This window comes from Rhabdaerophilum sp. SD176 (genome assembly GCF_030143245.1).
GTDB lineage: Bacteria > Pseudomonadota > Alphaproteobacteria > Rhizobiales > Beijerinckiaceae > Rhabdaerophilum.
Genome location: NZ_JARJNS010000010.1, coordinates 1 through 56,293, shown reverse-complemented (window position 1 = coordinate 56,293; position 56,293 = coordinate 1). Strand labels below are relative to the sequence as shown.

At 64.8% G+C, this 56,293-nt stretch carries 52 protein-coding genes and 1 riboswitch (1 of these 53 cut by a window edge); of the genes, 29 read left to right on the top strand and 23 right to left on the bottom strand.

Translation table 11 applies throughout. The annotated features are described in order from the left end of the window. Positions 1-1,598, top strand: partial view of a mechanosensitive ion channel family protein gene (locus P0652_RS18010; protein ID WP_284180281.1) — the 3' portion only. 478 nt of this gene lie to the left of the window's left edge; 1,598 of the gene's 2,076 nt are visible here — the last part of the coding sequence; the start codon falls outside the window, past its left edge; its stop codon occupies positions 1,596-1,598. On the opposite strand, the gene P0652_RS18005 is transcribed toward P0652_RS18010, so the two are convergent. Next, complete coding sequence (locus P0652_RS18005; protein ID WP_284180280.1) at positions 1,595-2,320, bottom strand: peroxiredoxin-like family protein; 726 nt, start codon at positions 2,318-2,320, stop codon at positions 1,595-1,597. The two genes, P0652_RS18010 and P0652_RS18005, sit on opposite strands and share 4 nt — an antisense overlap. Before the next feature lie 163 nt (positions 2,321-2,483). Here P0652_RS18005 and P0652_RS18000 point away from each other — a divergent pair, with 163 nt between their 5' ends. The 3 genes from P0652_RS18000 to P0652_RS17990 are packed head-to-tail and all read left to right on the top strand — an operon-like array spanning position 2,484 to position 5,664. Then, complete coding sequence (locus P0652_RS18000; RefSeq protein ID WP_284180279.1) at positions 2,484-3,284, top strand: 3-hydroxybutyrate dehydrogenase; 801 nt, start codon at positions 2,484-2,486, stop codon at positions 3,282-3,284. Continuing rightward, the gene (locus P0652_RS17995) at positions 3,284-4,588 is read left to right on the top strand and encodes an NAD(P)/FAD-dependent oxidoreductase (protein ID WP_284180277.1); all 1,305 of its coding nucleotides are present in this window, start codon (positions 3,284-3,286) and stop codon (positions 4,586-4,588) included. Before P0652_RS18000 ends, P0652_RS17995 begins: the two co-directional genes overlap by 1 nt. A gap of 20 nt (positions 4,589-4,608) precedes the next feature. Then, positions 4,609-5,664 (top strand): patatin-like phospholipase family protein, encoded by a 1,056-nt coding sequence (locus tag P0652_RS17990; protein ID WP_284180276.1) that lies wholly within the window; start codon positions 4,609-4,611, stop codon positions 5,662-5,664. A 397-nt stretch (positions 5,665-6,061) separates the two neighbouring features. Here P0652_RS17990 and P0652_RS17985 read toward each other — a convergent pair whose 3' ends face one another. The 3 genes from P0652_RS17985 to P0652_RS17975 all read right to left on the bottom strand — a co-directional run bounded on the left by P0652_RS17985 (position 6,062) and on the right by P0652_RS17975 (position 7,567). After that, complete coding sequence (locus tag P0652_RS17985; RefSeq protein ID WP_284180275.1) at positions 6,062-6,496, bottom strand: GFA family protein; 435 nt, start codon at positions 6,494-6,496, stop codon at positions 6,062-6,064. Beyond that, positions 6,493-6,741, bottom strand: coding sequence for a DUF2798 domain-containing protein (locus P0652_RS17980; protein WP_284180274.1), 249 nt, complete (start codon positions 6,739-6,741; stop codon positions 6,493-6,495). The genes P0652_RS17985 and P0652_RS17980 overlap by 4 nt, the downstream gene beginning before the upstream one ends. A gap of 163 nt (positions 6,742-6,904) precedes the next feature. Further along, on the bottom strand, positions 6,905-7,567 hold the full coding sequence (locus P0652_RS17975; RefSeq protein WP_284180273.1) for an outer membrane protein: 663 nt from the start codon (positions 7,565-7,567) through the stop codon (positions 6,905-6,907). Positions 7,568-7,866: 299 nt separating this feature from the next. Between P0652_RS17975 and P0652_RS17970 the strand changes: the two genes are divergently transcribed. The 9 genes from P0652_RS17970 to P0652_RS17930 all read left to right on the top strand — a co-directional run bounded on the left by P0652_RS17970 (position 7,867) and on the right by P0652_RS17930 (position 17,375). Beyond that, a complete protein-coding gene (locus P0652_RS17970) occupies positions 7,867-9,342 on the top strand; it encodes an undecaprenyl-phosphate glucose phosphotransferase (protein ID WP_284180272.1) in 1,476 nt (491 codons plus the stop codon). A 100-nt stretch (positions 9,343-9,442) separates the two neighbouring features. Then, entirely contained in the window at positions 9,443-10,249 is an 807-nt protein-coding gene (locus P0652_RS17965; RefSeq protein ID WP_284180271.1) for an MBL fold metallo-hydrolase, read from the top strand. Positions 10,250-10,391: 142 nt separating this feature from the next. Then, positions 10,392-11,438, top strand: coding sequence for a TRAP transporter substrate-binding protein (locus P0652_RS17960; RefSeq protein WP_284180270.1), 1,047 nt, complete (start codon positions 10,392-10,394; stop codon positions 11,436-11,438). Then, entirely contained in the window at positions 11,435-11,959 is a 525-nt protein-coding gene (locus P0652_RS17955) for a TRAP transporter small permease (protein ID WP_284180269.1), read from the top strand. The genes P0652_RS17960 and P0652_RS17955 overlap by 4 nt, the downstream gene beginning before the upstream one ends. 4 nt (positions 11,960-11,963) lie before the next feature. Continuing rightward, positions 11,964-13,283, top strand: coding sequence for a TRAP transporter large permease (locus tag P0652_RS17950; RefSeq protein WP_284180268.1), 1,320 nt, complete (start codon positions 11,964-11,966; stop codon positions 13,281-13,283). Positions 13,284-13,370: 87 nt separating this feature from the next. After that, positions 13,371-13,685: a rhodanese-like domain-containing protein gene (locus P0652_RS17945; protein WP_284180267.1), complete on the top strand. Its 315-nt coding sequence runs from the start codon at positions 13,371-13,373 to the stop codon at positions 13,683-13,685. Between the two features lie 93 nt (positions 13,686-13,778). After that, positions 13,779-16,046 carry a xanthine dehydrogenase family protein molybdopterin-binding subunit gene (locus P0652_RS17940; protein ID WP_284180266.1) on the top strand — a complete coding sequence of 756 codons (2,268 nt, stop codon included), beginning with the start codon at positions 13,779-13,781 and terminating at the stop codon, positions 16,044-16,046. Between the two features lie 165 nt (positions 16,047-16,211). After that, positions 16,212-16,640: a c-type cytochrome gene (locus tag P0652_RS17935; RefSeq protein WP_284180265.1), complete on the top strand. Its 429-nt coding sequence runs from the start codon at positions 16,212-16,214 to the stop codon at positions 16,638-16,640. A gap of 12 nt (positions 16,641-16,652) precedes the next feature. Continuing rightward, complete coding sequence (locus tag P0652_RS17930) at positions 16,653-17,375, top strand: cytochrome b/b6 domain-containing protein (protein ID WP_284180264.1); 723 nt, start codon at positions 16,653-16,655, stop codon at positions 17,373-17,375. Between the two features lie 37 nt (positions 17,376-17,412). Here the strand turns inward: P0652_RS17930 and P0652_RS17925 are convergent, their stop codons facing one another. From P0652_RS17925 to P0652_RS17905, 5 genes are all read right to left on the bottom strand, one after another. Next, on the bottom strand, positions 17,413-18,024 hold the full coding sequence (locus P0652_RS17925; protein WP_284180263.1) for a helix-turn-helix domain-containing protein: 612 nt from the start codon (positions 18,022-18,024) through the stop codon (positions 17,413-17,415). 92 nt (positions 18,025-18,116) lie between these two features. Then, on the bottom strand, positions 18,117-19,190 hold the full coding sequence (locus P0652_RS17920) for a TRAP transporter substrate-binding protein (protein ID WP_284180262.1): 1,074 nt from the start codon (positions 19,188-19,190) through the stop codon (positions 18,117-18,119). A gap of 10 nt (positions 19,191-19,200) precedes the next feature. Then, positions 19,201-19,998 (bottom strand): bifunctional hydroxymethylpyrimidine kinase/phosphomethylpyrimidine kinase, encoded by a 798-nt coding sequence (gene thiD, locus P0652_RS17915; protein ID WP_284180260.1) that lies wholly within the window; start codon positions 19,996-19,998, stop codon positions 19,201-19,203. Next, positions 19,995-20,786, bottom strand: coding sequence for a hydroxyethylthiazole kinase (locus P0652_RS17910; protein ID WP_284180259.1), 792 nt, complete (start codon positions 20,784-20,786; stop codon positions 19,995-19,997). Before P0652_RS17910 ends, thiD begins: the two co-directional genes overlap by 4 nt. Further along, a riboswitch (TPP riboswitch) is annotated at positions 20,774-20,877 on the bottom strand. (Overlaps the previous gene by 13 nt.) Positions 20,878-20,917: 40 nt before the next feature. Next, positions 20,918-21,931, bottom strand: coding sequence for a DMT family transporter (locus P0652_RS17905; protein WP_284180258.1), 1,014 nt, complete (start codon positions 21,929-21,931; stop codon positions 20,918-20,920). 136 nt (positions 21,932-22,067) lie between these two features. Here P0652_RS17905 and P0652_RS17900 point away from each other — a divergent pair, with 136 nt between their 5' ends. Both P0652_RS17900 and P0652_RS17895 read left to right on the top strand, forming a co-directional pair. Continuing rightward, on the top strand, positions 22,068-22,919 hold the full coding sequence (locus P0652_RS17900; protein ID WP_284180313.1) for a UDP-2,3-diacylglucosamine diphosphatase: 852 nt from the start codon (positions 22,068-22,070) through the stop codon (positions 22,917-22,919). Next, a complete protein-coding gene (locus tag P0652_RS17895; RefSeq protein ID WP_284180256.1) occupies positions 22,916-24,010 on the top strand; it encodes a glycosyltransferase family 4 protein in 1,095 nt (364 codons plus the stop codon). The genes P0652_RS17900 and P0652_RS17895 overlap by 4 nt, the downstream gene beginning before the upstream one ends. Here P0652_RS17895 and P0652_RS17890 read toward each other — a convergent pair. Continuing rightward, positions 23,965-24,882, bottom strand: a complete 918-nt coding sequence (locus tag P0652_RS17890) for a hypothetical protein (protein ID WP_284180255.1) — start codon at positions 24,880-24,882, stop codon at positions 23,965-23,967. The two genes, P0652_RS17895 and P0652_RS17890, sit on opposite strands and share 46 nt — an antisense overlap. 201 nt (positions 24,883-25,083) lie before the next feature. On the opposite strand from P0652_RS17890, the gene P0652_RS17885 reads away from it, so the two are divergent. The 4 genes from P0652_RS17885 (at position 25,084) to P0652_RS17870 (ending at position 29,084) form a co-directional block, all read left to right on the top strand. After that, positions 25,084-26,223 carry an MlaE family ABC transporter permease gene (locus P0652_RS17885; RefSeq protein WP_284180254.1) on the top strand — a complete coding sequence of 380 codons (1,140 nt, stop codon included), beginning with the start codon at positions 25,084-25,086 and terminating at the stop codon, positions 26,221-26,223. 7 nt (positions 26,224-26,230) lie between these two features. Beyond that, positions 26,231-27,076 carry an ABC transporter ATP-binding protein gene (locus P0652_RS17880; protein ID WP_502947551.1) on the top strand — a complete coding sequence of 282 codons (846 nt, stop codon included), beginning with the start codon at positions 26,231-26,233 and terminating at the stop codon, positions 27,074-27,076. A gap of 67 nt (positions 27,077-27,143) precedes the next feature. Further along, entirely contained in the window at positions 27,144-28,466 is a 1,323-nt protein-coding gene (locus P0652_RS17875; RefSeq protein ID WP_284180253.1) for an MCE family protein, read from the top strand. 57 nt (positions 28,467-28,523) lie between these two features. Further along, positions 28,524-29,084 carry an ABC-type transport auxiliary lipoprotein family protein gene (locus tag P0652_RS17870; RefSeq protein ID WP_284180252.1) on the top strand — a complete coding sequence of 187 codons (561 nt, stop codon included), beginning with the start codon at positions 28,524-28,526 and terminating at the stop codon, positions 29,082-29,084. Between the two features lie 264 nt (positions 29,085-29,348). Here P0652_RS17870 and P0652_RS17865 read toward each other — a convergent pair whose 3' ends face one another. Then, positions 29,349-34,352 (bottom strand): apolipoprotein A-IV repeat region-like domain-containing protein, encoded by a 5,004-nt coding sequence (locus P0652_RS17865; RefSeq protein WP_284180251.1) that lies wholly within the window; start codon positions 34,350-34,352, stop codon positions 29,349-29,351. 276 nt (positions 34,353-34,628) lie between these two features. Here P0652_RS17865 and P0652_RS17860 point away from each other — a divergent pair, with 276 nt between their 5' ends. The 3 genes from P0652_RS17860 (at position 34,629) to P0652_RS17850 (ending at position 36,215) form a co-directional block, all read left to right on the top strand. Next, the gene (locus tag P0652_RS17860; RefSeq protein ID WP_284180250.1) at positions 34,629-35,006 is read left to right on the top strand and encodes an Hpt domain-containing protein; all 378 of its coding nucleotides are present in this window, start codon (positions 34,629-34,631) and stop codon (positions 35,004-35,006) included. Positions 35,007-35,088: 82 nt separating this feature from the next. Next, the gene (locus P0652_RS17855; protein WP_284180249.1) at positions 35,089-35,409 is read left to right on the top strand and encodes a 2Fe-2S iron-sulfur cluster-binding protein; all 321 of its coding nucleotides are present in this window, start codon (positions 35,089-35,091) and stop codon (positions 35,407-35,409) included. A gap of 83 nt (positions 35,410-35,492) precedes the next feature. Continuing rightward, a complete protein-coding gene (locus P0652_RS17850) occupies positions 35,493-36,215 on the top strand; it encodes a cytochrome c biogenesis CcdA family protein (protein WP_284180248.1) in 723 nt (240 codons plus the stop codon). 4 nt (positions 36,216-36,219) lie between these two features. Here the strand turns inward: P0652_RS17850 and P0652_RS17845 are convergent, their stop codons facing one another. Beyond that, entirely contained in the window at positions 36,220-37,461 is a 1,242-nt protein-coding gene (locus P0652_RS17845) for an MFS transporter (RefSeq protein WP_284180247.1), read from the bottom strand. A 191-nt stretch (positions 37,462-37,652) separates the two neighbouring features. Here P0652_RS17845 and P0652_RS17840 point away from each other — a divergent pair, with 191 nt between their 5' ends. Continuing rightward, entirely contained in the window at positions 37,653-38,078 is a 426-nt protein-coding gene (locus tag P0652_RS17840; RefSeq protein ID WP_284180246.1) for a universal stress protein, read from the top strand. On the opposite strand, the gene P0652_RS17835 is transcribed toward P0652_RS17840, so the two are convergent. Next, positions 38,065-38,658, bottom strand: coding sequence for a hypothetical protein (locus P0652_RS17835; protein ID WP_284180245.1), 594 nt, complete (start codon positions 38,656-38,658; stop codon positions 38,065-38,067). The two genes, P0652_RS17840 and P0652_RS17835, sit on opposite strands and share 14 nt — an antisense overlap. Before the next feature lie 119 nt (positions 38,659-38,777). Here P0652_RS17835 and P0652_RS17830 point away from each other — a divergent pair, with 119 nt between their 5' ends. From P0652_RS17830 to P0652_RS17805, 6 genes are all read left to right on the top strand, one after another. Further along, on the top strand, positions 38,778-39,305 hold the full coding sequence (locus P0652_RS17830; protein WP_284180244.1) for a SixA phosphatase family protein: 528 nt from the start codon (positions 38,778-38,780) through the stop codon (positions 39,303-39,305). 61 nt (positions 39,306-39,366) lie between these two features. After that, a complete protein-coding gene (locus P0652_RS17825; RefSeq protein WP_284180242.1) occupies positions 39,367-40,833 on the top strand; it encodes a YcjX family GTP-binding protein in 1,467 nt (488 codons plus the stop codon). Further along, entirely contained in the window at positions 40,830-41,867 is a 1,038-nt protein-coding gene (locus P0652_RS17820; protein WP_284180241.1) for a YcjF family protein, read from the top strand. Before P0652_RS17825 ends, P0652_RS17820 begins: the two co-directional genes overlap by 4 nt. 184 nt (positions 41,868-42,051) lie before the next feature. Next, positions 42,052-43,395 (top strand): flagellar hook protein FlgE, encoded by a 1,344-nt coding sequence (locus tag P0652_RS17815; protein WP_284180240.1) that lies wholly within the window; start codon positions 42,052-42,054, stop codon positions 43,393-43,395. A gap of 400 nt (positions 43,396-43,795) precedes the next feature. Beyond that, on the top strand, positions 43,796-45,676 hold the full coding sequence (gene flgK, locus P0652_RS17810; RefSeq protein WP_284180239.1) for a flagellar hook-associated protein FlgK: 1,881 nt from the start codon (positions 43,796-43,798) through the stop codon (positions 45,674-45,676). Between the two features lie 3 nt (positions 45,677-45,679). Further along, positions 45,680-47,209: a flagellin gene (locus P0652_RS17805; protein WP_284180238.1), complete on the top strand. Its 1,530-nt coding sequence runs from the start codon at positions 45,680-45,682 to the stop codon at positions 47,207-47,209. Between the two features lie 235 nt (positions 47,210-47,444). Here the strand turns inward: P0652_RS17805 and flaF are convergent, their stop codons facing one another. The 10 genes from flaF to P0652_RS17755 form a co-directional block, all read right to left on the bottom strand. Beyond that, on the bottom strand, positions 47,445-47,855 hold the full coding sequence (gene flaF / locus P0652_RS17800; RefSeq protein ID WP_284180237.1) for a flagellar biosynthesis regulator FlaF: 411 nt from the start codon (positions 47,853-47,855) through the stop codon (positions 47,445-47,447). Then, positions 47,791-48,231: a flagellar biosynthesis repressor FlbT gene (flbT, locus tag P0652_RS17795; protein ID WP_284180236.1), complete on the bottom strand. Its 441-nt coding sequence runs from the start codon at positions 48,229-48,231 to the stop codon at positions 47,791-47,793. The genes flaF and flbT overlap by 65 nt, the downstream gene beginning before the upstream one ends. Positions 48,232-48,384: 153 nt before the next feature. Then, entirely contained in the window at positions 48,385-49,164 is a 780-nt protein-coding gene (locus P0652_RS17790; protein WP_284180235.1) for a cephalosporin hydroxylase family protein, read from the bottom strand. 10 nt (positions 49,165-49,174) lie between these two features. Further along, positions 49,175-50,011 carry an NAD-dependent epimerase/dehydratase family protein gene (locus P0652_RS17785; RefSeq protein WP_284180234.1) on the bottom strand — a complete coding sequence of 279 codons (837 nt, stop codon included), beginning with the start codon at positions 50,009-50,011 and terminating at the stop codon, positions 49,175-49,177. After that, positions 50,008-50,496, bottom strand: coding sequence for an acyltransferase (locus P0652_RS17780; RefSeq protein WP_284180233.1), 489 nt, complete (start codon positions 50,494-50,496; stop codon positions 50,008-50,010). Before P0652_RS17780 ends, P0652_RS17785 begins: the two co-directional genes overlap by 4 nt. Next, positions 50,493-51,719, bottom strand: a complete 1,227-nt coding sequence (locus P0652_RS17775) for a class I SAM-dependent methyltransferase (protein WP_284180232.1) — start codon at positions 51,717-51,719, stop codon at positions 50,493-50,495. Before P0652_RS17775 ends, P0652_RS17780 begins: the two co-directional genes overlap by 4 nt. Beyond that, positions 51,716-52,276 (bottom strand): dTDP-4-dehydrorhamnose 3,5-epimerase family protein, encoded by a 561-nt coding sequence (locus P0652_RS17770; protein WP_284180231.1) that lies wholly within the window; start codon positions 52,274-52,276, stop codon positions 51,716-51,718. Before P0652_RS17770 ends, P0652_RS17775 begins: the two co-directional genes overlap by 4 nt. Beyond that, positions 52,273-53,337, bottom strand: coding sequence for a CDP-glucose 4,6-dehydratase (gene rfbG, locus P0652_RS17765; protein WP_284180230.1), 1,065 nt, complete (start codon positions 53,335-53,337; stop codon positions 52,273-52,275). The genes P0652_RS17770 and rfbG overlap by 4 nt, the downstream gene beginning before the upstream one ends. Next, entirely contained in the window at positions 53,331-54,101 is a 771-nt protein-coding gene (rfbF, locus tag P0652_RS17760) for a glucose-1-phosphate cytidylyltransferase (protein WP_284180229.1), read from the bottom strand. The genes rfbG and rfbF overlap by 7 nt, the downstream gene beginning before the upstream one ends. Next, positions 54,098-56,059 carry an O-linked N-acetylglucosamine transferase, SPINDLY family protein gene (locus P0652_RS17755; protein ID WP_284180228.1) on the bottom strand — a complete coding sequence of 654 codons (1,962 nt, stop codon included), beginning with the start codon at positions 56,057-56,059 and terminating at the stop codon, positions 54,098-54,100. The genes rfbF and P0652_RS17755 overlap by 4 nt, the downstream gene beginning before the upstream one ends. Positions 56,060-56,293 lie beyond the last annotated feature (234 nt).

Below are 56,293 nucleotides of genomic sequence, written 5' to 3'. Positions count from 1 at the left end.
CGCTCCTCCGATCCCTCATCGATCTGGCCTTGTTGCTGGGGATTGTTCTCATCGTTCCCTCTGCCCTGTTCCGGCCGGGAGAACCGCAATTGCGTCTGGTCGAGGCCGATGACAGCCAGATCCGGGCTGCAGCCCCGTTTGCCATTGCGGGCGTGCTGGCCGGCATTTCGTTTCCGACATTGATTCCGGTCTGGCTTGAAGCCGGGATGAGCTGGCCGGCCGGGCAGGCCATGGCCCTGATCATCGGATCGATTGTTGCCAGCCTCGGCTATCTGGCTGCAATCCGCTATTCCCGGACAATGACGGCCGATATCCGGATCCGTTCTGCCGCAACAACGCTGGCGATCCTGTTCTGGCTGGCCTGGAGCTATGGCGTTGTCGCGCTCGACTTTCCCTTTTACTTCCTGATGATCCGCCTGGCTGCCGTGAGCGTTGGCGGCTTTCTGCTTGACCGCGTGATTGCCTACGCCATTCGCTCCAGCCGCTTGGACCCGCCTGGTCCGGACCGGATTTCTGCGTCAGAGGACGACGAAGCGCCTGCAAGCGAGAATCGGCCAGTCAATTCGTTCTGGCAGAATTACGGGCAACCCCTGCGCCGCGTGATCTGGTTTGGAATCGGTGCCGCGGCCTTGCTGGTCTGTTCGGGTTGGCTGGTTGAAGTCGTCCCGGACATCTTCGGCGAGGGTCGTATGTCGATGATGCGCGGCCGGCTCGCAGCGGCACTCCTGACGCTCGGCATCGGCTACGTGATCTTCGAAGGGCTCAGCGCCTGGACGCGGACGCGCTATGCGGCCAATGCCAAGATCCACAAGCCCGGCGGCGATGATGACGGCCTGGCCCCCGCTTCCAGGCTCGAAACAATCGTGCCGATCTTCCAGGGGCTGATCGGGGTCTTCGTGCTGGGGGTCACCGCCCTCTCCGCATTGTCCCAGCTGGGCATCGACATCACGCCGATCCTCGCCGGCGCCGGCATCCTCGGCCTCGCCGTCAGCTTCGGCTCGCAATCCCTGGTCCGCGATGTGGTCGCAGGCATCTTTTTCATGATCGACGATGCCTTCCGCCTCGGTGAATACATCGAAGCAGGACGATTGAAGGGCGCCGTCGAGCGGATTTCGGTCCGGTCGGTGCAGCTGAGGCATCATAACGGTTTCGTCCACACGGTCCCGTTTGGGCAGCTCGGGTCGATCACCAATTACAGCCGTGACTGGATCACCATGAAATTCAACCTTCGGCTCTCGCGCGACATCGAGATCGACAAGGTTCGCAAGACCGTCAAGGCGATCGGGCTCGAGTTGCTCGAAGACCCGGAATACGGCAAGGAATTCATCCTTCCGCTCAAGATGCAGGGTGTAGCGGACATTCTCGACAACGCCTTGCTTATCCGGTTCAAGTTCACGGTCAGGCCGGGCAAGCCGACCTATGTCCAACGCGAAGCGATCAAGCGCATCATCCGGGTCTTCCAGGAGAAGGGGATCGAGTTCGCCAAGAATTCCGTCATCATCGAGAATTCGGCCGAGCGCGAGGAACCGGATGATCCTGCAGCGGCGATCGCTGCGATGAAGCGCCCGGCGGCCGCCCAGGCGGGACCTCCGGCCTAGCGCCCGGCCGCGTGCGGAGGAACGGGCGCGGTGCCTTCTGCGATCGCTGCCAGTATCTCCCCGATCGGCATCCGCTGCCGAAAATCGGGGTCGGCCCGGGCGGCGATCACGCGGCGATCACGGCCGAGAACGAATGTGGCAGGGATCGCGAGGAACTGGCTGTCATTGCCATAGATGGCACGGAAATCGATCCCCCATCCCTGATGGAGCTGCTGCACCTCGGCATCGAGGCTGACCAGCAATCCATACGCCATGGCAACGCCCAGATCCGCATCGGAGAGGATCGGGAAGGGCAGGGTTTCTCCCCGGAACGGCAGGCTTTCGCCACCCAGCTCGCCAGACACGGCGGCAATCGTGCCACCAGCAGCATGGATCGCGGGCACGTGCTGAGCGAGTATGTCCAGCTCGGTCGCGCAGTAATCGCACCAGCCACCGCGAAAGAAACTCAGGACCAGCGGACCTGCCGCAACAAGGCTGTCCAGCGTGACAAGTGCACCGTCGCGCCCCGGCAGGGCAAAGTCCGGCGCCAGCGCGCCGGGAGCCGGAGCCGCATGACCGGCACCCACTCGCTTCAGTCTCGCGACGAACCGTGAATAGGCCCCCGCGACATCCGGAAACTCGCGATTGATTGTCTCGGAGACACGGGCCAAGGCGCATGTCAGCGGATCATTCGGCATGGGCATCCCCGGCTGGACGCAAACTGGCTTCCCGCCCTCAGGCATTCAACCCTCCTCGTAATGACTGCCAGCGCACTTCGCAACCTCGCCGGCCATAGCGCGGCGCTATGGTTTCCATCCGGCTTTCGTATTTCCCTTCGACAAGGCCCCGGCGCATTTTCAGGCAGGGTTCACCAGAGGATCGAGGCACAGAATGTCCGGAACTGACATGCCGTCGAGAACAAGCCCGCTCTCCGGGCGCAAGGCTCTTGTCACGGGGTCCACCAGCGGGATCGGGCTCGGCATCGCAGAGGCGCTGGCCCGTGCGGGGGCCGATATCGTGATCAACGGGCTCGGAAATCCCGAAGAGATCGAGGCCACCCGCGCCGGGCTCGCCGAGCGCCATGGAGTCCGGGTGGCCTTTGTCGGGGCCAACCTGATGCAGGCCGACGGCGTGGGTACCCTGATCCACGATGCCGAAGCGGCGCTCGGTTCGATCGATATCCTCGTGAACAATGCCGGGATCCAGCTTGTTGCGCCGATCGAGTCCTTTCCGCCGGAGAAGTGGGACGCCATCCTCGCCCTCAACCTGTCCGCTGCCTTCCATGCCATCCGGCTCGCCTTTGCCGGGATGAAGTCGCGGCGCTTCGGGCGGATCATCAACATCGCCTCGGCGCATGGCCTCGTCGCGTCACCGTTCAAGTCGGCCTATGTCGCTGCCAAGCACGGGCTGATCGGGCTGACCAAGGTTGTTGCGCTGGAAGGGGCGGAGCTCGGCATTACTGCCAACGCGATCTGCCCAGGCTATGTCCTCACCCCGCTTGTCGAGCGTCAGATCGACGAGCAGGCAGCGGCACACGGTATCTCGCGCGAGGACGTGGTGCGGAACGTGCTGCTCGCGGCCCAGCCGAACAAGACCTTCGCGACGGTGGACGAAATTGGCGAATTGACCGCCTTCCTCGCCGGGCCTTTCGGCGGCTCGATCACCGGCGCGGCCTATGCCGTGGACGGCGGATGGACGGCACATTGATGTCCGGGACCCTTTCTTCCGCAGGCATGGCCGGACAACGCGTCGTGATCATTGGCGGCGGGTTCGGCGGGATTGCGGCAGCGCGCGCGCTGGCCCGCGCCCCCGTGCAGGTCACATTGATCGACCGGCGCAACTTTCATCTTTTCCAGCCTTTGCTGTACCAGGTCGCGACGGCCGGGCTGTCGCCGGCGGATATCGGAGCACCGATCCGCTCGATCCTGCGCGACCAGGGCAATGTCCGCGTGGCTCTGGCAAAAGTAACCGGCATCGACACGGGAGCCCGCCTCGTCGAAACGGAGGAGGGGCCGGTCGGCTACGACACGCTCATCATCGCGACTGGTGCACGCCATGCCTATTTCGGCCGGGACGAGTGGGAAGCACTCGCGCCCGGGATCAAGACAATCGACGATGCAACCCGCCTGCGGGCGAAGCTCCTCTTCGCGCTGGAACGAGCGGAAATCGTATCCGACCCGAAACGTCGCAAGGCCCTGCTGACCTTCGTGATTGTCGGAGGCGGTCCGACCGGTGTCGAACTGGCCGGTGCGGTTGCCGAACTGGCGCGTCATGTTGCCGACCGAGATTTTCGGACAATCACACCGAAGGACATTCAGGTCCTGCTTGTCGAGGCCGGACCGCGCCTGTTGCCGCAGTTCCGGGAATCGATGAGTGCGGCCGCTGCCCGTGCCCTGACACGCATGGGGGTCGAGGTCCGGACCGGTACAGCTGTCACGGAGATCACGCCTGACCAGGTTGTCGTCGGGGGTGAGGTGATTGCCACGAACAATGTGATCTGGGCCGCCGGGGTTCGGGCCTCGGCAGCCGGCCGCTGGCTCGGCGCGGAGGTTGACCGGGCGGGCCGTGTCCTGGTCGGGAACGACTTTTCGGTTCCGCATCATCCCGGGATTTTCGTGATCGGGGATACCGCAGCCTACCGGCAGGCGGATGGCACGATGCTGCCCGGGATCGCTCCGGCAGCGAAGCAGGCCGGAGAATTCGTTGGTGCTTTGGTTGCCTCACGGTTCGGAGGTCGGACCCCGAGGCCGTTTGAATACCGGGATTTCGGGCAGCTCGCGACGGTGGGACGAAATTTCGCGGTTGCGGATTTCGGCCGTATCCGGCTGACCGGCTTTCCCGGCTGGCTGCTCTGGTCCGTGGCCCATGTCTGGTTTCTTGTCGGATTTCGCAGCCGCTTCTCCGTGGCCAGCCAATGGCTCTGGTCCTACCTGACCTGGGAGCGCGGCGCACGCCTCATCACCGGGGCTGAGGTTGCGATGGCGAGACCTCCTGAAACCAACGCGCCCTGAAGAAAGAAAGGTTCATAGCCATGGCCGAAATCCGCAAGCTCAAGCCGAATGGCCAGCAGAAGACGATCAATGTGGCCCTTCAGGGAGGCGGTGCGCACGGCGCTTTCGGCTGGGGCGTTCTCGACCGCATTGCCGAGGACGGGCGCCTCGTCATCGAAGGCCTGTCCGCGACCAGCGCCGGCGCAATGAATGCTGTCGTCTATGCCTACGGGCAGATGAAGGGGGGCAATTCGGGCGCCCGCGAGCAGCTTGAACTGTTCTGGCAGAGGATCAGCGAAACCGGCAAATACGCGAGCCCGATCCAGACGACTCCGCTCGATCTGTGGCTGCGCGCGTTGGGCTATCGGGAGAATCTCGGATACCAGCTCTTTGAATCCGTGACGCACCTGTTCTCGCCTTATCAGTTCAATCCGTTCGGTCTCAATCCGCTGAAGGATGTGCTGACGAAAACCGTGGATTTCGGAGAGCTGCGCCAGGGGTCACCCACAATCCTGCGGCTTTGCGCAACCAATGTCCGTAACGGCAGGCCGAAAATCTTCACGAACGAGATGCTGACGCCGCAGGCTGTTCTGGCTTCCGCCTGCCTGCCCATGCTGTTTCAGGCTGTCGAGGTGGAGGGCGAACATTTCTGGGATGGTGGATATATCGGCAATCCGGCAATCTACCCGATCATCTACGATGCACAGAGCCCGGATATTCTGATTGTGCATATCAATCCGATCGTCCGGGATGGTGTGCCGAAACAGGCATCCGAAATCTTCAACCGCATCAACGAGGTAAGCTTCAACTCGTCGTTGATGCGCGAGTTGCGGGCCATCGCCTTCGCGACCAAGCTGATCGATGAAGACTGGATCCGTCCGGAGCACCAGCACAAACTCAAGCGGTTGTTCCTGCACGCCATCCGCTCGGATGAGATCATGCGTGAATTCTCGGTGGCGAGCAAATTCGATACGAGCTGGAGCTTCCTGACCCAGCTGCGCGATATGGGCCGTCAACTCGCGGGCCAATGGCTTGACCAGCATTTCGACGATATCGGGCAGCGTTCAACCGTCGATCTTCAACGCGACTACCTTTGAACAGGGCGCATCGGCGTCCACGGCGCGCGCCGATCCACGGTTGCAATGTGTCAGGCCGCCTTCGGGCCCCGCAGCACCAGATCGATTGCAGGGATGAGCAACGCCGTGAGCAGGATCGAGGAAGCGCCGTCCGTCGACCCACCGGCCGGCGACGCAGTCCTGGCTCCCATTGCCCGCCAGGGGCTTCAGGCGCTTCCGGGGGCGACGTCGCGCGTTACCTCGTGATGGTACAAGAGCTAAAATCGAGCCAGTTTGGTGAGATTCGATAGAAATTCCGTCCAAAAGATCTGACTCTCAATCAGCGGGGCTCAGGTTCGGGCCCTTCATCACCCACCAAATTTTCCGCTTCCATGCCCGTTTTCTTTGGTGGCGCCCCGCCAATCCGGTGCCGCCGTCATCATCTCTCCGAATGGCGAGGCAGACCGGGGCCGGAAATGATTGGGCCTTCGTGCGGGTCCGGGTTCTCTCGGTCCCGGCAATAGGTCCGCATCCCTTCGAAGGGCGGAAGCCAGGATTCCCGCCTGATCGTCCAGAGTTCATAGGTCGGGACGAACACGTCCGGCTTGTCCAGCGTCCCCAGCGGAATTTCGATCTCGTCACCGGTCACGGCAAAGACCGGCGAAAAGCAGGTCGTGCAGAAGTGCCGGCCGGCATAGGACCCGGTCATCCCCTCGATTGTCACGGCGGCTTCAGGAAAGATTGCCGATGCATGGAACAGCGAGCCATGATGCTTGCGGCAATCGATGCAATGACAGAGTCCGACCCGGGAAGGAAATCCACGGGTCTGCAGGCGAACCGCACCACACCGGCAACTGCCATTCAAATCGGTCATGGGCGCTCCCGTTCCTTGGCCGGCGCGTCGCGCGTCAGCGCATGGGCCAGTTTCTGGATCAGCGGTGCGGCAAACACGACCAGTGGGAGCATGGTAAGCCAGGCGATCCCCCAGGCCGTGAGCCAGGCGCCCCAGAAGCCACCCCCCTTCCAGAAGGGCAGGCTGGCAATGCCGGAGGCGACCCCCGAGGTCAGCCCGGATTGCAGGACACCATAGACGAGATGCACGTAGCGACGCGGAAACATGGCGGGCCTCCTGCCGGGATGGTCAGCAATAAACGCGCCAATCTGGCTGTCGGCGCCGGCTCGATCCATCGTGGCTCAACCTGTTTCTGGCAATTCCTTCGGGGTGGATGCAACAAAAAACCCCGGCCGGAGCCGGGGTCTGTGTTCGCGCGGTCAAGCCTGGTCAGAACTTGTAGTTCACGCCGGCGCGGAGGATGTGGCCGTTGGCATTGGCGCCAAGGTTGCCGGCCGAATTGTAGGTCTGGCGGGCGAAATCATAATAGAGGTATTCACCCTTGACCGAGATGTTGCGGGTCAGTGCCGCTTCGACACCACCACCGATGGCCCAGCCGGCCCGGAAATCCGAACCGGAGAAGGCGCCGGCCGAGTGCTTGATGTCGGCGATGGCGAGACCGCCGGTGACATACGGCATGATGCGGTCGAACGAGTAGCCGAGACGGCCACGCAGCGTGCCGAACGAGCGGATGTCGGTCTTGCAGCCCGGTGCCGCGCAGTTCGTGCCGCTCGAGCCGTTCAGGCTGGACCAGGCATAGTCACCTTCGATACCGGCAACGAAATTACCGAACTGGTGGTTGTAGCCGAGCGTCACGCCGACGAGGCCGCCGCTCAGCTCGATCTGGCCCGAACGCACCGCGCCGTTGGTGTGACGGCTGTTGCCACCGAAGCCGCCGCCGCCCTGGATCCCGGCATAGAAGCCGGTCCAGTTATATTGCGCCATGACCGGCAGGGCCGCCGGCGGGGGCGACTTGCGGGTGGCGAGGTCAGCCGCCTGGGCCGAGGTCATCGCGCCAGCCAGCAGCGTCGTCGCAAGCAGGAACTTTTTCATGGGGACTCCTTCCATAAGACAAATCAGTCTGGCTGCAGCAAGTAAGATGAATGCATCGCCGAGTCTGTAGCTTTCAGGTAACAATAGGTTTGCCATTTGTAGTCAGGTCTTGGCTGAATTGTGGCAAATTGTGGCAACTGGAAATTCATGATTGAGAAAAAGTTAAATTTGTCGAACTGGCGGCAGAATTATGGCAAACAAATCGTAAATATTGCGAATACCAGTCTATTCAAACTATCCGATTAACGGAATCGCCAAGGTTGTCGAATAGCGTCCGCCCCAGAAGGTGGAGTTTGGGTATGTCGCTGGATTTGACGGAGCACGAAAGGCCGGGTGCCACGCTGTCGGACCGCATGGCCGGCTGGATCCGGCGGGCATCCAAGCAGAAGATCATCGGCCTCGTGCTGGTCTTCGACATCATGACCCTTGTGGGCTGCGGGCTCTGGAGCGCCATGGCCTTTCTGCCAGCCAGTTTCGGCGGCGACGGAACGGCTTTCCTTCTCGTCGCGTCGGTGACAGGGTTGACCGTCTATTTCCTCCAGCGGCTCTGGGGCTACACGCTCGCCGCGCTGGCGATGCTGCCGAGGCAGATCAAATCCGTGATCTATGCCCTGGGCGGGGCCTTCGTCGTCATGACGGGGCTGCTCTTCCTGATCGGCTTCGACATCATGGCGCTGCGCCTTTGGCTGCTGGGCTGGCTGCTCTTCAGCCTGATCCTGCTTGTCTTCTTCCGGTTGCTGGCCTCGGTGGCGATCTCCGATGCGGAAATGCGCGGCGATCTGGCGCGGCGCGCGGTGATTGTCGGTGGTGGCAAGCCGGCCGAGGACCTCATCCGCCGGCTATCGCGCTCTGGCAACCGGGCCATCCGTATTCTCGGCGTCTTCGATGACCGTGGCGGCGAACGCTCGCCTGATGCGGTCGACGTCTACCGCAAGATCGGGACCTTCGACGAACTGGAATCCTATTGCCGCGAGCAATCGGTCGATCTGCTCATCATCGCGCTGCCGGCGACGGCGGAGGAGCGCATCCTCCATCTCGTCAGGAAGCTGTGGCAATTGCCGATCGACGTGCGGATCGCGGCCCATGCCTCGCGGCTGAAGCTCTCCAAGCGCGCCTATTCGTATATTGGTGACGTGCCGTTCCTTGCCGTGTTCGACCGCCCGCTCTCGGACTGGAACTCGGCGCTCAAGGCGGTGTTCGACCGCGTGGTGGCGGCGCTCGCGCTGGTCGTGCTCTCGCCGTTGATGCTGGCTGTCGCACTGGCGGTGAAGCTCGAATCCAAAGGGCCGATCCTGTTCCGCCAGCAGCGCTACGGCTTCAACAACAATATGATCGGCGTGCTGAAATTCCGCTCGATGTATACCGACCGGACCGATGCCCACGGTGCGAAGCAAGTCACGAAGGATGATCCGCGCGTGACGCGCGTGGGGCGGTTCATCCGCAAGACCTCGATCGACGAATTGCCGCAGCTGATCAACGTGCTGCGGGGCGAACTCTCGCTGGTCGGGCCCCGGCCGCATGCCACGCAGTCCAAGGCCGCCAACCAGCTCTACCAGGATGTGGTCGACGGCTATTATGCCCGGCATCGCATGAAGCCCGGCATTACCGGTTGGGCGCAGATCAATGGCTGGCGCGGCGAGACCGACACACTCGAGAAGATCGAGCGTCGTGTCGAGCATGACCTCTATTACATCGAGAACTGGTCGCTCCCGCTCGATCTCTACATCCTGGCGATGACCCCGCTTTCGCTGCTCAATACCAAGAACGCCTATTGAGCGCGCCCGGCCGGATCGCGGCCGCCATTGTGCGCTGACGCACTGCCGGCCCGGGCGCCTGCCGTCAGGATGGCTGCTCCTGAACAACCAGGGGCATGACATGCATCTTGACGTCTGGGGGGCACGAGGATCGCACCCCGCCTCCGGTATGGCTTTCAGCCGGTTCGGCCATCATACGGCCTGCCTCTCGCTGCGTTCCGGCGATCACCTGCTGGTGCTCGATGCCGGAACCGGCGCCACCTCGCTGGCCCGCGCGCTGGAGGTGAACCCGCCGCGCGTGGTCGATATCCTGCTCAGCCATTTCCATCATGACCATGTGATGGGCTTGCCCTACCTGCTCATGAGCCTGCCGGCGGAGACCGATCTGCGCATCCATGCTGCCCCCGAGGGCGGCCTCGCGCTGGAAGCGCTGGTGGCGGCGATCCTCTCCCCGCCGTATTTTCCGGCCGGCATTGCCGGGGTGCTCGGGCGGGCAGCCTGCCGGCAGCATGCAGCCGGCGCAGCTTTCGACGCTGGCGCCCTCAACATCCGCACGCATCCTTTGGAACATCCCGGCGGGTCCACCGCCTTCCGGGTGGCGGACGGCGCGCGTTCCTTCGTCTATGCAACGGATCTCGAACAGCCGGAGGAGCCGGATTCCGCGTGGGTCGCCTTTGCGCGCGGTGCCAATCTGCTGGTGCATGACACGATGTTCACCGAATCAGAGCGGGAGGTCCGGCGCGGCTGGGGCCATGCCACGATCGAGGGGGCCCTGCAGCTTGCCGATGCGGCCGGCGTTTCCCGGCTGGTCGGCTTTCACCATAACCCTGTCCATGATGATGAACTGATGTCCCAGCGGGAGCAGGAGCTTGCGCGCCGACGCCCCGGATCGGGCCTCGCCCGGGAGGGTGAATCGCTCCCCGTCTGAGGCCGGCGCCGATTCCGGCCATGCGAACAAATGCCCGATCGGCGGTCGAAAGGGCTTGCCTAATGCGCGTGTTCCGGCTTCATTCCGGGGCAAGCGAGCGTGTCAGTCTCGCATGCAACCAATTCCGGGAGGGAGATTCGACATGATTGATCGTCGTCAGGCCATGCGCCTTGCGGCCCTGGGCGTTGCCGCCCCGGCCGTTCTTCGTGTCACGCGGGCCAATGCCGCCGAAGTAACGCTGAAGATGCATCACTTCCTGCCCCCGGTCTCGAACGGGCATGCCCGGTTCCTGAAGCCCTGGGCCGACAAGGTCGCCGCCGATTCGAACGGCCGCATCAAGATCGACATCTTCCCCTCGATGCAGCTCGGCGGTGCGCCGCCGCAGCTCTTCGACCAGGCGCGCGACGGCGTGGCTGACCTCGTCTGGACGCTGCCGGGCAACACGCCGGGCCGTTTCCCGGGGATCGAGACCTTCGAGCTGCCCTTCGTTCCGGCCAAGAATGCGCTGCCGAATTCGATCGCGCTGCAGAAATTCGCCGACCAGTATCTCAAGGACGAGTTCAAGGACGTCCATCCGATCTGCTTCTGGTCGCATGATCACGGGTTGATCCACACCAACAAGCCGGTCGCGAAGATGGAGGACCTGGCGGGGCTGAAAATCCGCTTCCCGACCCGTCTGGCCGGCGAGGCCCTCAAGGCGCTCGGCGCGACGGCTGTCGGCATGCCGATCCCGCAGGTTCCGGAAAGCCTCGCCCAGCGCGTCATCGACGGCTGCGTCGTGCCGTGGGAAGTGGTGCCGGCGATCAAGGTGCATGAGCTGGTCAAGAACCATCTCGAGATTCTCGGCTCGCCGACCTTCTATGTCGCGACCTTCGTGCTGGCGATGAACAAGCCCAAATACCAGGCCATGCCGGCTGATCTCCGCGCCGTGCTCGACAAGAATTCCGGCGAGTTCGCCGCGCGCATGGCCGGCAAGGTCTGGGATGATCAGGCCGTGGCGGTTTCGGACATGGTCCGCAAGCGTGGAAATTCGATTACCACGCTCTCCATCGAGGAGAATATCCGCTGGCGCAAGGCGGTCGAGCCGGTGCGCGAGGCCTGGCTGAAGGGCATGAAGGACAAGGGCCTCGATGGTGGCAAGCTGCTGGCAGCGGCCGAGTCCATGATCGCCGAAGCTGCCCGCGCATGAGTGTCGAAACGGAAGCGCCGGCTTCGGCCGGCGCGCCCGATTCGCGAATCGGGCGGATTGCGGCCCTTGTCGCCATGGCGGGGGGGCTGCTTTCCGTCGGTCTGGCGCTGATGGTCGTGACCAGCATCGCCCTGCGCTCGCGCTGGGTGGGTGGCGCGGGCGTGCCGGGGGATTTCGAACTCGCGCAGATGCTGACGGCGGTGTCGGTGTTCTGTTTCCTGCCCTTCTGCCAGGCGCGGAAAGGGCATGTCATCGTTGATGCGGCCTCGCAGAAATGGTCGCCCCGCTGGAAGGCGTGGGTCGATTCCCTCTGGGAAATCGTGGCCGGGCTGGTTCTGGGCCTCATGGCCTGGCAACTGGGCCAGGGGGCGCTCGGCATGGTGCAATCCGGCACGCGCTCGATGGTTCTGGGCTTGCCCCTGGCACCGGCGGTCTGGACTTGCACAGCGCTCTGCTTCTTTCTGGCGGGGCTGGCCTTGTGGCGCGGCCTGACCGGGCTTTTTTCTTCCAGCACACGGTGACAGCATGAGCGGCAACGCGATCGCCCTGCTCGGCTTTGCCGGGATGCTCCTCCTGATCGCGCTGCGCATGCCGGTTGGCCTCGCCATGCTGGTTGTGGGCGGGGCGGGCTATGCCTCGTTCGTGGGGATGCCGGTCTTCCTCAATTATCTGAAGACAACGCCCTATTACCTGTTCTCGAACTACACGCTGTCAGTCATCCCGCTTTTTGTGCTGATGGGCGCCTTCGCCGAGAAAACCGGCCTGTCCTCCGGCCTGTTCCGGGCGATGGCAGCACTTGTCGGCCACCGGCGCGGCGGCATGGGCATTGCGGTAATCGGCTCCTGCACGGCTTTCGGCGCGATCTGCGGTTCCTCGGTGGCGACCACAGCCACGTTTGGCCGGGCGGCCCTGCCGGAAATGATCCGCGACGGCTACGCGCCGGGCATCTCGGCCGGAACGGTCGCGGTGGGTGGCACGCTGGGCATCCTGATCCCGCCCTCGGTGATCCTCGTTGTCTATGCGATCTCGACCGAGCAGAACATCGTCAAGCTGTTCATGGCCGCGCTCATTCCCGGGCTGATGGCCGCCCTGTTCTATGTCCTGGTGATCCTGTGGCTCGCCCGCCGCAACCCGGAGGCGATGCCGGTCCATGCGCCGCTCCCCTGGCCGGAGCGGCTGAAGGCACTGGGGGGTGTCTGGTCCTCCATCATGATCGCGGTCGTGGTGGTCGGTGGCATTTACGGCGGCATTTTCACGCCCACCGAAGCGGCGGCGGTCGGTGCCGTGGCCGTGCTGGTGGACGGGCTCATCCGGCGGACGATGACGCTCGAGAAATTCGGGCTGTCGCTGCGCCAGTCTGCCGAGACCTGCGGCATGATCTTCATGATCCTGCTCGGGGCCGAAGTGTTCAACGGCTTCCTTGCGCTGACGCAGCTCCCGACCAATGCGGCCGAGACCATCACCTCCTGGGGCCTGCCGCCCTATCTCGTGCTGATCGCCCTGCTGGCCTTCTACATCGTGCTCGGCGCGGTGATGGATGAACTGGCGATGATCCTGCTGACCCTGCCGGTCTTCTTCCCGATCGTCACGGCCCTCGATTTCGGCATGATGAGCGACGAGGTCGCGATCTGGTTCGGCATTCTCGTGCTGATCGTGGTCGGCATCGGGCTGGTCGCGCCGCCGGTGGGGCTCAACGTCTTCGTCATTTCCGCGATTGCCCGCTCCATTCCGATCACGCAGATCTATCGTGGCGTGCTGCCCTTCGTGGCGGTTGATATTGTCCGGCTGATGCTCTGCGTCGCCTTCCCGTCGCTTTCGCTGTGGCTTGTCCGCCTTCTCAGCTGATCACCCTCCCGACCCGGTTGATCGGCATGGCGGGCTGTCGCATAACCAAGATGCAGCAGGCACAGATGTGGCCGGGAGGGCAGCTTCATGGTGGAAGACCTGACGCGCGACGAGATCAAGGCGGGCCTCGAAAGCGGTTCGATCCTGCTGGTCGATGTGCGCGAGCCGCATGAATTCGTGGCCGGGCATATTCCCGGCTCGGTGTCGCTGCCGCTGTCCCGCTTCTCGGTCGATGATCTGCCCCCTGCCGAAGGCAAGCGGGTGGTCTTGTCCTGCGCCGCCGGGATCCGCTCGATGCAGGCGGCCATGCTGGCCCATCAGCAGGGACGGGCCATCGACGCGCATTACCGCGGCGGCTTCAAGGACTGGTTTTTCGCCGGAGAGCCGGTCGAGCAGGGTTGAAAGCCCGGGCCAGCGGATTATCCTGAATGCAACCGGCGGGAATCCTCCCGCAGCAACGCTTCAGGCACAATCATGCGTCCAATGAAATTCGGAATGGGCCAGGCGCTCACGCGCGTGGAAGACCATCGCTTCCTCACGGGGCAGGGCCATTATGCGACCGATTACCGGGCGAAGGGCCAGCTGCACGGCTTCGTGCTGCGGGCGCCCTTCGCCAGCGCCACCTTCACGATGGGGGATCTCGCGGCGGCGCGGGCCATGCCGGGTGTCCGGCTGATCCTGACGCATGCCGAGGTGTCGCATCTCGGTGACCTGCCCTGCCAGGCGCCGATCAAGAATACCGACGGCTCCATGCCGCCGATGCCGTCCTATCCGGTCCTGCCGAAGGACCGGGTCCGGCATGTCGGGGAGGCCGTCGCCTTCATCGTGGCCGAGACGCTCGAACAGGCCAAGGACGCGGCCGAAGCCATCGAGATCCGCTGGAAGGAAGCGCCGGTCGTCTCGGATGTCGGAGCAGCCCGTCAGGCCGGGGCGCCGCTTGTCCATGCCGAGGCACCGGGCAACGTCGCCTTCGACCATGTGCTTGGCGATCAGGCGAAGACCGATGCGATCTTCGCCAAGGCGCCGCGCGTCATCGGGCTCGACATCGTCAACAGCCGGATCATCGCCAATTACATGGAGCCCCGCACCATCGTGGCGGAGCCGGCGAAAGGCGGGACCTGGCTGGTGACGCTTGGCAGCCAGGGCGTGCATGGCATCCGCAATACCCTCGCCAAGTTCATCTTCCGGATGGACCCGGCCACCCTGCGCGTGGTCACGCCGGATGTCGGCGGCGGGTTCGGCACCAAGAGTTTCATGTATCGCGAATATCCCCTCGCGCTGCATGCGGCGATGGTGCTGGACGCGCCGGTCGGATGGACCTCGGACCGTTCGGAGCATTTCTTCGCCTGCGCGCATGGGCGCGACAATCTCACCCGGGCCGAGATGGCGCTGGACGAGAAGGGCCGGTTCCTGGCCATGCGGGTGATGCTGGACGCCAATATGGGCGCTTATCTCTCGCAATTCGGGCCCTATATCCCCTGGATCGGCTCGACCATGCTGACCGGCGTCTATGATATCCCCGCAGGCTATACCCGCATCCGCGGGATCTACTCGAATTCGGTGCCCTTCGATGCCTATCGCGGCGCCGGCCGCCCGGAAGCCGCCTACACGATCGAGCGGCTTGTCGATTACATCGCCGACGAACTGGGCCTCGACCGGGTGAAGCTGCGCAAGCAGAATTTCATCAAGCCGAAACAGATGCCGTACAAGACCGCGACCGGGCGGGTCTATGATTCCGGGGATTTTGCCGGTCATTTGGAGGCTGCGCTCGACCAGGCGGACTGGAAGGGCTTCCCGGCCCGGCTCAAGGCCTCGAAGAAGGCGGGCAGGCTGCGCGGCATCGGCTTCGGCGTGTATATCGAGGCTTGCGGTGGCGGATCGCCCGAGCCGGCCTATCTGACGCTGGAGAAGGATGGCGGCGTGACCGTGAAAATCGGCACGCAGTCGAACGGTCAGGGGCATGAGACCGCCTATGCCCAGCTTGTGGCGCAGCATCTCGACCTGCCGCTGGAGCGGATCCGCGTGAAGCAGGGCGACACGAATGACACGCCCACCGGTTCGGGCACGGGCGGCTCGCGCTCCATCCCGGTCGGCGGGGCTGCGGTGGCGCGGGCGGCGGAGCTTCTGGCGGATGTCGTCACCACGCTGGCTGCCGAAGCGCTCGAGGCCGGAAAAGGGGATCTCGAGATTGCCGATGGCGCTGTCCGGATCGCCGGCACCGACCGTCAGCTGACCTATGCCGAGATTGCCGCCCTGCCGGCTGCGAGGGGCAAGCTCTCGACGCAGGCCGAGTTCCGGCCGCCGGAAGCCACCTATCCGAACGGCACGCATGTCTGCGAGGTCGAGATCGATCCGGAGACCGGGGAAACGCAGATCGTCAATTTCGTCATTGTCGATGATTTCGGCGTGACGTTGAACCCGATCCTGCTGGCCGGTCAGATCCATGGCGGCGCAGCGCAGGGAATCGGCCAAGCGATGATCGAGCGTTTCGTCCAGGACGAGAAGGGCCAGATCCTGACCGCCAGCTTCCTCGACTATGCCATGCCCCGGGCCACCGATATCCCGAACTTCCAGTTCGAGACGCGCAACGTGCCCTGCACGACAAACGCGATCGGCGTGAAGGGGGCCGGCGAGGCCGGGACGATCGGCGCGGCACCGGCGGTCATGAATGCGATCGTCGATGCGCTCCGGCGGGCCAGGGGCATCCGCCATATCGACATGCCGGCCAATGCACAGGCGATCTGGGCTGCCTTGCAGCGCTAGGAAAAGCAAAAATGCGCGGCTGCGCCGATCACGAGCCTGTGAAGCGCAGCCACCTTTGCATGAATGCAACAAATTAGACCTAGACAAAGTCGGGTCTGCCTCCAAGGTGAGGTGGATGCGGGCGTGGCGCCGTGCCTCGACCTCCACCAAAAGAAGGAATTTCCCATGCGTCGTGTCGTTGTTCTCGCTACCCTCCTTGCGGTTGGCGTTGGTGCCGCCTATGCGCAGTCAGCCGCGATCGGCCAGCGCAAGGACCAGTTCAAGGCCATGGGTGGCGCTGCCGGCCCGATCGGCAAGATGCTGCGCGGTGAAGACGCGTTCAACCTCGCGACTGTGCAGAACGGGCTGCGCACGATCCAGGCCAACGCGAAGACGTTGCCGGGTCTCTTCCCGGATGATTCGAAGACCGGCGACACCAAGGCCCTGCCGGCCATCTGGCAGAACAAGGCCAAGTTCACCGGGATCTTCACCAAGCTGGAAGCCGATGCCACGGCCGCCCTCGCGGCGATCAAGGACGAAGCCAGCATGAAGGCCGAGATGCCGAAGGTGCTCGGCAATTGCGGTGCATGCCATCAGGAATTCCGCGCCCGCTGAGGATCGCCAGCCATGTCGGGACTCGACCGCACCCATGCGGGTACGGTGCGGGTGTGGGACTGGCCCACCCGCGCCTTTCACTGGCTGTTTGTCAGCCTGATCGTGTCGGCGTGGCTCAGTTTCGAACTGGCGAACAAAATCGGTGATCCGACGCTGAAATGGCATCGCTGGAATGGCTATGCCATTCTGGTGCTGCTGGTCTTCCGGTTGATCTGGGGGGTGGTCGGTTCCTCGACCGCCCGCTGGGCCAGCTTCGTCCGGGGGCCGGGGGCGATGCTGCGCTACGGGCTCGGCATGATGCGTGGCGAGAAGGCGCGCTATCTCGGGCATAACCCGCTCGGGACGGCGATGATCCTCGTCCTGCTGGCAGCAGTGGCGACGCAGGCCATGCTCGGCCTGTTCTCGCTGGAGCATAACGAGATCACGGCCGGCCCGCTCAAGCGGCTGATCTCCGACGAGACCGCCAAGGTGATCACGGACCTGCATGTGCGGGGGTTCAACATGATCATCGGCTTCGCGGCCATCCATGTGCTGGCCAATGCCGGCTACGGCATGATGACAGGTGAACCGCTGATCCAGGCGATGGTGACAGGCCGGAAGCCGGCGGAACCCTATGTCGACGCTACGGAGATGGTGCCCGCGCCTTCGGTGACCTTGCGCGCGCTGGTCGTGCTGGCGATGTCGATCGGGATTGTCTTCGGCGGGATCACGCTGGCAGGCGGGCGGATTTTCTAGCGCATGGCGACGCCTGGTCCGACACAGGCGCCTGCGGTCAATCCATCACCGCAGCCTTGAGGATCACCACCATCGTGGCATGGCCGGGTTGATCGCCAATGCAGCGGATAATGTGCTGCCGGTCGCAGCGATAGCGCAGGGTTTCGCCGGCACGCGCCACTTCCGTCACACCGCCGACCTCGACCTCGAAAGCGCCGCTGATCACCGACAGGTTCTCCACCGAGCCGCGCTGATGGGCATCGGAATCCAGCACGGCGCCGGGTTCGGCCTGCACATCATACCATTGCAGCCATTCCACGGTTTTCAGCCAGCCGACAATGGCGAGGCGCATTTTGCCGTCATCGGAGACGAGGATCGGGGTATCGCCCTTGCTGGCCTTTTCGATAAAGGGCTCCTCCTCCGAGGAGACGAGGAAGCGTTCAATCGAGACATCCAGCGCCTGGCTGAGCCGCCAGATCGTTGCGAGGGTGGGGTTGGTCTCGTTCCGCTCGATCTGGCTGATGATCGACTTGGCCACGCCACTCTGCTCGGCCAGTTCCGAGAGCGAGAGATTGTAGGCCTTGCGCAGCCGCTGGATGGTCTTGCCCAGCTGCCCGGACAGCGCCACGGCGCCGGCATCCATCTCGCGCGGTTTGTCCTTGTCCTGCATGACCGATCTGAGGTTGTTTTGTCAGGCGAACGATCGTTCGTTGCGCCGAACTTCTTTTGCCCCAGCCTCGGGCCGCGCGCAAGATGCCGGGCTCAATCTCCCTGCATGGCCAGCGAGCCGGCCAACGTCACCCGGCGCCACGGCCGGGCGCGTGCGCGGGAGGCCTCCATCGAGGCGATGATCCGGCCCGAAAGCTCCGATTTTGCAGCGAGATCCTGCACGAGGTCGCGGGCATGCTGGCGCGCGGCGGCAAGGAGATCGGCCGGCAGCCGGCGGAGCTGGACCTGACGGTTCGTCACGAGCTCGAGCATCGCGCCGGCATTGTCGTTCTGGGCCTCGACAAGGCCGCGGGCATGGGCTTCCGCTGATGCCGCCTCCAGCATGGCGCGATGGGCCGGCGAGAGCTTTTCCCAGGCCGGGAGATGGATGATCGCCTCGGCCGCGCCATTCGGCTTGTTGAAGCCGGGGGCATAATAGAAGGGCGCCGGCTTGTAGAGCCCAAGCGGCAGGTCATTGACCGGGGCGAGGAATTCGACCGCGTCGATCACGCCCGAGGAGAGCGAGATCAGCAGGTCGCCCGGGGCGACAGTCAGCGCGGTGGCTCCCAGGCGCTGCCAGAGTTCGGCGCCGAGGCCCTGTGCGCGGATCTTCAGGCCGCGGAGATCGGCGGCCGAGCCGAGTTCACGCTTGAACCAGCCGGCCATGGAGGGGCCGGTATTGCCGGCAAGCAGCGGCTTGACCGCGAACAGGCGATAGAGCTCGTCCCACAAGGCCTGCCCGCCGCCGCGTTCCAGCCAGGCCTGATGCTCGATCGGATCGGGACCGAAGGGCAGGGTGGTGAAGGCATTGGCGGCGGGGTTCTTGCCCTGCCAGAAGAAGGCGGCGGAATGGCCCATTTCGACCGTCCCGTTTCCCACGGCATCCAGCACCTGCAAGGCGGGCACGATCTCGCCCGCGCCGAAGAGCTGGATCTCGAAGGTGCCGCCCGAGAGTTCGGCGACGCGCCGCGCGAGATAGGCGGCGGCGATGCCCGGCCCGGGCAGGTTCTTCGGCCAGGATGTGGCCATGCGCCAGCGGATGCGTTCCTGCGCATGGACGGCGGGGGCGGCGAGCAGGGCGGGGCTGGCGGCAACGCCGGCGAGAAGCGAGCGACGGGTGCGGGTCATGCCGGGCTCCTCACCAGAATGCGTGGAAATGATGGGTCGGGCCATGGCCCTGCCCGACATGGAGGCGATCCGCCGCAGCGATGGCGGCATGGACATAGGCCTTGGCGGTAGCGACGGCCTCCTCAAGGACATGCCCCTTGGCCAGTTCCGCTGCGATGGCCGAGGACAGGGTGCAGCCGGTTCCATGGCTGTTGCGCGAGGGGATGCGCGGGGCCGAGACATGCCGGAGGCCGCCGGGCGTGACGAGCACGTCGACCGCCTCCGCACCGGTCCCGTGGCCGCCCTTCATCAGCACGGCGCGCGGGCCGAGGGCGAGCAGGGCGCGGCCCTGCTCCTCCATTGCAGCGACAGTCTCCGCCATGGGCTGCCCGAGCAGCCGCGCCGCTTCATGCAAGTTCGGTGTCAGCAGGTCGGCGCGGGGCAGCAGCCGGGCGATCAGGGTGGCGATGGCAGCGTCTGTCAGCAGGGGATCGCCGCTGGCCGCGACCATGACAGGATCGATGACGACCGGGCCGGCAAACGTGCCGGCGAGGCTGTCGGCCACGGCCTCGATCGTCGCCGGAACCGAGAGCATGCCGATCTTCACGGCGTTGACGGGGATATCCTCGAGCACCGAGGTAATCTGCTGACGGACAAAATCCGGCGGGATATCAAGGATGCCCTGCACGCCGAGCGTGTTCTGCGCCGTCAGCGCGGTGATCACGCTGGCGCCGTAGACGCCGAGGGCGGAGAAGGTTTTCAGATCCGCCTGGATGCCGGCGCCGCCGCCTGAATCCGAGCCGGCAATGGTGAGGGCGATGGCCGTCATGGTGTGTCTCCTCCGGCAGGCGCGAGGCGTATTCTCCCGGTCATGTCCTCGGGGGTGAGGGCGGCGAGGCTGTCAATGAGATGGACGGCGAAGCTGCCGGGGCCGCTGGCAAGGCCGGCGGCCTGTTCAGCGGCGATGTTGAGCACCGACAGCCCGGTGGCAGCCGCAAGGACCGGATCAGCCTCGACAGCGAGGCAGGCAGCCAGGATCGCGCCCAGCAGGCATCCGGTGGCGGTGACGTCCTGGAGCAGGGGGTGGCCGTTGGCCAGCGCGAGGCGCTGCCCGCCAAGGCGGATCCGGTCGACCGGCCCCGTCACGACGAGGCAGGAGCCGGAGGGGAGATCCGCCGCAAAAGCCTCTGCCTCTGCCGGGTTCAGCTTCAGGATGGTCGGCGTTTCCGCCATCAGCGCCAGCGCCAGCGCCCGCCGGCGGGGTGAGCGGTCGGCAAAGGCGGGATCCAGCACGAAGGGCCGGCCCAGCCGGGCCGAGGCGGCAGCGGCGCGGGGCAGGGCGGCGAAACGCTCGCCGTCGAGCATCCCGAGATTGAGCAGAACGGCGGCACTGCTGGCGATGAAATCCTCGATCTCGTCCGGATGGGTCGTCAGCGTCGGGACGGCACCGATCGCCAGCAGGCCATTCGCCGTCAATGCCTGCGCGACCGGGTTCGTCAGCGCATGGATGCGCGGGCGCCGCTGGCGCAGCCGTGCGAGAACGGCGCCGCAGCGCGCGGCCCAAAGGGCGGGATCGGGAGCGGGAACGCCCGGTGCGGGCGCGGGGACCATCTGCATCGCTTTCCTCCGCCGGCATGACCCGGTTCAGGTTCGATGGGTTGGCGGGAAGCCTCTCAGCCCGGTCTTCCGGGCACCCCAAGCGTGTTCTTCGCTAGCTAATCCCTCATGCGAGGTTTGGCAACCGTTCCTCAGAGGGCGCGCTGGGCCGAGGCCTCGCTCTGGCGGGCGCGGTCGATGCCAAGCTGCCGCTCGCGCAGGATCACGTAGATGCCGGCGCCCGAAACGATGGCTGCGCCGATCAGGACCAGCGTGTCCGGCAGGTCCCCGAACAGGAAATAGCCCCAGAACAGCGCGAAGATCATGCCGGTATAGTCGAACGGAGCGACGACCGAGGCCGGCGCACGGCGATAGCTTTCCGTGAGGAAGATCTGGCCGAAGCCGCCCATCACGCCGGTCAGGACGAGGAACAGCGCCTGTTTCGCATCGGGGAGGACCCAGGCCCATTTCGGGTCGAAGGCCCCGCCCAGCACCGACATCATGCCGAAGGTCGTGGTCATCAGCGAGAAATAGGTGACGATGGCGGCGGTGCTTTCGGTTGCGGTCAGCCGGCGGACCTCGATCATCGCGAAGGCCGCACAGATGGCGCCGCAGAGCGAGAAGAAGGCCCCGCGCGCCTTGGCATCGCTGCCGGAAATCGACAGGGCATCGGCCGAGAGATGCGGCCACAGCATCACGATCACGCCGCAGAATCCGATCAGTACGGCCGTCCATCGATAGAGCCGGACAACCTCGCCCAGCAGCAAAGCGGCCAGCACCACGCTGAAAAGCGGCGCGGCGAAAGAGATTGCGGTGGCATCGGGCAGGGGCAGCGTCGTCAGCCCGGCAAAGCCGCAGAACATGCCGAGCGAGCCGACAAGGCCGCGCTTGATATGGCCGTAGCGGTTCGTCGTGGCGAAGGCCGTCGGCAGCTTGCCGACCATCGCCATCCAGACAAAGACCGGGATGAGCGCGAAGAAGGAGCGGCAGAACACCACCTGCCCGACGGGGAAGCCGCTGGCCGGCCCAGTGAGCGAGCCCACGATCTTCACCGAGGCGCCCATACAGGAAAAGGCGAGGGCGGAGGCAACCTTGAACAGGATCCCGACCAGCGGGCGCTGCGGGGGCAGGGGCGGCCCGGGCAAGGGGCGATCGGGAGGAAACATGTCTGGAAATCCGGCGTGAATCGGACCCTAGCCGGTTGTTGCGGCCGGGAAAACCCGAAACTCGCCACGCGCGCGGGAAAGTCCGTGAGCTTCCCGTCATCAATCTGTTATAGGCTTCTGAATACTGCGCGCCATGATGACCGAAGGTAACTCAGAACGCGAATTGATTCGCCCGCGGGACGAAGCCTCCACCTATCGGGTGCGGACCCTTTTCCTGTCCGATATCCATCTCGGCACCCGTGGCTGCCAGGCCGAGGCGCTGTTGGAGTTCCTCCGGGCCTATGATGCCGACACGATCTACCTCGTCGGTGACATCGTCGATGGTTGGCGTCTCAAGGCCCGCTGGCACTGGCCGCAGCCCCACAACGACCTCGTCCAGAAGCTGCTCCGCAAGGTGCGGAAAGGCGCCCGCATCATCTATCTGCCGGGCAATCATGATGAATTCCTGCGCGATTATTGCGGGACCAATTTCGGCGGGATCGAGATTCTTGACCGCGTCGTCCATGAAACGGCCGCCGGCCAGCGCCTGCTCGTGCTGCATGGTGACCAGTTCGACATGGTGGTGCGCCATGCGAAATGGCTCGCTTTCCTCGGGGATGGCGCCTACACGCTGGCGCTCGGCGTGAACACGTACCTCAATCTCGTCCGCCGCAAGCTCGGCTTCCCCTATTGGTCGCTTTCCGGCTGGGCCAAGGCGAAGGTGAAGAATGCCGTCAATTTCATCGGCCGGTTCGAGGAAGTGCTGGTCAATGAAGGCAAGCGCAGCCGCGTGGACGGGATCGTCTGCGGGCATATCCATTCCGCCGCGCTGCATGACAAGCTCGGCATCCGCTATGCGAATACCGGTGACTGGGTGGAGAGCTGCACGGCTTTGGTCGAACATTTTGACGGCGCACTGGAGCTGATCCGCTGGAACGAGCGCCGCGCGGCGTATCTTGCGACGCTGGCCACGCTTGAGCCCGAACTCAGCGTCCAGGCGGCCGAATGAGCGAAGCCGGGGAATTCTCCATCGATGGCCGCCCGCTCCGGGTTCTGGTGGCGACAGATGCCTGGCATCCGCAGGTCAACGGCGTGGTGCGCTCGCTCGATGCCGTCGCGCGGGAGGCACCGGCGCTCGGGGCCGAACTTCGTTTCCTGACACCGGAGGGTTATCGCGGTTTCCGCATGCCGACCTATCCGGAAATCCGGCTTTCGGTGGTTTCGCCGGGCGAGATTGCCCGGCGGATCGAGGCCGAGGCGCCGGATCACCTGCATATCGCCACGGAAGGGCCGATCGGCCTCCTTGCACGCCGCCATTGCCTGAAGCGGAACCTGCCTTTCACGACCTCGTATCACACCAAGTTTCCGGAATATGTCGCCGCGCGGCTGCCGGTCCCCGAAAAGCTCAGCTATGCGATGCTGCGGCATTTCCACAATGCTGCAGCCGGAATCATGGTCTCCACGGCAAGCCTCGAGGCTGACCTTGCCGGTCGGGGCTTCCAGCGACTGCTGCGCTGGTCCCGGGGGGTCGATACTACCCTGTTCCGACCGGACAGGCCGCGCGTGCTCGATCTGCCGCGGCCGATCGCGCTGTTCGTGGGGCGCGTCGCGGTCGAGAAGAACATCGAGGCCTTTCTTGCGCTGGATCTGCCGGGCTCAAAGGTCGTGATCGGCGATGGGCCGGCCCGGGCCAGCCTCGCGGCGCGCTTCCCCGATGTCCATTTTCTCGGGCTCCGCGAGGGCGAAGCTCTCGCCGATCTCTACGCCTCGGCCGATGTCTTCGTCTTTCCGAGCCTGACCGATACATTCGGGATTGTGCTGCTCGAGGCGTTGGCCTCTGGCCTGCCGGTTGCGGCCTTCCCCGTTACCGGGCCGCTCGATGTAATCGGCGGCAAGCCCGTCGGGGCCCTCGACACTGATCTCGGCGCGGCTGTACGGCAGGCGCTGGCCTGCTCGCGCGACGTGTGCCGCGAGCACGCGCTCCGCTACAGCTGGCGGGAAAGCGCGCGCGAATTCCTCGGCAATGTCCGGCGCTGCATGGCGCCGCCGAGCGTTTACCGGAAAGCGCGGATCCGCTCCTCGGTCGAGAGCGAGGCATAAGCGTCGCGCTCGAGTTCAGGGGCGGGCATCGGAGCGGCCGATGCGACCGGGGCCGGCAGCGATTCGGCCTCGATATCGAGCAGATGCGCGCCGACCATGGTCGGCTCTGTCGAGGCAGCGGGTTCGAAGAAGTCGAACGTATCGTCGATCTCGGCCTGGTTGGCATCGCTCATCCAGATATCGGAGGAGCGGACCGTCGGCGGCGGAGCGTCAAGCTCCTCGATCATTTTCTCGTCGGCCTGGAAATCCTCGGCAAGGCCGGTGGCCTCGAGGATCGACTTGAGCCGCTCGTCAAGGAAGCGCAAGGCATCCACGACCTTGCGGATCCGCTGGGCCGTCAGGTCCTGGAAACCGCAGGCGGTGTAGATTTCGGTGGCGCAGGAATCGAGCATGTCACAATCGGCGAGATCACCGCTCTGCTGCTCGCGTTTCGTCCAGGCATATTCCTGGATCCGCTCGGCGGCAGAGAGGATGCTGGACGTCGCCTTTTCCGTGGTTGCGACCACGGCGTCGAGTTCGTCGGAGGCCGAGCTGTACTGCGTGGCCGTCACGCCGTCATGGCGGATCTGCCGGATCTCGCGTTCGGCGCGGGCAATGGCGCGGGCCATTTCGATGATGTCGCCCTGCAGCCGCTCGTAGGGCAGGGGCTGGGCGGCATGGACAACCGGCGCCGGTGCCGGCAGCGCGGGCGTGTCGATGAGATGACGCTGCAGGCGCTCGATCGCGCCAAGGACCATGACCGTATCGGCCTGGCGGTTGCGCCGCGCATATTCCTGCAGGAACCAGCGGCCACGCGCCGTTTCCATGACAGCAGCCTCGATTTGCTCGTAGGCGTGCTCGTGATCCGGCGGCTGGACGATCATCGACGACATGCGCGCCCCCTCCGGGCAAGCAGATATCTGGTTTCCGGGCGTGATTCCCGCATGATCGCGAGCGTGCCCTGAAACAGTTAATGGGCGCTTAGCGTATGTTGTCCCGTGGCTGTGGCGTTGCCGTCCTTGCCGCTGCGGGAGGCGGATGTTAGCTCTCCGTTAACAAATGGCGCGCTCCTGCCTGCGCCGTCACGGGGTGCCATGGCCATACCGCATGCCCAGTTCGCGAAGGGGGAAGCCGGGGAAGGGATCATCCGGCTCGACGGCTCGTGGGACGCTGCGCATGGCGATGCACTGGAAAGGCTCGTCGCCGAAATGGGCGAAGCTGCCGCGCATCATGACGGAGCCCTTGTCGTGATCCTCGACCGGCTCGTGTCGCTCGACACGCTCGGGGCCTACCTCGTGTTCCGCCTATGCAGCCGGCTTGCCGAGGCGGGGCGGTCCGTCCGGCTCGAGGGTGCCACGGAAAGCCAGAAGATCCTCATCGAGGAAGTCTCCTTCGCCCCGCCGCCGGCCGCCGGAGATCGTCGTTCCCTCGCACCTGCCTATGACATGCTTTCGGATGTCGGCGAGGCGGTGGTGGATGCCGGACGGGATCTGTCGAACGGCGTCGCCTTTTTCGGCGCGGTTGTTGCCGCGTTCGGGCGCCTGCTGACCGGGCGGACACGGCTACGCATCGCTTCGGTCGTCACGCAGCTCGAGCGGGTCGGCCTGCGCTCGGTGCCGATCATCATGCTGATCTCGTTCCTTGTCGGGGCGATTATCGCCCAGCAATCGATCTTCCAGCTCAGAACCTTCGGCACCGTGCAGTTCGTGGCTGACCTGCTGGGTATTCTCGTGCTTCGCGAACTGGCGGTTCTGCTGACGGCGATCATGATTGCCGGGCGGTCCGGTTCGTCCTTCACCGCCGAGCTGGGGTCGATGAAGATGCGCGAGGAGGTCGATGCCCTCCAGACGATGGGGCTCGATCCGCTCGAGGTGCTGGTCGTGCCGCGGATTCTCGCGCTGATGATCGCCCTGCCGCTCCTGACCTTCCTCGCGGCCATGGCGGGCATTGCCGGCGGGGCCGTGGTCGCCTTCTTCTATGGGGGCGTCAGTTCGGATGTGTTCTTCTCGCGGCTGCAGAACGCTATCGGGCTCAACACCTTCATGGTCGGCATGATCAAGGCGCCCTTTATGGCGCTTGTCATCGGGCTTATCGCGTGCATCGAGGGCTTCGCCGTCCGCGGCAGCGCGGAATCGCTCGGCAGCCACACAACCGCTTCGGTGGTGAAGTCCATCTTCGTGGTGATTGTGGTGGACGGGATGTTCGCGATGTTCTTCGCAGCGATCAATTATTGAGGCGGGCATGAGCATTTTCAGCCGCCCCGCCCCCGCCAATGAACGCCCCGATCCGCCGCCCGAACTCGGCTTGCCGATCATCGAGATCCGGGATCTCACGGTGGGATTCGGCGAAAGGCTCATCATGGACGGGCTGGAGCTGGATGTCCGGAGGGGCGAGATCCTCGGCGTTGTCGGCGCTTCGGGCACCGGTAAATCCGTCCTGCTGCGGACGATCATCGGCCTTGTCCATCAGCGGAAGGGCAGGGTGCGGGTCTTCGGGCATGACATGGGTCAGCTCACCCCGCAGCGCCGCCGGCTGATCGAGCGCCGCTGGGGCGTGCTGTTCCAGCACGGCGCGCTGTTTTCCTCGCTCACCGTGAAGCAGAACATCCAGTTCCCGATGCGGGAATATCTCGATCTCTCGGAATCACTGCTCGACGAGATGGCCATGGTGAAGCTGCGCCTTGTCGGCCTGAAACCCGAGGCTGCGGAGCGGTTTCCCTCCGAACTCTCCGGCGGCATGATCAAGCGCGCGGCGCTTGCCCGCGCTCTCGCGCTTGATCCTGAAATCGTGTTCCTCGACGAGCCGACTTCCGGCCTCGATCCGATCGGCGCAGCTGATTTCGACGAGTTGATCGCCACCCTGCAGAAGACTTTGGGCCTTACCGTTTTCATGGTAACGCATGATCTCGATAGTCTTGCGGGCATCTGTGACCGTATTGCCGCGCTCGGGGATGGCCGCGTTCTTCACACCGGACCACTGGATGAGATGAAAAAGCAATCCCATCCCTGGCTCCAGGCGTATTTCAACGGACCGCGCGCCCGCGCGAGCCATTTCTACACGCAACCGGCCGGCGGCCGGACAACGTGAAATTCAAACGCATTTTCAGGGCAACCGGTATCCGCTGGCCTGACGATGTCCTGGAACGGGGAGCCTGATGGAAAACCGCGCGAACTATGCCCTTGTCGGGCTTTTCACGCTGGCTGTCATCGCCGGTGCCTTCGGGTTCGTCTACTGGTTCAAGCGTGCGGGCGAAAACGGTGACCGTTCCGCCTATCGCGTTGTCTTCGTCGGGTCGGTTTCCGGCCTGTCAAAAGGTTCCGTTGTCCGGTTCAACGGGCTCCGGGTCGGTGAGGTGACCGCGATCGAGATCATGCCCGCCGATCCCGGCAAGGTGATGGCCACGATCGAGGTCGATCGCCAGACGCCGATCCGGACCGATACCCGGGCACGCCTTGAATATCAGGGGTTGACCGGCGTCGCCTCCGTGCAACTCACCGGCGGCGCCGGCAACGCGCCCGCCCTGACCAGTGCCGATCCCAGTGGCCGGCCGCTGCTCTTCGCCGATCGCTCCGACTACCAGGATATTCTCGAGACGCTGCAGCGGCTTTCCGGGAAGATCGATTCCGTGCTCACCCGGGCGGACAGCCTTCTCGCTCAGAGCGAGGGGTCCGTCGTCGCCACGGTGAAGAATGTCGAGGCTTTTTCCAAGGCGCTCGCCGACAATTCCTCCGGCGTGGCCTCCTTCCTCGCCAATGTCGGCGAGATGAGCCAGAAGGTCGGTTCGCTCTCGCTCCGGCTTGAACGGTTCGTCGATCAGGCCGAAGGGCTGGTCCGGGCAGTGGATGCGAACGAGGTCAACCGGGCCGTGCGGAACATTGCCGCCTTCTCGGAAGCCCTCGGTGATGGGCGGCAGAACGTCACGGCCCTGCTCAACGATACCGCGCAACTGGCGAAGTCGCTCAACGCCAGTGCCGGCAAGCTGGATACCGCGCTGGACGAGATTTCGCGCGTCGCCCGCGCGCTGGACAGCCAGAAGATTGCCGGCACACTGGATGGTGTGCAGAAATTCTCCGATGCGCTCGGCCGCAATGCCGAAGGTGTTGACCAGACAATCCGGGAGATCGGCCGCATCACCGAAAAGGTCGGCCAGGCAGCGAACCGGCTCGACAATGTGATGGCCGGTGCCGAGAAGTTCCTTGGCTCGGGCCAGGACGGACAGATGTCCGGGCTGATGAGCGAGATTGCCGAGACTGCGAAGAGCATCCGTGTGCTGGCGGCCAATCTCGACAAGCGGACCACCGAGATCACGGCTGGCATCAACCGCTTCACCGGGCCGGGCCTCCGGGATATCGAGGCGCTGGCCGCCGAATCGCGCAAGGCAGTTTCCGATCTCTCCCGGGCGGTGCGCTCGCTGGAGCGAAACCCTTCGCAATTGCTCTTTGGCGGCCAATCCAATATCCCCGAATACAGGCGGTAGGGCTTGGGAATGGTTGGTCGCGTGCGATTGGTTTCGGGGAAGAAGGCGGGAGCGTTCTTGCGCATTGCCGCTCTGGGCCTGCTGCTGGCGGGCTGCGCATCCGGCGCAGCGCCGACCACCTATGACCTGACGGCTCCCGGCGATATCGGCGCTTCGGGCCGGGGCCGCGGCCTTCTTGTCGTGGCCGAGCCGCTGGCGCTGCAGGCCTTCGATTCGCCGCGCATTGTCATCACCACGCGCGAGGGCAGCATTGCCTATCTTCCGGATGCACAATGGGCCGACCGCCTGCCGAAGCTGTTGCAGGTGCGGCTGATCCAGACATTCGAGAATGGCAAACGTATCCAGGCGGTCGGCCGTCCGGGTGACCGGCTGGTGCCGGCGGCGCAGCTGAATTCCGAGATCCGCCGGTTCGGGCTCGATGAGCGGACCGGCGAGGCCGTGGTCGAGGTGTCGGTGAAGATCGTCAATGACCGCTCCGGCCGGATCCTGGCCGGGCAGGTCTTCTCCCAGCGCGTGGCCGGTGGCGGCGTTTCCGGCGCGGCCGCGACAGCGGCGCTCGACGTGGCCAACCAGGCGCTGCTGCGCGATATCGTGCGCTGGGTTTCCGCCCGCATCTGAGCGCCGCCAGTCTGGTGCGAGGCCTGACCTTGCCGAGCGACGCGGATGCCAACCCTGTCGGAATACCGGACAGGTTTTGGCTGATTGTCCTAACAATCAGACAGCGCTTGCGGCGCCTGAAGCGGGGGCATGGAACCGCCTTCGAGGGGCGGCCGCAGCCGCCCATCTCCAGACATGCCAAGGGCGGCCGAAGCCGCCCTTTTTCATTTCGGGGGACGGCCGCAGCCGCCTGTTTCCGGGTTCACCCGTCCCCGGCCTGTCCGGTCAGCTGTCGAACCGACCGGCCGCATGGGCCAGCATGGTGTAGACCTTGCCGGTTTCCGAGGTGAGGTAGGTGCGCGCGACCAGCGAGTCCCGGTCATCGCCGGCCACTTCGCCGAGCAGGCGCTCGAACTGGTCGACATAGGCATCCACCGTCTTGCGGAACTCGTTATCCCGGCGGTAGCGGCGGCGGATATCCTCGTAGGCTTCCTGCCCCTGCATCGTGTAGAGGCGCCGCGTGAAGACGTTGCGCTCGCCCTTGCGATACCGCTCCCACAGGTCGACCGCCGCTTCGTGATCGATCATCCGGGCGATGTCGACCGAGAGCGAATCCAGCGATTCGATCCGGCTGGCAGAGGGCTGGTCCGGCGCACGCGAACGGGCACCGGGCATCGGCGCCTCGTCATCGGAGGCGCGCTCGAGGAGGCCGCTGAGCCATGACCCGCCCTGGCGGGGCGGTGCGGGCTGCGGGGCCAGCGGCCGCTGCGGGCGCAGTTCGGGCCGCGGCGGCGGCGGGGGTTCCGGGCGGAAGGCCGGCGTTGCCAGCCGCGGCGGTTCCGGCTCGGCGCGGCGCAAGGCTGACGGCTGGGCCGTGTCGAGCCCGGCGCCCGAGCGCTGGACGATGTCGCTGAGTTCGTTCAGCGCGCGGACCTGGTCGGAAACAACGCGACGAAGGTTTGTGCTGGCCTCGCGGGCCTCCCGCGGGATTTCGAGACCGCCAGTCTGGAGGACCTGACGGGTCGTCTCAAGTTCGCGCTGGATCTCCTGGGAGGCCTGCCGGAATTGCTGCGCCGTAGCGCCGAAGCCTTCCAGCGCGCGCTGGAACAACGTCGTCATTTCCGTATTGGCCTGCTCATAGGCGGCACGCAGGCTCGCGGATGTCCGTTCGCGCTCCTTGCCGCTTTCGATGCGCACGCGCTCGAACTGCGTTCCAATGGCATTGGCAGCGGTTTCGGCCGTTTCGTGGACCAGCGTGCTGGCCTCGCGGGCCTTGGCCTGGGCGCTGCCGAGCTGCTCCTCGACCAGAGCCGAGAAGGAGCGCAGCATCGAGTCGATATCCTCGACGCGGTTCTCGAGCGTTCCGGCAAGCGCCTCGAAGGCCTCCTGGCGTTCGGCGAGCATCCGGGTGATCTGCGTCTGGGTGCTGGCGAGATTGCCGGTCAGGGTCTGCAGGGCTCCGGTCCGTTCCTCGAGGCTGCGGGCAATCGTCTCGCTGTGATTGAGCACGTCGCCGGAGGCATTGCGGATGGCCTCGACCTTGAGCGCCAGCGCATCCGATCCCTCGCGGGAGGCCGAGAGGATCGCAGCCAGGGTGGCTTCGAGACCGCGGATACGGTCCGCGATCCGGGCCTCGACCTCGCCGAGGCTCTGGCTGGCCGAGCCGACAATCGTGCTCAGCAGCTGGTTCGCATCGGTCAGGCGGCCCAGCAGGCCCGACACCTCATTCCTGAGCTTGTCATTGGCCTCGATAATATGGCCGAGCGACGTTTCCGAACCGGAGCTGATGGCGGCATTGAGCTCGTTGAGCGAGCGGGTGACGCGTTCGGTCAGTTCGCCGGTGGCGCTTTCCATCCCGGCCAGCAGCGTCTTGGAGCGGGCATCGAGCGATTTCAGGAAGCTGCCGCTGCGCGTATCGAAAGCCTGCGCCATCTCCTCTGTCTTGCCGGCCAGGGCCGTCGAGAGCGCTTCGGCGCGGGCGATCAGCTCGCCGCCGACATCGCGGCTCAACGTCGTCAGGCTGCGCTCCACCTCGCCAGCGCGGACGAGGAGGGATTCCGCGCTCTGGTTGATGCGGTCGGTGATGCGCGAGGCGGCGCCATCGGTGCGGCTTTCCAGTTCGCCGATCTGGCTGGAGAGCGGCTGGACCACTTTCTCCTCGAAAATCTTGATCCGGCTTTCGAACGAACCGCCGATTTCCGAACCGCTCTCGTTGATGACCTTGGTCAGCTCGATCGTGCGCAGGGCCAGAACATCGCCGAGCGATTTCGCGCGGCTGTCGAGGCCGACTTCGATGCGGTTCAGTAGGCTTTCGAGCGTCTTGGTGACGTCGCCGGTCCGCTCCTGCAGGGTTTCGGTGAGCAGGGCAGAACGGTTCACAACCGTCGATTCCAGCGAATCCGCCTTCTCGACGAAGATGCGTTCGAAGGCCTCGAACTTCTCGCTCAGGCCGGCGGTCCGGTCGTTGACGCTTTCCGACAGGCGGACGGCATTGTTGGCCAGCGCCTCGTTGACGCGCGCGCCATGGGTCGAGATGGCCTGCACCACCTCGCGGCCGGAATTGGCCAGGCGTTCGGTGGCGCTCGTCGCTTCCTGCTGGAAAGCGGCGCCAAACGTGGCGATTTCCTCGCGCAGGCCGCTGCTGGCTTCCTGCGTCCGCTCGGTGATCAGCGTGGCGAGGCTTTCCGACGCGATGCCGAAGGCTTCGTTGGCCTGCGTGATCCGGGTCGAGATCAGGTCGGCCAGCGAGATCCCGCGTTCGACGAGGGTTGATTCGAGGTTGCTGGTCTGGCTCTTGAGAGCGTCCTCGATCGAGCCGATCATCTGCTCGACATTGCCGGCCAGCGTCTTGGCCTGGCTGTCGAACAGGGTAGCAATGCGGTTGGTCGAGTTGTCGAGATGCGCCTCAACGAGGTTGGTCTTGGCCTGCATCGTGTTGCCGAGCATCTCCGTTGCATCGCCCAGCGTGCGGTTCATGCCCTCGGCGTGATGCGTCAGGATATCGGCAAGGCGGGCCGTGCCGGAATCGAGATTGGTCTCGATCAGGCCGGCATTCTCGCGCAGGGTCGATTCCAGCGAACTGGCGCCGCCGAGAAGGCGTTCGGATAGCTCCGTGCCGCGCAGGATGATGGTTTCCGCCACCCGCGTGCCCTGTTCCTCGATGATCCGGCTGGCTTCCATGCCGCGGTTTTCCATCGCTTCGATCAGCTCGCTCGAGGCATTCCGCATGGCCTCGTTGATCTCGATGGCGCGGGCGCCGACCGTCTCCATGATCGAGCGGCCATTCTCGGAGAAGGCCGAATTGACGATGGCGGCGGTCTCGTCGAACTCGGTCTTGAGGGCCAGGCCGGCCTCGCGGAAGGCGGCCGTCGAATTCTGGAGGCTTTCCTCGATATTGCGGGTGGATTCCACAGCGACGTGCTGGAATCGCATGGTCGCGTTTTCCGACACGTCCCGGAAAACCGTCGTCGCCTGGTTGCTGGCCTCGATGAGCCGGGTGGCGGTGGTCTCGCTCGTTTCCTGCATCATGCGGGTCGAGGAATCGGCCGCAAGGGTCAGCGCGTTGACGATTTCCGAGCTTGTTTCCCGGAAGGTGGCGGTTGATTCCTCGGAGGCTTCCCGCAGGGTCATCGTGGAACTGTCGGCCACTTCGCGCAGGGTGCGGGTGGAGGTATCGGCCACCTCGCTCAGCGCGCGGACGGTCATGGAGCCGACGTCCTGGAACTCGTTCACGAGGCCGGACGTCGCCATGCGGAGGGCTTCGGTGGTCTGGGCCGAGACATCCTCGATCGCCGCCGTCGCGTTGCGGGTATGCTCGATCAGCGTTCCGGTGAAGCTGGCCGAGGTCTGGTTGATCTCGCCGACCAGTTCCTGCCCGGTGCGGCTGAGCTCGTTGACCAGCTCGGAGCGGGCCTGGACCAGCATGTCCCCGGTTTCCCGGGTGACGCTGCCCAGCTGGCCGGCGAGTTCCTTCGTGCGCTCGGAGATGAGATCACCGAGATGCAGGGCGGTGCGGTCGAGCGTGGCGACGATCTCGTCCTGCTTGCCGCCGATCAGGAAGCTGACGCGCCCGCCGGCATCCTCGATGGCCGAGGAGATCGAGCCGCTCGCCTTGGTGATATCGGCCGAGAAGCCGTGATGGGCGGCCTCGATCGTCGCGCGGATGCGCTCGGCCGTGGCCATGATCGCCTCGCGCTCGGCCGAGAGCTCGTTCACGAGGGCGCGCATCTTGTATTCGTTGTCGGCATAGGAGCGTTCGAGCGCGGTCACCTCGCCATGGACGAGGCTTTCCAGCTCGCCCGCACGCGAAACGGCCCGTTCGATGCCATCACCGATCGAGGAGACTTCCCGCCGGACCGCCTGGCCCAGGGTAAAGACGGTTTCGGCACCGGCCACTTCCGGTTCGGCAAGCCGCGCGGCCACCGTGGCCATGACGCGGGCCGACGTCTTCAGTTCGCGCGAGCGGCGCTGCAGGATCGCCATCGTGAAGAAGAAGAGGACGGGGACGATAACGGCAAGCGCAGCGAGAACCAGCGTGCCTTCGATCCCGCTGCGCAGCGCGCCGGCTGCATCAAGCAGGAAGCCATCCGGCCGCGAGAACAGGAATCCTGCCCCGCCGAGCCAGAGCGCGGAAAGCAGGGTGGCCAGCACGAGCGGGCCACGCGGTGCGGCCTCGTTCAGCGGCTGGAGGAGTTCGGCCACCGTGGCGCGCATGTCGTCATTGGCGGGCAGGACCGGCGCCGTGCGTCCGCTTCGGGCGGCCGGCCGCGGCGCGGTTTCCTCGGGCTCGAGGCGTTCCGGCATGGAAGGCGGCGGCGGGATCTGCTGGTTGGCCTGCCGGCGAGCCTTCACGCCGGCGAGGACGGCATTGTCGCTGGCGGGTTTGGCTGCCGCGTCGCGCTCGGCCACAAGATCAGGGGTTGCCGGCTTCGCCTCGACGGGGGCTTCGGCAGCGGGCGCGGCCGTCTTCGCAGCAGGGGCGTCGGGCACCTTGATGTCCGGCGCCTTTGTTTCGGCCCGGGTCTCGGCCTTCACGTCCGGCGCCTTGCGCTCGGCTGCCTTGTCGCCGGCCTTTGCAACCGGAGCCGTCGCTTCAGGCGTGGCACTCTCAGGCTCGACCGGCTTGAAGATGTCGAGATCCTCGACGCGCGGCAGTCGGGGCGTGCCGTCAGCCGCCTTGTCTTCCGCGGGGGGTGTGCCGTCGGCAGGGCCGGAAGAAATGCCCAGGGCCTCCTCGATTGCCGAAAAGGCGGCCTCGGCCGGATCCTTGCTTTTCTTGTGTGTCGACATTCCCGATCACCCTTCAGTCGCCGTGCCGGACCACCCGTCGGACAGCGCGACGGCCACGCCCGGAAAAACCGGGCATTCCACCAGTTGGACAGCAGTTTACTTTTCCGCAGCGCGAACGGAAACACAAACTGTTAACGATCTGCAAACTTCGTTAACGCCCTCGTCACCCTGTTCGAAGGACATCCCGCCGAATGGCAAGCATTTCGCCGGCCATTAACGGGTGGAGCGCCATCCTGCCGGCAGAGGCAAGCAGCCTGGAACGGGGATTTGGGTTTCATGCACCATAAAGGCGGGATTCCCGGCGAATACGCCGCGGCATCATTCGAACGACCGATCGATCTCGTGCATCTCGCGCGGCAGACTTTGGGGGATCGCAGCCTGGAGCGCGAGGTGCTGAACCTCTTCGTCGTCCAGGCGCGCTCGATCCTGACGCAGATGGAACTGACGCCACCGGGCAAGCCGCGTCTCGAACTCGCGCATACGCTCAAGGGGTCAGCACGGTCCGTCGGTGCGTGGCATGTCGCCACCGAGGCGGAGGCCTGCGAGGCCCTGTTCGAGGCAACGGAGGCCAGCTGGCGGGGCGCGATCGAGCGGCTGGGCCTTGCAATCCGGGCCGCCATCGTTGCCATCGAGGATGTCCAGCAGGCCGCATAACAGGTTTTTTTGCCTCTCCCCCCTCGTCAACTGGCGCGGGGCGTCCTATTCCCCGCTGACCTTTCGTCAGTCGGAGCAGGGCATGGCCAAGATTACCTTCGTCGATTCCTCGGGAACCCATCGCAGTGCCAATGCGGAGAATGGCGCCACCGTGATGGAAACTGCCATCCGCAACTCGATCCCCGGAATCGAGGCGGAATGCGGCGGGGCCTGTGCCTGCGCGACCTGCCATGTCTATGTCGACGAGGCCTGGGTAGCGGCTGTCGGAGCTGCAGCCCCGATGGAAGAGGACATGCTGGATTTCGCCTTCGATGTCCGGCCCAATTCACGGCTTTCCTGCCAGATCAAGGTCTCGGATGCGCTGGACGGGCTTGTCGTCCATACGCCGGCGCGGCAGGCCTGAGGCGCCGCGACACGCGGTCGTGATTTGCCGGTGACAGGCCGGATGGGGTCTGGCTCGGGAAACAGCTCCCGGGAGGGCCAATCATGCAGACCCTGTTTCTCGCCTATCTCGCCGGAGCGCTGACCACGCTCAATCCCTGCGTGCTGCCGATGATCCCCTTCGTGCTGGCCACGGCGCTGCGCGAGGGCAGGGCGGGGCCGCTCTGGCTGATGGCGGGGCTGAGTGTCTCCTTCACGGTGCTGGGAACGCTGATCGCCTCGATCGGCCCGGCGATCGGCCTGTCACAGGACGGGATCCGGATCACCGGGGCCATCATCATGATCGTGATCGGCGCCGCGATGCTCGTCCCGCAGGGGCAGACGGTCTTTGCCACCGGCCTCGGCCCCTTGGCCGACCGGGCCTCCGGGTTGCTGGACCGGCTGGCTCTGTCCGGCCCGCAGGGACAATTTGTAACCGGCCTGCTGCTTGGTGCCGTCTGGAGTCCCTGCGCCGGGCCCAGCCTTTTCGCGGCGATCGGCCTCGCGGCGCAGACCGGCACCGTGTTGCAGGCGGCGATCGCCATGGCCTTCTTCTCGCTGGGCGCGTCGAGCGTGATGCTTGCGCTGGCCTATGGCACGCGGGAGGCGCTCGGCCGCCGCAAGGCTGCCCTGATGGGCTTCGCCACCTCGGGCCGGGGCAAGCTTGTCTTCGCGCTGGTTTTTCTCGCCATGGGGCTGATGATCCTGACCGGCCTCGACAAGCGGATCGAGGCCGGGCTGGTCAACGCCATGCCGGACTGGCTGGTGGAATTCACCACGCGGTTCTGAAGCGTCACTCCGCCGGGCGCGGCGCCACGCCGGGCTCGGGGCGGCTGAGGGTTGTCTCGTTGCCCGGGCCCGGATCATGCGGGACGAGGAACGAGAGCAGCAGCGAGGTGGTTGCGATACCGGCCCCGAGCATGAAGACGAAGCTCGGATTCTTCAGCCAGATCAGCCCGAACGTCACCGGAATCACCACGGCGGCGATATGGTTGATCGTGAAGGCGCAGGCCGCCGTCGGGGCCATATCCGCCGGATCGCCGATCTTCTGCATATAGGTGCGCTGGGCGATGACCAGCGTCGAGAAAATCCCGTCGATCACGAACAGCATCGCGGCGAACCAGCCGGCGCTGGCCATGGCATAGCCGAGAAAGACCACGATCAGCGTGATGTTCTCGAAGGCAATCGTCCGCCTTTCGCCCCAGATTCCCACCAGCGCGCCGAGGCGTGGCGCGGCGAAGGTGTTGAGCGCCGAGGTGACAAGCATCAGCAGCGCGATATCGGGCACGCGGAAGCCGAACCGTTCGACCAGCAGGAACCCGGCAAAGGCGGTGAAGATCTGCCGGCGCGCGCCATTCATGAAGGTCAATGCATAATAGAGCCAGTAGCGCCGGCGGAGCACGATCGTCTTGCGTTGCGGCACGTCGCCGTCAAACTTTGCGAAAAAGCCCAGGCAGAGGATGGTCAGGCCCATGCAGACCAGGCCGATCAGCCCGAACAGCAGGGGGAAGCTCTGGTAGCCGGCCCACCAGAGCAGGGCGAGCCCGCCATAGACCAGGAATTGCGCCGAGGCGGCGGCTCCGGCCACGCGGCCGATCATCCGGGGCGCATCCTTTTTCGGGAAGAGCTGCAGCGAGAGCGACTGGTTGACCGTCTCGAAATAGTGGAACCCCACCGACATGATGAAGGTGGTGACCAGCAGGCCGGTCAACCCGGGATAGAAGCCGGTCAGGGCAATCCCCCCGGCAAGGATCAGCAGCGAGACATAGGCCACGACCTGCTCGCGCATCACCAGGAACCAGAAGATGGCGGTGAAGGCGAGGAAGCCGGGGATTTCCCGGATGGTCTGGGCGAGGCCGATCTCGGCGCCGGTGAACCCGGCTGCTTCCTTGGCGAAATTGTTGAACAAGGTCTGCCAGCCGGCAAAGCCGAACATGTTGATGAAGGCCAGAGCCATCAGGAAATAGAGCGGTTGGCTGCGCATCCGGGCCAGGAAAGAGGCCGGGGGTGCGGCGGAAGGGTCGATCGCGGACATGGGGACTCGCGGGAGCGGGAGATGTTGCCGCGAGATCACGCCGATGCCGGGGTGGCGTCAATTGTTTTCTTGTCCGGGATCGCTTTCTTGTCCCTGATCGCTTGATCCTGAGCAAAGCGGAGCGGGCGCGGCGGGTCTACGGTTTCCAAGTGTCCGGGCACCAGGGTGGTGCCCTCCCGGAGGACCATGCCATGTTCAAGAAGATTCTCGTTCCCGTTGATCTCAACGAAGCGGCCATCACGAAATCGGCCCTTGATGCGGCCAAGGGCCTTGCGGCCTCTTGGGATGCCGATATCCGCCTGCTCTACGTGATGCCGGTCGTGCCGGCGAGCTACATGGAGTATGTCGCACCGGAATTCGAGACACAGGAGAAGGAGCGCGTCGAGGCGGAGTTGCGCGGCCTCGCCGAGGGGCTGGGTCTGCCGGCCGGGCGGGTTTCCACGGCCGTGCGCCATGGCGGTGTCTATCACGAGGTGGTGGCCGAAGCCGGCGACAGCCATTCCGACCTGATCGTCTGCGGTTCGCACTGGCCGACGCTGGCCACCTATCTGGTCGGTTCGTTCGCGACCACCATCGTCCGGCACGCCACCTGCTCGGTGCTCGTCATCCGGCAATAGGGGCGGCAGGAAGCACCCTGTCGGGCACGGCATCGGCCGGAAAGCTTCCCGGCCGGTTGCGCGTCAGGAAGCTCGTCAGCCAGAAGCCGAAATAGACCGCAAGGCCGAGGCAGGCCAAGGCCACGAGGCTGGAGCCGTTCGAGGCAGCGAGGCCGGCACTGGCCACGAGCGCTGCCAGCAGGCCGAATCCGGCGCCCTGCATCAGCCGGTAGCGGAGGAACGAAATGCCACATTCGAGCTTCAGCCCCGGGTTCTTCGCGGCCGCACGGGCGATGAGTTCAAGGACAAAGCGGCGGAAGCCCTGATCGAGCCGCTCGGTCTGGACCAGCGAGATCCAGCTGAGATTGTCGAAGCGCACCGAGGCCCCGTCTGCCGCGCGAACCTCGCAGACAAAGACCTGGCGGGCGGAATTGCGCGGACTGAAATAGAGCCGGATCCGCTCGATCCGGTCGAGTGGATAGGTCTGCTGCGAGCGGCCGCGCTCGGCGCTCAGGCTCGTGGCGGTCAGGCGCAGATCGAGCGAGGCCGTGAACGGCTTTGCCCGGTGGGAATAAAGAAAATCCTGTAGCGCTTCTGCCATGGAGCCCCTGCTTCAGCCGTCGAATGCCGCAGTTCCATTGCATGTTCCCGCGCCTCGCGTCAAAGAGAGGCAGGCTTTGTGCCGGCAGAGAGGCCGGCGGTTCAAGGGTGCATGCGGCGATGCGACATCTGTTCCTGCTTCGACACGGCAAATCCGCCTGGCCGGAAGGCATCGCCGACCATGACCGCCCGCTGGCGCCCCGCGGCGAGGGCGCTGTTCCGCTGGTCGGCATGCGGCTGAAGGCCATCCAGCCGCATTTCGACCGGGTGCTCGTTTCCGATGCCCGCCGGACCCGCGAGACCTTCGCGCGGCTCCGCACCGTGATGCCTGAACTCGAGCCGATCATCGAGCCGTCGATCTACGAGGCCACGCCGGCGCGGCTGTTCCGGCTGGTGCAGGATCTGCCCGACGAGGCCTCGGCCGTGCTGATGGTGGGGCATAATCCCGGATTCCACGCGCTCGCGCTCTATCTCGCCGGGTTGCCGGGGGGCGATGAGGAGGCCTATCGCCGGCTCGAATGCAAGTTGCCGACTGCCGGGCTCGTCCACCTCGCCTTGCAGGGAGGTTGGGGCGGGATCGACCAGGCTTCGTGCCAGCTCCGCCATTTCATCACGCCCGCCATGCTGGGTGGCGTCGACGAGGATTGAACCGGGCACCCCTTGCCAGCGCAGCGGTGGATCGCCATTCCTAACGCGGGAAACATTGCGCATGGCACAGGACAGTTCTGTTCCGCCCGGCTCGCTCTGGGAGGATATCAAGGCCGGCACGGCCAATCTCGGACATTATCTCGGCACGTTGGGCAATCCGTCGCTCCGGCTCGGGGTGACCGGGCTTTCGCGGGCGGGGAAGACGGTCTTCATCACCGGGCTGGTCCATGCGCTGGTCTCCGGTGGCCGCATGCCCGCCTTCAAGGCCATGGCGGAAGGACGGATCGCCGCCGCCCGCGTGGTGCAGCACCCCGATGATGCGTTGCCGCGCTTTGCCTATGAGGAGCATCTCGCCACGTTGACCGGGCCTGACCGGCACTGGCCGCAATCGACGCGGGCCATTTCCGGGTTGAGCCTCGAGATCGATTACGAGAGCCGGCAGCGCTATCTCGGCGGGCTGATCGGCGGCGGCGCCTCGCGCCTCAACCTCGACCTTGTCGATTACCCCGGCGAATGGCTGCTCGACCTGCCGCTTCTGGCCAAGGACTATGCGACCTTCTCCGGCGAAATCTTCACGAAGGCCGGCGAGGGGCAGCGGCGCGAGCCTTTCGCTGCCTTCGTCGCCGCGGCGCGGGCAATCGACCCGGCAGCACCGGCCGAGGAACCCGAGATCCGGCGGCTTGCCGATCTCTTCGGCGGGGCCCTGCGGGCGTGCCGGGATGACGGGCGCGGACTTTCCGCGCTGGCGCCGGGGCGGTTCCTGATGCCGGGCGACCTCGAAGGCGCGCCGGCCCTGACCTTTGCGCCCTTGCCCGGCGGGGCAGGGGGAGGCGCCGCCGGATCCCTCGGCGCGGTGATGGCCCGGCGCTACGAGGCCTACAAAAGCCGGATCGTCCGGCCGTTCTTCGTCGACCATTTCTCGCGGATCGACCGGCAGGTCGTTCTGGTGGACGTGCTCTCGGCGCTCAATGGCGGGGTGGAAGCCCTGGCGGATCTCGAAACCGCGCTTGTCGATGTACTGGCCGCCTTTCGCATCGGTGCCCGGTCGTTGCTGTCGAACCTGTTCGCGCCGCGTGTCACGCGGGTCCTCTTCGCGGCCACCAAGGCCGACCATCTCCACAGCACCAACCATGACCGGCTGGAAGCCCTGCTGCGCGTGCTGGTGCGCCGCGCCTATCACCGGGCGCAGGCGGCCGGCGTGCCAAGCGAGAGCCTCGCGCTGGCCTCGATCCGCGCCACGCGCGAGGTGATGGCAAGGCAGGGCGGGCAGGACCTGCCCTGTGTCGCCGGGGTGCCGATGGCCGGCGAGCGGCTCGGCGATACGCGTTTCGACGGCGAGACCGAGGCGGCGCTCTTCCCGGGTGACCTGCCGGAGGATGTCGAGGTGATCTTCCGCGGCCGTGCCGTGCCGCTTTCCTTCCTGCGTTTCCGCCCGCCCGGGCCGGAAGCGCGCCGCCAGGCCGAGGGGCTGCCGCATATCCGGCTCGACCGGGCGCTCGAATTCCTGCTCGGAGACCAACTATCATGAGCGACCAGACCCCGCGCGTCCTGCCCGTCGCCCCTGCCGGCGAGCGGCCGTCGCGCGCGCCGCAGGCCTTCGTGCTCGACGAGGGTGGCCCGAAACGCCGCGATGCCGAGATCACCGAGGCGCCGGAACCGGCTGAGGACGGGCCGGCCACGCCCCCCGCCGCACCGCCTTCCGGCAGCTGGTTCAGCCTGTCGAGCCTGTTCTGGACGGCGCTTTCCCTGCTCGTCACGCTCTATCTGGCGGAAGCGGCCTGGGGCTTCGTGCTGTCGCTCCAGACAAAGGCGCCCTGGCTGGGCATGGCCGCGCTCGGGCTGCTCGGCACGGTGCTGGTGCTCGGGCTGTTCTTCGTTCTCCGCGAGATTTTCGGCATTTTCCGGTTGCGGGCGGTTGGCCGGCTCCGCGAACAGGCCGATGCTGTGCGCGAGAAACCTGCGGCGGAACGACTCCTGCGCGACCTGTCCTCGTTCTACGCCGGCGATGCCACTACCGCGCAGGCGCGGGCTGAGATCCGGCGCGTGCTGGGCGAGATCCACGATGCGGAAACGCTGGTTGCCGTTGCGGAAAGGGGCCTGCTCGGCCCGAAGGACCAGCAGGCACGGCAGCTGATCGCGGAGGCGGCGCAGCGCGTCTCGCTGGTCACAGCCCTGTCGCCCAAGGCGATTGTCGATCTCGCCTTCGTGCTCGGCCAGAGCCTCGTGCTGATCCGGCGGCTTTCGGCGCTCTATGGCGGACGGGCCAGCGGGATCGGCCTGATGCGGCTCGGAATGCGGGTGCTTGGCCATCTCGTCGTGACCGGCGGTATGGCGGTCGCGGATTCCGCGTTCGGCCAGATCATCGGCACCGGCATGGCAGCGCGGCTCTCGGCCAAACTGGGGGAAGGCGTACTCAACGGGGTGCTCACCGCCAGGGTAGGAATTGCCGCCCTTGATCTCTGTCGACCCCTGCCATTCCGTCATTTGCCGGAAATCAAACTATCAGAGGTTGCAAAAATTAGCCTCACACAAGAAAAGGTTGCGGAAAATCCTGCCGGCTGAACCGCTGTTCCGGCCGAAAGTTCCAGCAACTCTAGCGTGTATCTTCAGCTAACCCATTGAAATATCTGGCCATCGATGGATGGCACGCCCCTTGCGAACTTGGATGTCCAGGCAGGGGACCAGCAGGTCTCGCGTCACGGTTCCCGCCACCAGGTTCATTTGCTCGCGACGGGGTTTCAGGTCCATGGGTATCTTCGGTGCAATGACGACGGCGATTTCTGGCCTTACTTCCCAGAGCTTCGCCCTCGAAAACATCTCCGGCAACATCGCCAATTCACGCACGACGGGCTTCAAGCGCGTCGACACTTCCTTCGCCGATCTCGTCCCGGACATGCCGCCGCGGCGTGAACTTTCCGGCTCGGTCGGGGCCTTCAGCCGCAACACCACCACGGTGCAGGGCGATATCGCGGCCAGCCAGATCGGCACCAACATGGCGATCACCGGCGAGGGCTTCTTCGCCGTTCGCCAGCGGACAGGCGATGCGGGTGGCCAGCCGGTCTTCTCCGGCGCCAGCCTCTACACGCGCCGCGGCGATTTCGAAGTGGACCGCAACGGCTACCTCGTCAACGGGACCGGCAATTACCTGATGGGCTATCAGGTGGATCCGACGACGGGGGCCATCACGGGCTCGCAGCTCAATGTGATCCGCATTCCCTCGTCGAACCTCGCGGCCCGCGCCTCGACCACCATCGAATACGAGGCCAACCTGCCGAAATATCCGCTGACGGCGAATGCGAATGCCTCGACGCCGGGTTCGGAACTGCTGACGCCGGCCAACGACCTCGCGGCAGTGCCGGCGGCCCAGGAAACCAACTTCCTCAACGAGACGATCGCTGGCCAGTCGGTCACGGTCTATGACGCGGCCGGCTCGCCGATCAATGTCCAGATGCGTTGGGGCAAGACCTCCAACGCGGCGCCGGAAACCTGGAGCATGTTCTATCTCTCGGACAGCAACGCGGTTGGTCCGGCCACCAAATGGACCCGCATCTCGAACACGGTGCAGTTCAACGCTGCCGGCCAGCTGACCAGCCCGGCCACAGGCGTGATCAACACGCCCTTCACCGTGGATGGCGTGACGACCGGCGCGATCAACCTGACCTTCGGCACGACCGGGCTGACCCAGTTCGCCGATCCGAACGGCCAGCTGAACCCGAACCGCATCACCCAGGACGGCTATCCCACCGGTACGCTGCAGGACATCAACGTGGCCGATGGCGGCCGCATCATGGGGTCCTATTCGAACGGCCAGACCGTGCCGCTTGCCCAGGTGGCGATTGCCGAATTCCCGGCCGCCAACCTCCTGAAGCGCAATGACGGCGGCATTTTCGAGCAGACGCTCGAATCCGGGCAGCCGCTGATCAATTCAGGCGGGGACGGGATCATCGGTGCCAGCCTCGAGAATTCCAACGCGGATATCGCCGACGAATTCTCGAAGATGATCGTCACGCAGCAGGCCTACTCGGCCAATACCCGCGTGGTCACCACCGCGCAGTCGATGCTGCAGGACGTGATCAACATCATCCGCTGAGGCGGAGACGCGTAACGCCTGAGGGCAGAGTGATGAACATGGGTTTCGCAGCGTATCGCGAGCAGGGTCCGGGGGAGGCGACAGCCCTTCCCCGGGCTTCGGCGCGTCGGTGCGGACCCCCCATTCCAGCCCATCCGGCCACCAGGTCGTGCCGCTTCCTTCGGGAGAGCCGGCGCAGCTCACGCTTTGCCATGTCTCCTGCCCGTGAGCCGCATGGGCACGCAGGACATGGCCCGGATCAACTCTACCGACGGATTTCCGCGGGTGATCGTTACCGCGCCGGCCTGACCGGCCGCGACGCGGCGCGTCGTTACCGCGCTGCACATGTTTCAGGACGTCATGAACATCGTCCGATGACGATGTTGTCCGCCCCGGAAGGGGTCGGACGAAGGAGGAAAAGATGGGACTGATCTCCGCCTTGCAGAACGCCGTTTCCGGGCTGACTGTAAATTCCTCGCAGATGAACCTCATCTCGCGCAACGTCGCGAATGCGGGAACGGTCGGCTATACCCGTCGCGTCCTCTCGACGCGCGAAACCAGTGCCACCGGCATCACCGCCGGGGCCGTACTCGAGGTCGAGGTCAACCGCGTCCTTGATTCGCTGCTCCAGAAGCAGCTGAGGCTCGAGGCCGGCGGCGGGGCCTATTCCTCCACGCGCGCGGACTACCTCCGGCGCGTTGACTCGCTGTTCGGCGAGCCGGGATCGGAAGCCGCCCTCAACACGATCTTCGGCAAGTTCTCGACGGCCATGCAGCAACTCGCTGCCGACCCTGCCTCGCCGACGGCACGTCAGAACCTGCTGGCCCAGGCGCAGAGCATGGCGGCAACGCTCAACAGCCTCAGCGAGAACGTCCAGCTGATGCGCGGCGAGATCGAGGCGAAGATCGCCGACCAGGCCGAAAAGGTGAACACACTGCTCGAGGGCATCGAGGTTACGACCAAGAAGCTCAACGAAATCTATGATTCCGCGACCCGGCAGGGTCTTATGGACCAGCGCGACAAATATATCGACGAGCTGTCAAACTATTTCGACATCCGCACCTTTGATAACGGCACCGGCAACTTCAACATCTACACCACGTCGGGCGGCCCCCTCTTCATCGAGGGCCGGAACCTGCGGCTGCAATTCGACGAGCGCTTCGCGGTCTCGGCCAACAGCCTGTACAACCAGAACCCGGCGCAATCCACGCTCGGCCACCTGATCATCGCCGATCCGATCGGCGGGCAGGTTGACCTGACCCGGAACGGGCTCGTCAAATCCGGCAGCATGGCGGCCCTGTTCGACCTGCGCGACAATGTGCTGGTCGAGACGCAGGCCCATCTCGACGAATTCGCGGCAGCGGTCACCACCTCGCTCGGAGACCGGACGATCTCCGGCACTGCTGCTACGGTCGGTCCGCAGACCGGGTTCGACCTCGATCTCAATGCACTGCAGAGCGGCAATGTCGTCACGCTCGAATACACGATCCAGCCGGCGGGCACGCGGCAGAAAGTGTCGTTCATCGCGGTCAACGATCCGGCCGCGCTGCCGCTCCCGGCCGGTTCGACCGCAGACCCGAATGATGTCGAATATGGCATCGATTTCTCGGGCGGCTTCCCGGCGGCGATCGCCGCCATAGGCGCGGCGCTGGGTGCACCCTTCACCGTCAACGATCTTGGTGGTGGCGTGGTCCAGATCCTGGATGACGGCGCCGGCAATACCCGCGACGTCAACTCACTTTCGGCCCGTGCCACCGCGACGGCGCTGACCGACCAGGGCACGGCCTTGCCCTTCTTCGTCGACGGGAATGCCGGCTCGCAGCTCTACACCGGCTCGTTTGACAGCGGTTCGCAGAAGCGGGGCTATTCCAGCGGCATCCGGGTCAACCCGTTGCTGCTTTCGGATCCGAGCCGCCTTGTGGTCTACCAGACCGTGCCGACGACCACGTCGAGCGGCGATCCGACGCGGCCCAGCTTCCTGCGCGACCAGCTCCAGAGCTGGGAGACCGACTTCACGCCGGCCATCTCGCTGACCGGCTCGACCGCCGTCTATCGCGGCACGGCCGGCCAGTTCCTTGACCGGGTGATCGCCACACAGACTCAGGCGGCGAGCAATGCCGAGGCCCTTTCGGAAGGACAGGAAGTGGTGCTCTCCACCCTGCGGGAGCGCGCGGCCTCGATTTCCGGTGTCGACAAGGATCAGGAACTCGCCGACCTCGTCGAGATCCAGAATATCTACGCGGCCAATGCCCGCATCATTTCCGCCGTCCGTGACATGTTCGACGCCCTGCTGAGGATCTAAGCCATGTATGTCCCGACCTCACTCTACCCCTATGCCGGCGGCACGCTGAAATCGAAGCAGAATGCCCGCCTGCTCCTGTCCATGCGCTACCAGCTCGATGACCTGCAACGGCAGATCGCGAGCGGCAAGAAGTCCCAGACCTTCGGTGGCCTGGGTGACATGCGCGTCAGCTCTCTGACCTTCCGCAACCAGACCGGCGTGACCGAGGGCTATACGAGCGTGATCGACATCACCTCGATCCGCCTCAAGATCATGGACCAGAGCACGAATGAGCTCCGGACCCTCGTGGATAAGGCCCGCAGCGTCATGCTGGAGACGCGCGGCACCGGCGGCTATCCCGAAATCACCGCCGGGGTGAAGCAGGTCCAGGCCCAGTTCGAGCAGATCGTGACGTCGCTGAACAACCAGCATGAAGGGCTCTATCTCTATTCCGGCCGCACCCGGGATGTCCGGCCGGTGGTCGATGCGAACACGATCATGTGGGGTGACGGCACCAATGCCGGCCTGCGCCAGGTGATCGACGAGCGCCGCCAGGCCGATCTCGGCGTAACAGGGCTCGGCCGCATGACGACCAACCTTGTCGGCTCCAATGTGACGCTGGCCGAGGATGCTGTTGGCAACCCGTTCGGCATCAAGCTGGTGGCCGGCTCCGTGGGTGGCGCGATGTCGAATGTTACAGTGACCGGCCCGGCCGGTGCGCCGCCGCAGCTCGATGTCAACTTTACAGGCCTGCCACTGGCAGGCGAGCGGATCAGCTTCACGGTTCAGCTGCCGGATGGCAAGACGGTCAATCTCGGCTTCGCCGTCGACCAGGCCGGCACTGCAGACGATACCGTTTTCCCGGTCGGTGCAACGCCGGCGGCAACCGCAGCCAACCTGCAGGCGGCCATCAATTCCCGCCTGACATCGATCGGCCAGGGCGAGTTGCGTGCGGCCTCCGGCCTCGTGGCAGCGCGGGAGTTCTTCTCCGGCTCCGTCAATAACCCGCCGCCGCGTGTGGCGGGTCCGCCGTTCAACACGGCGACGGCCTATGCACCAGCAGGCACCCGCCCGACCGTGATCTGGTATCGCGGCGATGACGACACGCTCGTGGCCGCGCGCGATACACAAAGGGCCGAGGTGGATGGCGGTACGGTCATCAATTTCGGCGCACGGGCCAACGAGACCGCCTTGCGGGAATCCATGGTGGCCCTTGGCATGTTCCTGGCTGAAGATTACCCCCCGGGGATCGCGTCAACGCAGGACCGGTTCGACGGTGCTGCCGCCCGAGCGATCGAGGTTTTTGGGTCGACCGGTGGACCGAACGCGATTCTCGAAATGAACGGCGATTTCGGCCGGGCGAGCTCGCAGGTGAAGGATGCCGAGACGCGGCACGAAGACCGCAAGGTCTTCCTCAGCTCGCTGCTGGCAGAGATCGAGAATGCCAACAAGGAAGAGGCGATCCTGCAGCTTACCTCGCTGCAGACCACGCTGGAGGCAAGCTACTCGGTCACGTCCCGGCTGTCGCAGCTGTCGCTGGTCAATTACCTCTAGGATCCGTACCGCTTGCTGCAGGCCGGGTTCATCCGGCCTGCCTGTCTCGGGCGCCTTTCGGGGCGCCCTTTTTCTTGGACAGGAGATTTCCTGGGCTTCCCCGAGTGTGCAGGAAGAAGACCTGCCGCGATGGGACCGCATCGCATGCCAACCGGTGCCGAAGGCCCGGGCAGGGGATTGCCTCGAAAAAAAACGCCCCGGCGAGGGGCGTCGGTGTTGCGGAACCGGGCCGGCTTCAGCCGGCAGCGGCAACGGCGCGGGTGTCGCCGGCGAGCTCTTCGCCCCCCCGGCCACGCAGGCCGGCAGCGATATGCTGGTTGATTTCGATCAGGACATCGAGCTTCGATGGATCGGGTTCAAAAAGGATGCGCATGCACTGATTGATCACGAATCGGCTCAGGCCGATCATGTTCGCGCGGGTTTCCTGCGGGAGCGGCGATTCCGGATCGGTGGCCGCGTCGAGGAAGATCGCCCAGACCTGCCGGTTATGCGACAGCGGGTCTTCCATGACCGTCGCGCTCGGTTCCCAATTGTCCTTCAGCCACTGCAGCTTGCTGGCTGCCTTGAGAAGGGCGCGGGCCTCAAGCTCTCGCTGGCTGAGGGCAAGAGTCTGGGTCTTGTTGTACGCTTGAATTCCGGGCTGCATGCTCGAACAGTTTCCTCTCGTACGCCAGAAGCTGCTTAGCTTCCTTGAGGGCTTTATAGAACTCGCCGTTTAAAATATGGTTGTGAATGGCCATCAGGATCTTGGTAGAACTTGGGACAGCTTTCTGGAAGTCTGTAACAAACTTATTATATAGACCAATGTTCTCGGATACTTTGCCGTCAATATACATCAATTGTATTGTGAGGTAGATCAGCTTGGCCGGACTGTCGGCCGATTTGGGGCTCAGGATATCCTTTTCCCGCAGGATCGGCGCATTGCCCTCGATGATCAGGCTCGTGCGTTGATCGCAGTTCCTGACAACTGCGGTCCCGATGATGATGCGTTCGTTGGGCTTGAGCTCGACTTTAAGGGCCACGTTCGGCCTCCTTCTTGTCAGAGGAGTTCACCATAGGGGTGTAAACAACTCGTTGCGCTCCTCCGGACAATTCCTGACTCGTCCAACGAATGCAACCAAAAGTAGCAGAACCGGCCTGCCGGGCCGGCCCTGAACCCTTCCCGCCCTCGCCGATCACCCCACGCGCTTCAGGAACCCCTGCGCGGCAACGGTGACCATCAGACGGCCCTCGATCGACTTGTCGATCACGAATTCCGGATGGGCCTTGAGGTATTCACGCATCGCCGTCATCGGGTTATCGCCGGGCGACCAGGGCCGGTCCGGGAAGAGATCGGCCGGCATGTCCTCGACGAAGGAGTCGAAGACGACGCAATAGCTGCCCTTGGACACCATGGGTGCATAGGCTTCGAGTTCGGCGAGCACATGGGCATGCGTGTGCATCGAATCGAGGAAGACCATGATGGTCTTGTGGCCGGCTGCCGCGGCCCGGACGGCGGCGACCGTCTCGGGAGCAATGCTCGAGCCCTCGACAAGATGCAGCATGGGCCGGAGCGGGTGGGCATCCAGAGCGGCGCGGTTATGCGGCCGGATATCGATATCGATGCCGATGACCTTGCGCTTTGTCTTGCGGGGATCGAGCGTGGTGCCGGCGGCCATGGCGTCGCAATAATCGAGCATGGCAAGGATGCTGGCGCTGAGGATCAGCGAACCGCCATGGGCAATGCCGGTCTCGATCACCAGGTCCGGCTTGATCTGCCAGATCAGTTCCTGCACGGCCCACATATCCTGCGGATACTGGATGATCGGCCGGCCGAGCCAGTCGAAATTGTAGACGTATTTCTTCCGCATCGAGGATTCGAGCCAGGCCTGCGAGAGCTGCCGGAACTCGGTATCGGTCTGATAGGCTTCGAGGCGTGCAAGGCGTTCTTCAGCGAATTGTTTGACGGGGTCCATGGTGCCTCCCTCAGGCGGATGCGATGGCCGGGCGCGTGGCCCGGGCGACGGGGGTGAAAATGCTGCCGACAGCGGCGCGCGGATCGGCACCGAATTCGGTGCGGATCCGGGTGATGTCGATGGGCGGAAAGAGGATTTTCGGCGCGCCGGGTTCGACTGTCACGCGTGCGCCAGTGGCGGCGATGATGGCGTCGAGCCATTCGGCATGGCTGGTCCGGATGCCGCTGGCGAGATTGTAGATGCCGCTTGCCGGCCCGCGCGCCATGCGGGCGAGCAGGGGCACGACATCGTCGATATGGATGTAATCCTTGGCGGAATCGAGCGCGCTCCGCAGATGGATCCGGCCGGTGGTGGCCTCGCGCAGCAGCGACGGGATGAAGTTCTCCGAATCCGCATCCTCGCCGCCGACGACATTGGAGAGCCGCGCGACACAGGCGCGGCCGTGGCTGCCATGCAGGCAGAGGCTCTCGCCCATGAGCTTGGAGAGGTTGTACAGATCCGAGCCCGAATGCGGGTTCACGCCGAGGAACACGTCCTCGCGGGCCGGCTGGTCGCCATGCGCGGCGCCGCCATAGACGCGCGTCGAAGAGAGATAGACGAGCCGGTCGAAGCGGGCTTCCGCCAGCAGCCGCCGCAGGAGGCCGACATGCGCCTCCACGGTTTCCAGCGGGCGCGAGCGGAAATCGGCAGTCACGCCGATGCAATAGATGACGTTGCCCAGATCCTCGCTCCAGATCCCGCCATCGCCCCGGGCTGGCGCGAAGACCTCCTCGCCGGCCGTGCGCAGCCAGGCGACAAGCCGTCGCCCGATGGTTCCGCTGGCCCCGAGGATGGTGAACCGGGTCATGTGCGCTTCCCGATCGCGCGGGCCGGATTGCCGGCATAGACGGTATAGGCCTCGAACTCGCCCTTGACGAGCGTGCCGGCTGCGACGACACAGCCGCGCCTAAGGACGGTACCATCGAGCAGGACGCAATTCGCACCGATCCAGACATCGTCCTCGATGACGATGCCGCCCTTGCCGGGAAGGAAGCCCTGCTCCCGGATCAGGCGCGAGGCATCCTTGTAGGCATGGTTGACCGGCGCGAAGGTGCAATTGGCGGCGATGGCCACCGAATTGCCGATCCGGATGCCCTGGCCGGTATAGAGCACGCAGCCGGAATTCAGATAGACATGCTCGCCGATGACGAGGTCGCCCGAGCCGCCGACCGGCTTGATCTTGACGAAGCTGTCGACCATCGAATGGGCGCCGATCTCGATCCGGGTGCCGCGGGTCGAATCCTCGATATCCGCCAGTTTCGAGATGCGCGCTGTCGGGTGGATGGTGATCATGTCACCTCCAGTTCCGGCACGGCGACAACAAACCTGCCGCCCCATTCGCGGATGCCGGCCAACTGTTCCATCACTTCCTGGCGGATGTTCCAGGGCAGGATCAGCACGAGATCGGGCCTGTCGTTCCAGAGATGCGCCTCATCGACGATGGGCACGCGGCTGCCGGGCATGAATTTGCCCCGTTTCGCGGCGGCGCGATCGACGACATACGGCACAAGATCGGGCCGGATGCCGGCGAAGTTCATCAGCGTATTGCCCTTGGCGGCTGCCCCATAGGCGCCGACGCGCAGGCCCTTGCGCTTCGCCTCGATCAGGAAGGCGACAATGCCATCCTTCACGCCCTCGGCCTGCTTCTGGAACGTGGCATAGTAATCGGCCCGCTTCATGCCGGCCGCTTCCTCGCGCGCCAGCATCGCGCCGACAGCGGGGCTGACGGGCCGCATGCCGGTATCGCTGCGCTGGGCGAAGACGCGCAGGCTGCCGCCATGGGTGGCGATTTCCTCGACATCGAAGACGGCCAACCCGTTTGCGGCAAAGATGCGGGCGACGGCGGTCAGCGAGAGATACGAGTAATGCTCGTGATAGGCTGTATCGAACTGGTTCAGCGCGACCATGTTCAGAAGATGCGGGAATTCGAAGGTCGAGACGCCCGACGGCTTGAGCAGCTTTGCAAAGCCGCCGGCGAAATCGTTGATGTCCGGCACATGGGCCAGCACATTGTTCGCGGCCGTGAGGTCAGCGGCGCGGCCCTCGCCGGCGAGGCGTTCGCCCAAGGCGACGCCGAAGAATTCCTCGACAATGTCGATCCCCTTCGCCCGTGCGGCATCGGCGGTCGAGCGCGTCGGCTCGATGCCGTAGCAGGGAATGCCGGCGGCCTTCACATATTGCAGGAGATAGCCGTCATTGGCGGCGATCTCGACGACGCAACTCTGCGGGCCGAGCCCGAGCCGCTGGCGCATCGCCGTGACATAGGTTTCCGAATGTTTCAGCCAGCTCGTCGAGGTCGAACTGAAATAGGCGTATTCCTCGGTGAAGAGCGCCTCGCGGCCGGCATAATCCTCGGTCTGGACCAGCCAGCAGCTGTCGCAGACCATCACGCGGAGCGGGAACCAGGTTTCCGGCGCCTGCAATTGCGCGGCCGTGAGATAGGCATTCGAGGGCGGCGAGGCCCCGAGATCGAGGAAGGGATGACGGAGCGGCGTGCCGCAATGCCGGCATTTCACAGGGCAACTCCCTTGAAGTTGTCATCAATCAGCGGATGGCCGCGATCCCGGTCGGACATGACCGAAACCGGTAGCGGCCAGGCGATCCCGAAAGCGGGATCGAAGGCATTGACCGCGCCCTCGGCCTCCGGGGCATAGGCGCGGGAATGACAATAGAGAATCTCGACATCGGGCGAGAGCGCCTGGAAGCCGTGGGCGCAGCCTTCCGGAATGAGCAGGGCGCGGCCATTCTCTGCCGAGAGGATCTCGGCATGCCAGTGCAGGTAGCGCGGCGAAGCGGGGCGCAGGTCGAGCGCGACATCCCAGATCTCGCCGCGGAGGCAGGTGACGAGCTTCATCTCGGCATGGGGCGCGTATTGGAAATGCATGCCGCGGATCGTGCCCTGCGCGGCTGAATAGGTATGGTTGATCTGGGCGATCGGCATCGTCCAGCCGGCTTCGCGCAGGGTCTCGGCGCAGAAGATGCGGGCGAGGAAACCGCGCGGGTCGCCCAGCCTCGCACGGTCGACCCGGACCAGCCCGTCCAGCGTCAGCGGATGGAGCGCGAGGCGGCTCATATGGCCTCCGCGAAGGCGCGGAGATCGGAATCGCAGAGCGCGGTCGCGGATTGACCATCCGCCTCGGCGCGATACCAGGCCATGGTGCGGGCGATGCTCTCGGCAATATCCCAGCGCGGGCGGATGCCGAGCTGGGTCCGGGCGCGGGCGGTTTCCAGCGCCAGCCAGCCGGCTTCGTGCGGGCCGGCGGTGCCATCGCCATAATGCACAGCCGCTTGCGGGAAATGGCGGCGCGCCTGCTCGATTACGTCGCGCACGGTGGCCGCCTCGTGCGTATGCGGCCCGATATTGTAGGCTCCCGCGAGGGTCGGCTCGGCCCAGAGCCGTTCGGCAAGCACGAGATAGGCATTGACCGGCTCGAGGACATGCTGCCACGGACGGATCGATTGCGGACGGCGGATTTCCAGCGTCCCGCCCGAGAGCCAGGCGCGCACGGCATCGGGGATCAGCCGGTCTTCCGACCAGTCGCCGCCACCAATGACATTGCCGGCCCGGGCGGAGGCGATGGCCATGCCTTCGGCACGCAGGAAGGAATCGCGGTAGCTGGCGATCACGATCTCGCTCGCGCCCTTGCTGGCGCTGTAGGGATCATAGCCGCCGAGGGCATCCTCCTCCCGGTAGGGATAGGGATGCTCGAGATTGTGATAGACCTTGTCGGTCGTGACCATGACGGCCACGCGGCAGCCGGCGAGGCCGCGCAGGGCTTCCATCAGGTGCACGGTGCCCATCACATTGGTGGCGAAGGTCTCGACCGGCTCGCGATAGCTGGCGCGGACCAGTGGCTGCGCGGCCATGTGCAGCACGATTTCCGGCCGGGCGGCGCGGATGCGGCCGGAAAAGGCCTCGCGGTCGCGGATGTCGATGAGATGGCTGTCAACCTGCCGTGCGAGATCGAGCTTGCCGAACATGTCCGGCCGGGAATTCGGCGCGAGGGCAATGCCGGTCACTTCGGCGCCCATCCGCGCCAGCCACAGGGCGGCCCAGCCCCCCTTGAAGCCGGTATGGCCGGTGAGCAGAACGCGCTTGCCGCGCCAGAATTCTGGCGAGGCGGTGGCTACCATGTCTTCCACGGCGCCTTGCCCGAGGCCCAGAGATCCTCAAGAAGGTTTTTCTCGCGCAGGGTGTCCATCGGTTGCCAGAAACCGTCATGCTGGAAGGCGCGCAGCTGGTCGGAGGCGGCAAGGGCGCGCATGGGTTCGACTTCCCAGCTCATCGAATCGCCCTCGATCAGATCGATCACCCGGGGGGAGAGCACGAAGAAGCCGCCATTGATCCACCCGCCTTCCCCGCGCGGCTTCTCGATGAAGCCTGTCACCTTCTCGCCGTCGAGGCCGAGCGAGCCGAAGCGGCCGGGCGGTAGCACGGCCGTCACCGTGGCCAGCTTGCCATGCTCGCGGTGGAAGGCCAGGGTTGCGGCGATATCGACACTCGAGACGCCGTCGCCATAGGTAAAGCAGAAGGCCTCCTCGTCGCGGAGGTAGCGGCCGACGCGGCGGAGGCGCCCGCCGGTCATTGTGTCCTCGCCGGTATCGACCAAGGTCACGCGCCAGGGCTCGGCCTGCTCGCGATGCACTTCCATCCGGTTCTTTGCCATGTCGAACGTGACGTCCGACATGTGCAAGAAGTAGTTCTGGAAGTATTCCTTGATCAGATAGCCCTTGTAACCGCAGCAGATCACAAACTCGTTCACATTGTGGGACGAGTACATCTTCATGATGTGCCAGAGGATCGGTTTGCCGCCGATCTCGATCATCGGCTTGGGCCGCAGATGCGTCTCTTCCGAGATGCGGGTGCCGAGGCCGCCCGCCAGGATGACGGCTTTCATCGGTTCGACTCCTCGAAACGGACCATCATATCGCGATAGGCTCTCTCGAGGCCCCTGGTGCGTTCGACAAAATCCATGAAGGGGCTGTTCTGGATTCGCGGCCGTAACGTGCTGCGGAGTTCGGCAAGGGCATCGAGATCGCTGGCCGCCAGAACCGCACGCTCGATGAAATCCTCTTCCGTATCGACGATCCAGTCTCCGAGGCCCAGAGGTTCCAGCACCATCTGGCTCAGTCGGCCCACCGAGACACGGTCGCGTTTCGATACGACGGGGACTCCCAAAAAGAGCGATTCGAACGTTGTGGTGCCTGCATTGTGTGGCCAGCAATCAAGAGAAATGTCCATCTCATGATAGCCGTTCCAATGCGGCCGGGTGCTGACCAGATCGACGCGTGAGCGGTCGAAGCCCAGTTTCTCCAGTCGACCCATGAACCGATCGACCGTTTCCTCGTCTTCGAAGGGCTTCTGGTCGAGTCGGAGACGGCTGTTGGGCACCCGATCAAGGATAACCTTCCAGACGGACAGCAATCGATCATTGAACCGCACGATTCGTGACATCGAGCCAAAGGTCACATAGCCGTATTTCTGGGCCGGCAGCGGCGCTACCTCCGGAATCACATGCATCGGTGGCTGATAGGCATAAAGCGGAGAGGGGACGCGATAGATCTTCTCGCTGAAATACGGCTCTGAGCCTTCCGGCGTCAGGTTTTCATCGCCAATGAAGTAGTCGATCTCGTTCATCCCGGTTGTGTAGCCATAGCCGAGGTAGGTGCACTGCACCGGGGCAGGCCTCATGGCGAAGGCGCCGAGGCGGCTATCCGAGGTGTGGCCCGCCAGGTCGATGAGCACATCGATCTTGTCGGCATAAATCCGTTCGGCCACCTGCTCATGGGTCATGTTTGTGACGTCGACCCAGTGATCGAACGAGTTCTTCATCCGCTCCGTCACGGCATCCGGGCGATGGGTGTTCGAATAGGCGAACAACTCGAACTGTGCCCGATTATGCGCTGTGAAGATGGGGGCGATGAAATAGGCGACCACGTGGGCGTAAAGGTCAGCCGAAGAATAAGCAACGCGGATGCGCCGTCCTTCGATCTTCGGATGATTGCTATGATCAAATTTTCGAGGGAACTGTTTGCTGAAGCGTGTTCCGAAGGCGCGATACTCGTCGAAGACCTGCTCGGGTGTCTTGCGGTCATCGTAGTTCAATGAGAACAGGAACGTAGTGCCGATCTCGGCGTTCATTTCGTCGAGGCGCAGCACCCGCTCATAGATGGAAAGCGCTTCTTCGAACTCGCCCAGGACAACGAGCGCGTTTGCGTAGGCAATGATGTAGTCGTTTTTCTTCTGAAGTTCCCACGCCTTCCAGAGGCAATCGACCGATCGCACGAAGCGCATCTTGTCCTGATAGGCCTGTGCCAGGTAAAAAAGGACCTCGGCATTATCAGGCTGCTGTTCGTGGAGGCGCTCCAGTGTGACGGTAACTTCGTCGACAAAGATCTTCTGCAGCCGATAGGCGTTGGCGAGGTTGATTTTTGCGGGGATCGATTTGGGGTCCAGATGCAAGGCACGATGGAACGTGGCCGTGCCGTCTTGCATCTGGTTCCGGTGAATCTGGACAATTCCCCAGTTGACCAGCGATTCGACGTGATCGGGGTTGATCGACAGTGCCACCTGGGCGAGGCGCCCGGCCTCTTCGTAATTCCGTTCCGATATCCGGATGTTGGACAAGGTGGCAATGGCCGCGAGATTGTTCGGGTTCGCCCGCAGCGAACGCTCGAGCAACTCCTCGGCGGCAGCGAACCTGCCCTCACGCTTGACGACAGCGGCCAGATTCCCAAGCAACTCCGAATTGTTCGGATAGACGCGCATCAGGCGCTGGTATCCGGCCTTGGCTTTCTTGTATTCGCCATCGAGATGGTGCTTGACAGCTTCTTCGAACACTTTCTTCGGGTTCATCCGGCGCTCCAGAACGCTTTCGCGATGAGGGCGCAGAACATCCTGCCGTCCGGCCCCCGGGGTCGATGACGCGCAGCCCACCAGGAGAAGGACTGCTTTCGTACCGTTAACCAGACTTAAAGAAGAATGGTTAACAAAGCGCCAACGCGGCCGCTCCGGAGTGGTCGGCGGTGACGTTGCCCCCAAGTTTTATCCAGTTCTGAGTTCGTTTCCGGGGTTGGGATTGCCCTGCTG

Excerpts from the sequence above, each read along its gene's own strand:
- P0652_RS18005 (WP_284180280.1), bottom strand. The coding sequence starts at position 2,320 with ATGCCTGAGGGCGGGAAGCCAGTTTGCGTCCAGCCGGGGATGCCCATG.
- P0652_RS18000 (WP_284180279.1), top strand. The coding sequence starts at position 2,484 with ATGCCGTCGAGAACAAGCCCGCTCTCCGGGCGCAAGGCTCTTGTCACG.
- P0652_RS17995 (WP_284180277.1), top strand. The coding sequence starts at position 3,284 with ATGTCCGGGACCCTTTCTTCCGCAGGCATGGCCGGACAACGCGTCGTG.
- P0652_RS17990 (WP_284180276.1), top strand. The coding sequence starts at position 4,609 with ATGGCCGAAATCCGCAAGCTCAAGCCGAATGGCCAGCAGAAGACGATC.
- P0652_RS17985 (WP_284180275.1), bottom strand. The coding sequence starts at position 6,496 with ATGACCGATTTGAATGGCAGTTGCCGGTGTGGTGCGGTTCGCCTGCAG.
- P0652_RS17980 (WP_284180274.1), bottom strand. The coding sequence starts at position 6,741 with ATGTTTCCGCGTCGCTACGTGCATCTCGTCTATGGTGTCCTGCAATCC.
- P0652_RS17975 (WP_284180273.1), bottom strand. The coding sequence starts at position 7,567 with ATGAAAAAGTTCCTGCTTGCGACGACGCTGCTGGCTGGCGCGATGACC.
- P0652_RS17970 (WP_284180272.1), top strand. The coding sequence starts at position 7,867 with ATGTCGCTGGATTTGACGGAGCACGAAAGGCCGGGTGCCACGCTGTCG.
- P0652_RS17965 (WP_284180271.1), top strand. The coding sequence starts at position 9,443 with ATGCATCTTGACGTCTGGGGGGCACGAGGATCGCACCCCGCCTCCGGT.
- P0652_RS17960 (WP_284180270.1), top strand. The coding sequence starts at position 10,392 with ATGATTGATCGTCGTCAGGCCATGCGCCTTGCGGCCCTGGGCGTTGCC.
- P0652_RS17955 (WP_284180269.1), top strand. The coding sequence starts at position 11,435 with ATGAGTGTCGAAACGGAAGCGCCGGCTTCGGCCGGCGCGCCCGATTCG.
- P0652_RS17950 (WP_284180268.1), top strand. The coding sequence starts at position 11,964 with ATGAGCGGCAACGCGATCGCCCTGCTCGGCTTTGCCGGGATGCTCCTC.
- P0652_RS17945 (WP_284180267.1), top strand. The coding sequence starts at position 13,371 with ATGGTGGAAGACCTGACGCGCGACGAGATCAAGGCGGGCCTCGAAAGC.
- P0652_RS17940 (WP_284180266.1), top strand. The coding sequence starts at position 13,779 with ATGGGCCAGGCGCTCACGCGCGTGGAAGACCATCGCTTCCTCACGGGG.
- P0652_RS17935 (WP_284180265.1), top strand. The coding sequence starts at position 16,212 with ATGCGTCGTGTCGTTGTTCTCGCTACCCTCCTTGCGGTTGGCGTTGGT.
- P0652_RS17930 (WP_284180264.1), top strand. The coding sequence starts at position 16,653 with ATGTCGGGACTCGACCGCACCCATGCGGGTACGGTGCGGGTGTGGGAC.
- P0652_RS17925 (WP_284180263.1), bottom strand. The coding sequence starts at position 18,024 with ATGCAGGACAAGGACAAACCGCGCGAGATGGATGCCGGCGCCGTGGCG.
- P0652_RS17920 (WP_284180262.1), bottom strand. The coding sequence starts at position 19,190 with ATGACCCGCACCCGTCGCTCGCTTCTCGCCGGCGTTGCCGCCAGCCCC.
- thiD (WP_284180260.1), bottom strand. The coding sequence starts at position 19,998 with ATGACGGCCATCGCCCTCACCATTGCCGGCTCGGATTCAGGCGGCGGC.
- P0652_RS17910 (WP_284180259.1), bottom strand. The coding sequence starts at position 20,786 with ATGCAGATGGTCCCCGCGCCCGCACCGGGCGTTCCCGCTCCCGATCCC.
- P0652_RS17905 (WP_284180258.1), bottom strand. The coding sequence starts at position 21,931 with ATGTTTCCTCCCGATCGCCCCTTGCCCGGGCCGCCCCTGCCCCCGCAG.
- P0652_RS17900 (WP_284180313.1), top strand. The coding sequence starts at position 22,068 with ATGACCGAAGGTAACTCAGAACGCGAATTGATTCGCCCGCGGGACGAA.
- P0652_RS17895 (WP_284180256.1), top strand. The coding sequence starts at position 22,916 with ATGAGCGAAGCCGGGGAATTCTCCATCGATGGCCGCCCGCTCCGGGTT.
- P0652_RS17890 (WP_284180255.1), bottom strand. The coding sequence starts at position 24,882 with ATGTCGTCGATGATCGTCCAGCCGCCGGATCACGAGCACGCCTACGAG.
- P0652_RS17885 (WP_284180254.1), top strand. The coding sequence starts at position 25,084 with ATGGCCATACCGCATGCCCAGTTCGCGAAGGGGGAAGCCGGGGAAGGG.
- P0652_RS17880 (WP_502947551.1), top strand. The coding sequence starts at position 26,231 with ATGAGCATTTTCAGCCGCCCCGCCCCCGCCAATGAACGCCCCGATCCG.
- P0652_RS17875 (WP_284180253.1), top strand. The coding sequence starts at position 27,144 with ATGGAAAACCGCGCGAACTATGCCCTTGTCGGGCTTTTCACGCTGGCT.
- P0652_RS17865 (WP_284180251.1), bottom strand. The coding sequence starts at position 34,352 with ATGTCGACACACAAGAAAAGCAAGGATCCGGCCGAGGCCGCCTTTTCG.
- P0652_RS17860 (WP_284180250.1), top strand. The coding sequence starts at position 34,629 with ATGCACCATAAAGGCGGGATTCCCGGCGAATACGCCGCGGCATCATTC.
- P0652_RS17855 (WP_284180249.1), top strand. The coding sequence starts at position 35,089 with ATGGCCAAGATTACCTTCGTCGATTCCTCGGGAACCCATCGCAGTGCC.
- P0652_RS17850 (WP_284180248.1), top strand. The coding sequence starts at position 35,493 with ATGCAGACCCTGTTTCTCGCCTATCTCGCCGGAGCGCTGACCACGCTC.
- P0652_RS17845 (WP_284180247.1), bottom strand. The coding sequence starts at position 37,461 with ATGTCCGCGATCGACCCTTCCGCCGCACCCCCGGCCTCTTTCCTGGCC.
- P0652_RS17840 (WP_284180246.1), top strand. The coding sequence starts at position 37,653 with ATGTTCAAGAAGATTCTCGTTCCCGTTGATCTCAACGAAGCGGCCATC.
- P0652_RS17835 (WP_284180245.1), bottom strand. The coding sequence starts at position 38,658 with ATGGCAGAAGCGCTACAGGATTTTCTTTATTCCCACCGGGCAAAGCCG.
- P0652_RS17830 (WP_284180244.1), top strand. The coding sequence starts at position 38,778 with ATGCGACATCTGTTCCTGCTTCGACACGGCAAATCCGCCTGGCCGGAA.
- P0652_RS17825 (WP_284180242.1), top strand. The coding sequence starts at position 39,367 with ATGGCACAGGACAGTTCTGTTCCGCCCGGCTCGCTCTGGGAGGATATC.
- P0652_RS17820 (WP_284180241.1), top strand. The coding sequence starts at position 40,830 with ATGAGCGACCAGACCCCGCGCGTCCTGCCCGTCGCCCCTGCCGGCGAG.
- P0652_RS17815 (WP_284180240.1), top strand. The coding sequence starts at position 42,052 with ATGGGTATCTTCGGTGCAATGACGACGGCGATTTCTGGCCTTACTTCC.
- flgK (WP_284180239.1), top strand. The coding sequence starts at position 43,796 with ATGGGACTGATCTCCGCCTTGCAGAACGCCGTTTCCGGGCTGACTGTA.
- P0652_RS17805 (WP_284180238.1), top strand. The coding sequence starts at position 45,680 with ATGTATGTCCCGACCTCACTCTACCCCTATGCCGGCGGCACGCTGAAA.
- flaF (WP_284180237.1), bottom strand. The coding sequence starts at position 47,855 with ATGCAGCCCGGAATTCAAGCGTACAACAAGACCCAGACTCTTGCCCTC.
- P0652_RS17790 (WP_284180235.1), bottom strand. The coding sequence starts at position 49,164 with ATGGACCCCGTCAAACAATTCGCTGAAGAACGCCTTGCACGCCTCGAA.
- P0652_RS17785 (WP_284180234.1), bottom strand. The coding sequence starts at position 50,011 with ATGACCCGGTTCACCATCCTCGGGGCCAGCGGAACCATCGGGCGACGG.
- P0652_RS17780 (WP_284180233.1), bottom strand. The coding sequence starts at position 50,496 with ATGATCACCATCCACCCGACAGCGCGCATCTCGAAACTGGCGGATATC.
- P0652_RS17770 (WP_284180231.1), bottom strand. The coding sequence starts at position 52,276 with ATGAGCCGCCTCGCGCTCCATCCGCTGACGCTGGACGGGCTGGTCCGG.
- rfbG (WP_284180230.1), bottom strand. The coding sequence starts at position 53,337 with ATGGTAGCCACCGCCTCGCCAGAATTCTGGCGCGGCAAGCGCGTTCTG.
- rfbF (WP_284180229.1), bottom strand. The coding sequence starts at position 54,101 with ATGAAAGCCGTCATCCTGGCGGGCGGCCTCGGCACCCGCATCTCGGAA.
- P0652_RS17755 (WP_284180228.1), bottom strand. The coding sequence starts at position 56,059 with ATGAACCCGAAGAAAGTGTTCGAAGAAGCTGTCAAGCACCATCTCGAT.